35 protein-coding genes, 4 tRNA genes, 2 pseudogenes and 1 other annotated feature are annotated in these 44,221 nt (G+C 41.8%); of the genes and pseudogenes, 30 read left to right on the top strand and 11 right to left on the bottom strand.

Going from position 1 to position 44,221, the window contains the following annotated elements; genetic code table 11:
• Positions 1–151: 151 nt before the first annotated feature.
• The 3 genes from LGZ98_RS15120 to LGZ98_RS15110 form a co-directional block, all read right to left on the bottom strand.
• On the bottom strand, positions 152–664 hold the full coding sequence (locus tag LGZ98_RS15120; RefSeq protein ID WP_113043884.1) for a sigma-70 family RNA polymerase sigma factor: 513 nt from the start codon (positions 662–664) through the stop codon (positions 152–154).
• Between the two features lie 946 nt (positions 665–1,610).
• The gene (locus LGZ98_RS15115; RefSeq protein WP_113043885.1) at positions 1,611–2,249 is read right to left on the bottom strand and encodes a LysE family translocator; all 639 of its coding nucleotides are present in this window, start codon (positions 2,247–2,249) and stop codon (positions 1,611–1,613) included.
• Between the two features lie 750 nt (positions 2,250–2,999).
• Entirely contained in the window at positions 3,000–5,288 is a 2,289-nt protein-coding gene (locus tag LGZ98_RS15110) for a TonB-dependent hemoglobin/transferrin/lactoferrin family receptor (protein WP_228900472.1), read from the bottom strand.
• Between the two features lie 266 nt (positions 5,289–5,554).
• Between LGZ98_RS15110 and LGZ98_RS15105 the strand changes: the two are divergent.
• A pseudogene (locus tag LGZ98_RS15105) lies at positions 5,555–5,845 on the top strand (DinB/UmuC family translesion DNA polymerase); the annotation flags it as partial.
• Between the two features lie 36 nt (positions 5,846–5,881).
• Here LGZ98_RS15105 and pepD read toward each other — a convergent pair.
• On the bottom strand, positions 5,882–7,357 hold the full coding sequence (gene pepD, locus LGZ98_RS15100) for a beta-Ala-His dipeptidase (RefSeq protein WP_113043887.1): 1,476 nt from the start codon (positions 7,355–7,357) through the stop codon (positions 5,882–5,884).
• A gap of 224 nt (positions 7,358–7,581) precedes the next feature.
• Here pepD and gpt point away from each other — a divergent pair, with 224 nt between their 5' ends.
• From gpt to luxS, 18 genes and pseudogenes are all read left to right on the top strand, one after another.
• The gene (gene gpt, locus LGZ98_RS15095; RefSeq protein WP_113043888.1) at positions 7,582–8,043 is read left to right on the top strand and encodes a xanthine phosphoribosyltransferase; all 462 of its coding nucleotides are present in this window, start codon (positions 7,582–7,584) and stop codon (positions 8,041–8,043) included.
• Between the two features lie 14 nt (positions 8,044–8,057).
• Entirely contained in the window at positions 8,058–9,305 is a 1,248-nt protein-coding gene (gene frsA / locus LGZ98_RS15090; protein WP_113043889.1) for an esterase FrsA, read from the top strand.
• A 200-nt stretch (positions 9,306–9,505) separates the two neighbouring features.
• The gene (gene proB / locus LGZ98_RS15085) at positions 9,506–10,609 is read left to right on the top strand and encodes a glutamate 5-kinase (protein WP_262978242.1); all 1,104 of its coding nucleotides are present in this window, start codon (positions 9,506–9,508) and stop codon (positions 10,607–10,609) included.
• Positions 10,610–10,618: 9 nt separating this feature from the next.
• The gene (gene proA, locus LGZ98_RS15080) at positions 10,619–11,872 is read left to right on the top strand and encodes a glutamate-5-semialdehyde dehydrogenase (protein ID WP_113043890.1); all 1,254 of its coding nucleotides are present in this window, start codon (positions 10,619–10,621) and stop codon (positions 11,870–11,872) included.
• Between the two features lie 176 nt (positions 11,873–12,048).
• Positions 12,049–12,573: a shikimate kinase AroL gene (gene aroL, locus LGZ98_RS15075; protein WP_262978241.1), complete on the top strand. Its 525-nt coding sequence runs from the start codon at positions 12,049–12,051 to the stop codon at positions 12,571–12,573.
• 99 nt (positions 12,574–12,672) lie between these two features.
• A pseudogene (gene aas / locus LGZ98_RS15070) lies at positions 12,673–14,550 on the top strand (bifunctional acyl-ACP--phospholipid O-acyltransferase/long-chain-fatty-acid--ACP ligase); the annotation flags it as partial.
• A gap of 68 nt (positions 14,551–14,618) precedes the next feature.
• Entirely contained in the window at positions 14,619–15,788 is a 1,170-nt protein-coding gene (lplT, locus tag LGZ98_RS15065; RefSeq protein ID WP_191214956.1) for a lysophospholipid transporter LplT, read from the top strand.
• Positions 15,789–15,798: 10 nt separating this feature from the next.
• Entirely contained in the window at positions 15,799–16,356 is a 558-nt protein-coding gene (pncC, locus tag LGZ98_RS15060; RefSeq protein WP_262978240.1) for a nicotinamide-nucleotide amidase, read from the top strand.
• Between the two features lie 176 nt (positions 16,357–16,532).
• Positions 16,533–17,600 (top strand): recombinase RecA, encoded by a 1,068-nt coding sequence (gene recA / locus LGZ98_RS15055; protein ID WP_112878357.1) that lies wholly within the window; start codon positions 16,533–16,535, stop codon positions 17,598–17,600.
• Positions 17,601–17,811: 211 nt separating this feature from the next.
• Entirely contained in the window at positions 17,812–17,934 is a 123-nt protein-coding gene (locus tag LGZ98_RS15050; protein ID WP_262978239.1) for a hypothetical protein, read from the top strand.
• A gap of 71 nt (positions 17,935–18,005) precedes the next feature.
• Positions 18,006–20,636 carry an alanine--tRNA ligase gene (gene alaS, locus LGZ98_RS15045; protein WP_113043894.1) on the top strand — a complete coding sequence of 877 codons (2,631 nt, stop codon included), beginning with the start codon at positions 18,006–18,008 and terminating at the stop codon, positions 20,634–20,636.
• Positions 20,637–20,882: 246 nt separating this feature from the next.
• The gene (csrA, locus tag LGZ98_RS15040) at positions 20,883–21,068 is read left to right on the top strand and encodes a carbon storage regulator CsrA (RefSeq protein ID WP_002209449.1); all 186 of its coding nucleotides are present in this window, start codon (positions 20,883–20,885) and stop codon (positions 21,066–21,068) included.
• 385 nt (positions 21,069–21,453) lie between these two features.
• Positions 21,454–21,546: transfer RNA gene (locus LGZ98_RS15035), tRNA-Ser, on the top strand.
• Between the two features lie 10 nt (positions 21,547–21,556).
• Positions 21,557–21,633: transfer RNA gene (locus LGZ98_RS15030), tRNA-Arg, on the top strand.
• An 87-nt stretch (positions 21,634–21,720) separates the two neighbouring features.
• Positions 21,721–21,797: transfer RNA gene (locus LGZ98_RS15025), tRNA-Arg, on the top strand.
• 86 nt (positions 21,798–21,883) lie between these two features.
• A tRNA-Arg gene (locus tag LGZ98_RS15020) sits at positions 21,884–21,960 on the top strand.
• A gap of 181 nt (positions 21,961–22,141) precedes the next feature.
• Entirely contained in the window at positions 22,142–23,710 is a 1,569-nt protein-coding gene (gene gshA, locus LGZ98_RS15015; RefSeq protein WP_113043895.1) for a glutamate--cysteine ligase, read from the top strand.
• Between the two features lie 149 nt (positions 23,711–23,859).
• Positions 23,860–24,375, top strand: a complete 516-nt coding sequence (gene luxS, locus LGZ98_RS15010; RefSeq protein ID WP_036814109.1) for an S-ribosylhomocysteine lyase — start codon at positions 23,860–23,862, stop codon at positions 24,373–24,375.
• A gap of 100 nt (positions 24,376–24,475) precedes the next feature.
• Here luxS and LGZ98_RS15005 read toward each other — a convergent pair whose 3' ends face one another.
• Positions 24,476–25,768 (bottom strand): HlyC/CorC family transporter, encoded by a 1,293-nt coding sequence (locus LGZ98_RS15005; protein WP_146748130.1) that lies wholly within the window; start codon positions 25,766–25,768, stop codon positions 24,476–24,478.
• Positions 25,769–25,807: 39 nt separating this feature from the next.
• A complete protein-coding gene (locus LGZ98_RS15000; RefSeq protein WP_113043896.1) occupies positions 25,808–26,599 on the bottom strand; it encodes a cytochrome C assembly family protein in 792 nt (263 codons plus the stop codon).
• 184 nt (positions 26,600–26,783) lie between these two features.
• On the opposite strand from LGZ98_RS15000, the gene ffh reads away from it, so the two are divergent.
• From ffh to tyrA, 8 genes are all read left to right on the top strand, one after another.
• Positions 26,784–28,145 (top strand): signal recognition particle protein, encoded by a 1,362-nt coding sequence (ffh, locus tag LGZ98_RS14995; protein ID WP_113043897.1) that lies wholly within the window; start codon positions 26,784–26,786, stop codon positions 28,143–28,145.
• A gap of 136 nt (positions 28,146–28,281) precedes the next feature.
• Positions 28,282–28,530, top strand: a complete 249-nt coding sequence (gene rpsP / locus LGZ98_RS14990) for a 30S ribosomal protein S16 (RefSeq protein WP_015835325.1) — start codon at positions 28,282–28,284, stop codon at positions 28,528–28,530.
• Between the two features lie 18 nt (positions 28,531–28,548).
• On the top strand, positions 28,549–29,097 hold the full coding sequence (rimM, locus tag LGZ98_RS14985) for a ribosome maturation factor RimM (RefSeq protein WP_112878362.1): 549 nt from the start codon (positions 28,549–28,551) through the stop codon (positions 29,095–29,097).
• A gap of 39 nt (positions 29,098–29,136) precedes the next feature.
• The gene (gene trmD / locus LGZ98_RS14980; protein ID WP_011145583.1) at positions 29,137–29,889 is read left to right on the top strand and encodes a tRNA (guanosine(37)-N1)-methyltransferase TrmD; all 753 of its coding nucleotides are present in this window, start codon (positions 29,137–29,139) and stop codon (positions 29,887–29,889) included.
• 64 nt (positions 29,890–29,953) lie between these two features.
• Complete coding sequence (rplS, locus tag LGZ98_RS14975; RefSeq protein ID WP_112878363.1) at positions 29,954–30,307, top strand: 50S ribosomal protein L19; 354 nt, start codon at positions 29,954–29,956, stop codon at positions 30,305–30,307.
• Positions 30,308–30,523: 216 nt separating this feature from the next.
• Positions 30,524–31,330 carry an alpha/beta fold hydrolase gene (locus tag LGZ98_RS14970; RefSeq protein ID WP_113043898.1) on the top strand — a complete coding sequence of 269 codons (807 nt, stop codon included), beginning with the start codon at positions 30,524–30,526 and terminating at the stop codon, positions 31,328–31,330.
• A gap of 405 nt (positions 31,331–31,735) precedes the next feature.
• Positions 31,736–32,830: a 3-deoxy-7-phosphoheptulonate synthase gene (locus LGZ98_RS14965; RefSeq protein ID WP_271859008.1), complete on the top strand. Its 1,095-nt coding sequence runs from the start codon at positions 31,736–31,738 to the stop codon at positions 32,828–32,830.
• Positions 32,831–32,835: 5 nt separating this feature from the next.
• A complete protein-coding gene (gene tyrA / locus LGZ98_RS14960) occupies positions 32,836–33,957 on the top strand; it encodes a bifunctional chorismate mutase/prephenate dehydrogenase (RefSeq protein ID WP_262978238.1) in 1,122 nt (373 codons plus the stop codon).
• 1,193 nt (positions 33,958–35,150) lie between these two features.
• Here the strand turns inward: tyrA and LGZ98_RS14955 are convergent.
• The 5 genes from LGZ98_RS14955 to bamD form a co-directional block, all read right to left on the bottom strand.
• Positions 35,151–35,597 carry an H-NS histone family protein gene (locus LGZ98_RS14955; RefSeq protein ID WP_113043900.1) on the bottom strand — a complete coding sequence of 149 codons (447 nt, stop codon included), beginning with the start codon at positions 35,595–35,597 and terminating at the stop codon, positions 35,151–35,153.
• A 119-nt stretch (positions 35,598–35,716) separates the two neighbouring features.
• Complete coding sequence (locus LGZ98_RS14950) at positions 35,717–35,905, bottom strand: hypothetical protein (RefSeq protein ID WP_146748131.1); 189 nt, start codon at positions 35,903–35,905, stop codon at positions 35,717–35,719.
• A gap of 287 nt (positions 35,906–36,192) precedes the next feature.
• Positions 36,193–37,350 carry a bifunctional chorismate mutase/prephenate dehydratase gene (gene pheA, locus LGZ98_RS14945; protein ID WP_113043901.1) on the bottom strand — a complete coding sequence of 386 codons (1,158 nt, stop codon included), beginning with the start codon at positions 37,348–37,350 and terminating at the stop codon, positions 36,193–36,195.
• Positions 37,351–37,530: 180 nt separating this feature from the next.
• Positions 37,531–37,650: a sequence feature (Phe leader region), on the bottom strand.
• Positions 37,651–37,846: 196 nt separating this feature from the next.
• Complete coding sequence (gene raiA, locus LGZ98_RS14940) at positions 37,847–38,215, bottom strand: ribosome-associated translation inhibitor RaiA (protein WP_113043909.1); 369 nt, start codon at positions 38,213–38,215, stop codon at positions 37,847–37,849.
• Positions 38,216–38,500: 285 nt separating this feature from the next.
• Positions 38,501–39,232 carry an outer membrane protein assembly factor BamD gene (gene bamD, locus LGZ98_RS14935; RefSeq protein WP_113043910.1) on the bottom strand — a complete coding sequence of 244 codons (732 nt, stop codon included), beginning with the start codon at positions 39,230–39,232 and terminating at the stop codon, positions 38,501–38,503.
• A gap of 138 nt (positions 39,233–39,370) precedes the next feature.
• Here bamD and rluD point away from each other — a divergent pair, with 138 nt between their 5' ends.
• The 3 genes from rluD to clpB all read left to right on the top strand — a co-directional run bounded on the left by rluD (position 39,371) and on the right by clpB (position 43,787).
• Positions 39,371–40,348: a 23S rRNA pseudouridine(1911/1915/1917) synthase RluD gene (rluD, locus tag LGZ98_RS14930; protein WP_113043902.1), complete on the top strand. Its 978-nt coding sequence runs from the start codon at positions 39,371–39,373 to the stop codon at positions 40,346–40,348.
• On the top strand, positions 40,349–41,080 hold the full coding sequence (yfiH, locus tag LGZ98_RS14925; protein ID WP_228900458.1) for a purine nucleoside phosphorylase YfiH: 732 nt from the start codon (positions 40,349–40,351) through the stop codon (positions 41,078–41,080). It abuts the gene before it with no gap.
• A gap of 133 nt (positions 41,081–41,213) precedes the next feature.
• Complete coding sequence (gene clpB, locus LGZ98_RS14920; RefSeq protein ID WP_228900457.1) at positions 41,214–43,787, top strand: ATP-dependent chaperone ClpB; 2,574 nt, start codon at positions 41,214–41,216, stop codon at positions 43,785–43,787.
• Positions 43,788–44,221: the final 434 nt, after the last annotated feature.

Below are 44,221 nucleotides of genomic sequence, written 5' to 3'. Positions count from 1 at the left end.
ATAAGGGGGAGCTAACCCGGTGTTTTCTGTGATTCTACATACGCCTTTAGTGTCTCGATGGTCGCACCGTCTGCACCACAGGAGAAACGAAATAAGAGTGTGATTATAGCCCCCACTATCAGACTGCTTTCGCAGAACGGTTTTTTGAATTTTAAGTGAGAATTTGAATTTTTTTACATTTGTTATGCGCTCGTTGCAAATACTGTTTTACTGAACTGGCAGAAACCTGAAGTTGATCCGCTATTTCGCTATAACGTAGACCTTGTAGCTGTGCCAGCAAAAAAGCGCTTTTTACTTGAACTGGCAATTTATCAAGAGTGATATCGAGTTTTTCAAGCTGTTCAAATGTGGCGATGCTGCTTTCAGCAGAAGGCATAGTCATTTCTGGTGTCGAGTTTATATACTTTAAATAGTTCTCTTCGGTCTTTCTTCGACGGTAATAGTTGGCAACCAGACAGCGGGCCACGGTCGCCAGAAAAGGCCGTGGTTGGCGGATGTCTGACAAATTTGAACTTGATAGAACGTTCAGGAAAGTGTCCTGAGTGAGATCCTCAGCATGGCACGGGCAAGGGATTTTATGACGTAGCCAGTTATATAACCAGTCATGATGTTCAAAATAAAACTGTTGAGCATAATGATTAAATTCAGAATTAAGTTTAGGCATATCTTTGGTGTTGGTATTATGATTTCCAACAATTTGGCTATATGAAAATGATTATTATTTTCATATGACCATCATCTGTCAAGCTGTTGGCCTTAAGTGAGTTCCCTTACGGCATTTTGCCGCAACCGGATGGGTTTTTAAAATCGAGAAAAAGCGCAAGTGTGTCATGAAAAAACAGATAAAACTTTAATCATTAAAGGTAAAAGGCAGTGATTAGGTTTTTTCAAAGCGGGTAGAAAATTCGATATTACACTGAAATTGAGCGAGAAAATTAATAATGTTTTCAACCGGGTAATAAACTTTCCTATAAACCGATTAAATCATCAATCATGAAAAATCGGAGTAATAAAATCCGTAAATAAATGATTTAAACGAATATTAATCGGGTTACTTTCAGCGTTGTTATGTCGTGTTTATTATGCAAAACCAACATCTTAAATACGCCGGTTTAAATTTTTCACACTGATTTAATCATTCCAATAGCATTGTTTTTCTACGGTTCGATTTAAACCATTTCTCTTTTATGTCTTTAATATGATTTCATGATAAAATTAACTCATATTGTTGTTTTATAAGAAATTTAATCGTTGTTTTAACATTTAAATATCCGTTTAATCGTTATAACCTTGCTGTCTGATTAATCTGCCAGATTTTTACCATCGTTGATGCAATAAAGCATTTTCATCTATTCCTGTCTAACAACAGCTATCAGCAATTTTTCTTTAGAAGGAAATCGACTGATCATCCAGTCGGCAATATTGCTTTATAATTTAATTTAGTGGTCGCCTAAGCAACCACCTTTAAAATGGAATGGCAATTACATAAAATCGTAAATAGTATCTTTTTATCCGTTTTCATGCTGATTACAGTAATCATTTCGTCTATTACCGAACAAGTTGTATATTAGTATTGAGATGTTCGTTGCCAATCCCTATTTTGGAGAAATTCAAACAGACATAAATAATAACCGAACAGCAAATCCGATCAGCACCAGTCCCATCACCCGCTCGAACCAATACCCTTTCCGTATGAATTTATTACGAATCACTATATTAGAAAAAATAACACTGACCAATACAAACCATACCGCATTGACCACACACATCCACACCCCATAAAACATTTGTATTGGGATAGGTGTATTGCTACTCACCACAGTCGTGAAAACTGCCAAAAAGAACAACGTCGCCTTAGGATTAAGGGCGTTTGTCATAAACCCCATCAGAAATGCTTTCCATCTACTCTGTGAAGCTTGAACAATTCCCTCACTCTCTAAGACAGCCACATCGGTAGGCTTACTCCTGATAAATTTGATACCGAGCCATATGATGTAAGTTCCCCCAACAAGTTTTGCTAATTCCATTAACCACGGAGTGGTATGCAGCAATGCACTAACCCCCACTAGTGTATAGATGACGTGTACTGATATTCCCGCTCCGATACCCACTGCCGTACATATCCCAGCCCAGCGACCAAACCTCACACTTTGTCGTATGGTAACCGCGAAATCTGGCCCCGGAGCTACCACTGCCAGAAAATGAATCACCGCCAGTCCTAGAAATTCCCCCCAATAGTTATGCAACATATTAACTCCAGAATGACAGCGGGTTTGCTGCTCCGCGGTAGCCAATAAAACATGACAAACTCAAACGTAGATCGTCTACACCAGCAGTCACGGCGTGCATACATTGAGAGTTAAAGATCAAAAGATCACCCACATCCGGTTGGATTTCTAGTGCTGGTTTACCAAGTTATCACCAGTCAGTACCGGACTGGACAGATAAATGCGTTCCGTCATATTCTATTTTCGGGGTATAGTAAAATATATCTAATGGTATTTGATAAAGATATTAAGTTCAAGCACTAGAGAAATAGGTATTGATTTCTGCGGAATTTATAAAATCTGCTTTTTTGTCGGCGGAAAAAAATAATAACTCTGACAGTGTACACATGGAAATATCAATTAACATTTCTTACTACAAGATATAGAGTAAGAAAAAAATATATATAAATAAGTGTGTTAAAAGGATAGTTAAATCATGTGACGTAAAAAAACCTAAATAAGATGAACCATACGATAAAATAATAAGAGTCTTAATTTAACAGGTATCCATTCTGACGACAACATACCTTTTTCAATTAAAGAAATGACTATTTTATCAATCAAGGTAATTATTGTTAAATAAAACTAATAACTTATTCAACTAAATAAGTGTGATTTTTCAGAAGAGCAGTTAGTCGCGATATTTCAGCGTCAGGGCGAGAAATAAACCTGGAGAGCTGAATGGTCAGCAGTCTGAGTTCCCTCAAACAGAGGGAACTATCAGGTGAGAAATCAGAACTTTTGTGAGACGCTGAATTTAATGTTACGTCCAATCCCGGAAACCGATTCACTGAGATATGGGTGATAATCCCGATTAAACAGGTTATTTACTGTTACACGAGCTTCAAAACCTTGCCAGAAATTGGGTTGCCAACTGGCGAATAAACCATGCAGTGCATAACCTTTGCTTTTGGGTATTGACCAAAGTCTTGCCATTGGATCGCCATCTTTAGGCGATCTGTCTTGTTTACGGACAAAATCTCCGGTCCAGCCTATTGCCATCTGCCATTGAGGGATTTTTATACCTAACATGGCGCGGGCGGAGGTGGGTGGAATTTCCGCAATCCAGGTTTTATTACCCCAAGGATTGCGAGGTGAAGCATCTCTCTGACCACGGATAGTCGAATAAGAAAGTTTTCCGAACAAGGAATTGCTGTCGTAGAAAGTCTCGATTTCCAGTCCTTGAATGGTATATCCCGGTAAATTACGGTAGTTGGATAAAGGCTTTCCGCAATCCGGTGATTTACACACTATTCCGCGACGGGTAAATATTTCATCCTTGCCTCTATTACGGAATAAAGTCGTACGGATTTGCAAACTATCTTGGTCCGCCAGCAGGCTATTGAAATTCAGAATCGCACCGAAGCGTAAACCAGTTATTCTTTCTACATCCAAGTTACGGCTGGTGGCAGTGACACTTGCCTTGGCATATTGCATTTCATACTGTTCATCCACCAACGGAGCGCGCCATGTCCGGCTGATATCTGAAAATAGTGACAGGTTTTGTGTTGCTTTCCACATGATACCAAAATGAGGAGACCAGCCGGTATAGGTGACATTGCTGTAATCATGACCTACATTTGGTGAGTTATCATTGTAGATTGCCGCGATATTGGGTTTGCCAATATTGGTGATATGGTCATAGCGAACACCGGGTGTCACAGTAACACTGCCTATAACCATTGCATCCTGCAAATAGAAACTACTCGTTTTTTGCTCGCCTGAAGGCATATAGGTTGGCTGAAAATAACCATGATTATATTCAGGTTTTTTGTCTTTACTTCTATCATGGATAAGGGTATTACGTTGATTTTTATGCCAACGAACTCCAGCTAATAATGTGTGTTCTATCGGTCCGGTTATAAAAGTACTTTCATTATTTATATCTACTAGGTTATCCACATAGTCGATCCAGCTTTCATTTCCCAATGAGCCAAGAAAACCGCTGTGAGCTTTTTCAGAGCGTTTATCATGCTGTTCTGTTTTCGAATAGGCATAGGTTGCTGTCAAGTTAAGTAACGGATTGTCTTCTGGCGCAATATTCCATTTGGCTGTGTAATTTTGGTCTGTTTGATCACGATAAACCAATTTCCGGCGCCAGGCTTCATTCCAACCATATTTTTCAACATCGGCTTCTGACGGAACGGCTATCTCATCACGTTTTGCTGCCCACGGCTGCCAACCATCAGAATCAGAACGCATAGCGGAAAGTGTCAATGTATTAGCATCGTTCAGGTAAAAATTCGTTTTCAATAAATAGGATGCCTGATCACTTTTAGAGAAAACAAAGCGGGTACCATCCGGTCGTTTAATATTGCCGCCATCTCGTTTGCTCATATATAACAGACCGTCAGCAAAGCCTTCTATTGTCCGGCCATAAACTGCGCTGCTATAAATATTTTGACGATCATTAGTGTGATAACTGTATTTCAACAATCCACCAAAATCTTCTCCCGGCCGTAATAAATCACTGGCATCTTTGGTGACAACTTTAACTGTTCCGCCAAATCCGCCATTACCATCAAGTAGATTATGTGGGCCTTTATCGACATCGATTCGCTTGATTAATTCGGGCTCAATAAAGATAGAGCCTTGGCGATATTTTTCGAAGCCTTTCGGTGCGTCATCTAAGGTGATTTTAACGTCTTCTGTATCACCCATTCCCCAGATATTCAGAGTTTGGCCGCCTGGACGAGGCGATCCTGACATAGAAACGCCGGGAAGTTGATCGAGCAGCTCGGCAATATTATCTGCTTGGGTACGTTCAATATCCTCTTTTTTCAATACGGAGCTTCCGGCACTGACGCTATTATTCAATCCGCCAATAACAGAAAGTGTAGAAAGTGTGATGACTTTCTCTGATTTTTCCGGTTTTTCTTTTGATTTTTGCTCTTCATTTTCCTGTGCAGCCAGATAACCTGGCAGGCCCGTACTCAGCATAATTATGCTTGATAAAGCATAATGAAGAGGGCGATTAATTGGCTGTGTAGTCGCTGTAGTTGAGGTTTTTTGTTTTTTCATTGTTATAAGCATCCTTGGAATGTCGTTAAATAGAAAAGTTGCACTTATAAGATAGGTCACTTAACGCAAGGAATCGGGCAGTAAAAAGTTAATAACGGTATTAATTATTTTGTTGATCAAGATATTTTCAAATCTGAGCTAAAAGCGTCTGTTAACAGTAACTCTTGATGTTGTTACTAGATTGCTCTTGAGTCTATTTTTATGTATGTTTATACAGTCATTGTTGATAGGCTAAAGCAGAATGCGAAAGATTATTCATATTGATATGGGAACAGTGTACTGAACTGATAGAAAGTTTATATCTGGAATTAGAAAAACGATTGGGTAACGTTAAACCTGATCTGCGGATTGCCCGTCAGGGGGTTAAACTGAAATTTGATGATTTTCAACTCACCACTCAGGAGCATGTTCATCCATTATTGGATAAACAGGATTTACTGCAATTGGCCCAGAAAACATGGATATCTCGCCGGGAAGGGCGTGGCGTTCGTTTAGTGGGTTTGCACGTGACTTTGCAGGACCCAGAAATTGAGCGGCAACTCTTGCTTGAATGGTAATTCCCCTGCCATCACATCGAGGCAGGGGAGAGCTGATTAAGCCTTTTCAGGAATAGCTTTCAGAATTGCAGTCAGCAGTTGCCAATATTGCCCGACACTCTTGATGTGCACTTGTTCGTCAGGAGAGTGAGCGCCCGTAATGGTTGGCCCGATAGATACCATGTCCATATCAGGATAAGGTTTCTTGAATAGGCCACATTCCAGCCCTGCATGGATCACCATAATATTGGGTGTCTTATCGAATAACTGTTGATAAGTTTCACTGACTAAGTGCATTACAGGAGAACTTGCATCTGGCTGCCAGCCGGGATAATCACCTTTAGCGGAAATCTCAGCATTCGACAGTTGAGCTAGTGAAGAGAGCATACCTATGACATAGGACTTGCCGCTGTCGATGAGCGAACGGATTAAGCAAATGATATTCACCTTATCTTGTTCCATTGCAACAACGCCCACGTTTAGCGAAGTTTCTACTACACCTTTGATGACATCACTCAAACGGATAACGCCATTAGGGGTACTGTTTAGCAATGAGATAAAACGGCTTTGGCAGTCATCAGTTAATGCCTGAATGTCGGTTTCGACCTCTTCCAATAATACAGTCAGGTTTTTCTCAACGATGGCATACTCATTTTTCAGTATATCCAAGTACTTATCTTTCAGTTGGATAAGCTGTGCTGCTTTATCGGCGGGGATGGCAACAATAACATGGCCTTCTCGTGGAATGGCATTACGCAGCGTACCGCCTTGGAAGTCGAGCAGTTTTAGCCCCAATTCCTGAGTATGGGCGGCAAGGAAGCGAGCCAGTAGTTTGTTGGCATTACCCAGTCCTAAATGAATATCACAACCGGAATGCCCGCCCTTTAGCCCTTTGATTATCAGTTTTAGTGTCTTGTAGTGAGCCGGAACAGCTTCACGAGTCAATGCTAAAGTGGTGGTAAAATCGATACCTCCAGCACAACCCATGTAGATTTCCCCTTCTTCCTCTGAATCGGTATTGATTAAGATATCAGCTTGAAGCCAGCCCGGTTGCAAGCCAAAAGCACCATCCATTCCGGCTTCTTCCGTCATGGTCAATAAAACTTCTAGCGGGCCATGTTTTACATTGTCATCAGCCAGTACAGCCAACGCTGATGCCAGGCCAATACCGTTATCAGCCCCCAGAGTTGTACCTTGGGCAGTAACCCATTCACCATCAACATAAGGACGGATAGGATCTTTAGTGAAATCGTGCACTGTATCGTTGTTTTTCTGTGGCACCATATCAAGATGTGCTTGCAGAACAACTGCTTTACGATTTTCCAACCCTTTACTGGCTGGCTTTCTGATCAGAATATTGCCAACTTGATCACGTTCAACGTGCAACTCTTTTTCTTGCGCCCATTGAACAATGTGGGTTGCCAGCGCTTCTTCATGGTAAGAAGGGTGAGGAATAGAGCAGATTTTGGCAAAGATGTCCCATAGAGGTTGAGGGGATAATTGTGATAGTTCTGATTGTGATAGTTCTGACACGACGAATCTCCTATGACTGCATCTCAATTAAGTTTCTATATGATGAGCGCTTAACGCCATGATGTTATTGGACTCAGAATACCACTTTACTTTTGTTAAGAATAATACGATTCATCGATTCCCTGTTTCCGCTAGTTTTTACAGACCTAAGTCACTATAATTCGCGCAACTTTTTTTGCGAGATGCTTTTCTAAAGTATTCTTAAGTTATCGGGATCAATTCTTATGAGCGAAAAATATGTCGTAACTTGGGATATGTTGCAAATACATGCCCGTAAATTGGCACAACGTTTACTTCCTGTCGAACAGTGGAAAGGCATCATTGCTGTGAGTCGTGGTGGCCTTGTCCCTGGAGCGCTTCTGGCGCGTGAATTGGGTATCCGTCATGTAGATACAGTCTGTATTTCCAGCTATGACCATAATAATCAACGTGAGCTGAAAGTTCTGAAAAAAGCAGAAGGCGATGGTGAAGGTTTTATCGTTGTGGATGATCTGGTTGATACTGGAGGTACTGCTCAGGCCATCCGTGAAATATATCCAAAAGCCCATTTTGTGACTATTTTTGCAAAGCCGGAAGGCCAACCGCTGGTTGATGATTATATTGTTGATATTCCTCAAGATACTTGGATCGAGCAGCCTTGGGATATGAGTGTAGTATTCGTTCCACCAATTTGTGAAGGTAAATAACATCAGCATTAGTTATGGCAAATCGGAACCTTTCAGAATCACTTTTTAAGCCAAGACAAAAACATCAGGAAACCTCCACGCTGGTAAAGCACCGCGATCCTCGGTTAATTGCGGGTAATTACAGTACGTTGGATGGTAATAGTCATGGTAGCTGGTATCGTATGATTAACCGGCTGATGTGGATTTGGCGAGAAATTGATCCGTTTGAAATAGAAGAAGTGTTGTGCCGGATTGCCATGACAAACGCGCAGCGCAGTGATGATAATTTACTGGATACGGTGATTGGGTATCGTAAAGGTAACTGGGTTTTTGAGTGGTCACATCAGGCGATGTTGTGGCAACAGAGAGCGTTGCAGGCAGAGCAGACCCCAGAAGCTGGCAATTTCTGGTTGAAAGCGGCTAATTTGTATAGCATCGCTGGTTATCCCCATCTTAAGGGTGATGAGTTGTCTCAGCAGGCCGTCATTTTAGCCAATAAAGCTTATGAAAATGCAGCTCGTTGTTCTGGCTATCAGTTGAGAAAAATAGAGTTCAAACTCAAGGAAGGTGGTTGTGTGACTGGCTTCCTTCATCTGCCTCAGCAACTGCAAAGTCCTTCTCCAACTATTTTGGTTTGTGGCAGTTTGGATAATTTGCAAAGCGATTATTATCGGCTATTCCGTGATTATCTGGCGCCGCTTGGATTTGTGATGTTAACTGTAGATATGCCCTCGATTGGTCACTCTTCACGTCTGAGGCTGACACAGGATACTTGTATTCTCCATCAACAAATCATCCATCAACTGGATGAAATTCCCTGGATTGACCACACCAGGATTGGCCTATTTGGTTTTCGCTTTGGTGCCAATATTGCCGTCCGGTTGGCCTATTTGGAATCTAAACGTATCAAGGGTGTTGCAACTCTTGGCGCTATCGTTCATGAGTGGCTCACTAGCGTTGAGCGTCAACAAAATTCACCTTCGATGTATCTTGATATGTTTGCTAGCAGACTGGGTATTTATAATGTGGATGAAAAGGCGTTTCGTCTCGAACTCGGCTGTTATTCCCTTAAAAAACAAGGTTTGTTAGGTCGGCGTTGTTCCGTTCCCATGTTAGCGGGTTATTGGCAGAATGATATTTTCAGCCCGAAAGAAGAATCTAAGCTGATAGCAATGTCATCAATGGATAGTAAATTACTGGCTATTCCGACAACGCCTGTTTATAACAGTTTCAATAAGGCGTTATGGGAGATGAGTCAATGGTTGAAAAATAAAGTCTGTTGATGAAATGTCCGTTACTTGTTGATTATTAACTGCTTTATTTTATAAAGATTTCATGCGCTTTCGGATAAAGTGGACAGCATTAATTTGTTCTAAGCTCCTATATTTTTCAATTTAACATTATGATGCCTGTTGGCATAACGCTTCTCTCCTGTTAAAACTGAGCACTGTTTTTTTAATTTAAATCTAATGGCAAAAATATGATGAATAGCAGCCAAACATTGGTTGTGAAACTGGGGACGAGTGTACTGACAGGCGGCTCTCGTCGCCTGAATCGAGCTCATATTGTAGAACTGGTAAGACAATGTGCTCAGCAACATGAAAAAGGTCATCGCATTATTATTGTGACTTCCGGTGCTATTGCGGCAGGGAGGGAACATTTGGGCTATCCGGATCTACCTGCAACGATTGCATCCAAGCAATTGCTGGCGGCGGTCGGTCAAAGTCGGTTGATTCAGTTGTGGGAGCAGCTCTTTTCTATTTATGGTATCCATGTTGGGCAAATGTTATTGACCCGGGCGGATTTAGAAGATCGCGAACGTTTTTTAAATGCCAGAGATACCTTACAGGCTTTGCTCGATAATCGCATTGTGCCTGTAATTAATGAGAATGATGCCGTTGCGACGGCGGAAATTAAAGTTGGTGATAATGATAATTTATCTGCACTAGCGGCAATTCTGGCGGGAGCCGATAAATTGTTATTGTTGACGGATATTGAAGGGCTATATACCGCTGATCCGCGTAGCAATCCAGACGCAAAACTTATCCCGGAAATTTATGACATCAGCGATGAATTACGTATGGTTGCTGGTGATAGCATTTCCGGTTTAGGGACGGGAGGAATGGCAACTAAGCTTCAAGCTGCGGGGATTGCAGGTCGCGCTGGTATTGATGTCATTATTGCCGCGGGTAATAAACCAGATGTCATCTCTGATGTCATTGAAGGTAATCCAATAGGTACTCGCTTTCATGGGTTGGAAAGCCCGATGGAAAATCGCAAGCGTTGGATTTTTGGCGCACCTCCGGCGGGTGAAATTATTGTAGATCATGGCGCTGAAACAGCAATCTGCGAAAAAGGCAGCTCTTTATTACCGAAAGGGATTAAAAATATTAAAGGTGATTTCTCCCGTGGAGAGGTTATCTGCATTCGTAGTCTGTCTGGTAAAGATTTGGCGCATGGTGTTTGCCGTTATAACAGTGATGCTCTACGTTTAATTGCAGGCCACCATTCACAACAGATAAGCCAAATCCTCGGTTATGAATATGGTGCTGTTGCGGTTCATCGTGACGACATGATCGTAAGTTAAGGATTTATAATGTTAGAACAAATGGGAAAGGCTGCCAGGGAAGCTGCATGGCAACTGGTACAGCTAAGTACAAAACAGAAAAATCAGGCATTAATTCGCATTGCAGATTTACTGGAGCAGGAAAGTGCAATCATTCTTGAAGCTAATCAGCTTGATATGATTCAGGCCCGTGAACAGGGCATGAGCGAAGCATTGTTGGATCGTCTATTATTGACGCCGGAACGTTTGACCGCGATAGCTCACGATGTTCGTCAGGTATGCGGTTTATCTGACCCGGTAGGGGAAGTCATTGATGGCAGTTTGCTTGACAGTGGCTTGAGGTTGGAGCGTCGCCGTGTACCGCTGGGTGTGGTCGGGGTGATTTATGAAGCACGTCCTAATGTCACCATCGATGTTGCATCTCTGTGTTTGAAAACCGGTAATGCGGTTATTTTGCGTGGAGGTAAAGAGACACATAACACCAATCAAGCGACAGTGAAAGTCATTCAGCAGGCACTTGAACAGAGTGGATTACCTACCGCAGCCGTGCAGGCGATAGATAAACCGGACCGTGAGTTAGTTATTCAGCTACTAAAAATGGATCGCTATGTGGATATGTTGATTCCACGTGGTGGGGCAGGGTTGCATAAGCTGTGCCGTGAGCAATCGACCATTCCAGTTATTACGGGTGGAATTGGCGTTTGTCATACCTTTGTCGATGAAAGTGCTGATTTTGCTAAGGCATTAACTGTAATCACTAATGCTAAGGTACAACGGCCAAGTGCCTGTAATGCTTTGGAAACATTGTTGGTACATCATAAGATTGCGGCTGATTTTCTGCCTGCATTGAGCAAGAGCATGGAAGAGCAGGGAATTACTCTGCATGCGAGTAAATCAGCAATGGTGTTTTTGAAAGATGGACCTGCTAAGGTCGTGGATGTTACAGAAGCAGATTACCGTGATGAGTGGTTATCTCTGGATATGAATGTGGAAATTGTTAGTGATATGGGGCAGGCAATTGATCATATTCGTACATATGGTACGTCCCATTCTGATGCTATTTTGACTCAATCTTTGCACAATGCTGACTATTTTGTTCGTCAGGTTGATTCTGCCGCAGTTTATGTGAATGCTAGCACTCGTTTTACTGATGGCGGCCAGTTTGGCTTGGGAGCGGAAGTTGCCGTTAGTACGCAAAAACTGCATTCCCGTGGTCCAATGGGATTAGATGCGCTGACTACGTATAAATGGATTGGTTATGGAGATGATTTAATCCGTAAGTAATGTGTTTACTGTTACCCCAGAAGCGTGTCTGGTTATATTGAAGTTTCGGTAAGATCATGCTTTTGGGGTAGCTTTTACCGTATATATTAACTTTTAATTTTACGTTGATGTAAAGTTCTGGTTACTATAGGCGTTAATATATTTTTAACGATGAAATTTATCAAGGATATCAGGCAGTGAACCAAATATTGTTTATTGTAGGTGCACGTGGAGCAGGAAAAACGACGGTTGGAAAATTATTAGCCAATGAATTATCGTACACATTTATTGACACTGATCACTATATCCAACAAACCAGTAACATGACCATTGCGGATATTGTTAACCAGCAAGGATGGCAACAATTTCGGCAATTAGAAAGTCAAGCTTTACAACAAGTTACTCAAAGCCATCGCGTTATTTCTACCGGTGGAGGGATCATTCTTTCCGCTGAAAATCGCCAATATATGCGCCAAAATGGCACGGTGATTTATCTTCAAGCTTCAGCGAGCATTTTGGCCGAGCGATTAATGCAGCAACCAGAAAGTACCCAACGCCCTAGTTTGACGGGAAAATCTATTGTTGAAGAAATGGAAGAAGTGCTTGCCGCCAGAGAAAATCTCTACTGTGAATGTGCGAACCATATTATTAATGCGCAACTTTCACCGGAAAAAATTACAACTTATGTGAAAGAAATTATGTTCTCTGGAGTAGTTTTCTGACACTATTTTAGTATTTTTTATAGAGAAATAGGAATATTACAGTGTCGAATAATAAATAGTATCTTCTATTTATTTTTTCAAATGGGTTGAGATACGAATATGTTGTTTAAATTTCTAAGGCTTGTTTTTCGTTTAATGTTTCGTTTAACAGTAGAAGGAGATATTAAACAATTTAACCACCCCAAATGCCTTATCACGCCTAATCATGTCTCTTTTCTTGATGGTGTTTTGCTGACACTTTTCTTGCCGGTTAAGCCAGTATTTGCTGTCTATTCCAACATTGCAAATCGGGGTTTTATGAAACTGGTAAGGCGCTATGTTGAAATAGTTCCCTTAGACCCAATAAATCCAATGGCTATCAGGATACTGGTTAAGGAAATAGAAAAAGGACGACCAATAGTTGTTTTTCCTGAAGGAAGAATTACTGTTACCGGTTCTTTGATGAAAATCTATGATGGGGCAGCTTTTATTGCGGCGATATCCGAAGCCGTTGTGGTTCCTGTTCGTTTTGAAGGGTTAGAAAGAACCCTATTTAGCCGATTAAAAGGTATTTTCAAACTTCACCTTTTTCCGAAGGTGACAATGAAAATCCTGCCTGCGACACAATTGCCGATGCCGAATGCGTCTAGTTCGGAGCAACGACGGCGTTTAGCCGGTGAGCGTTTGCATGAAATAATGATGAATGCACGAATGGCGACCCGACCGCAAGAAACAATATTTGAATCTTTATTGGTTGCACGAAAACAATTTGGCCGTTTTAAGCCCTGTATTGAAGATGTTTCTTTTAAAGAAGACAGTTATAACAGTCTGCTTAAAAAAATACTGGCTGCCAGTCGTATTTTGCCGCGTTTTACCTGCCAGGGGGAACGGATTGGTTTTCTTTTACCTAATGCCACTATTATGGTCGCTGCGATATTTGGGGCATCTTTGAGAGGAAGAATACCGGCTTTACTAAACTATACCACCGACAGTCATGGCTTGAAGAATGCGCTAGCGGTTGCCAGTATTAAAACTATCGTGACTTCCCGGCAATTTCTGAAAAAGGAGCGATTAACACATTTATCCGAGCAGGTTACGGCGGTTAACTGGGTTTATCTGGAAGATTTGGAAGGCTCAGTGACTTTGCTGGATAAATTATGGATCTTGTGGCACCTCTTTTTTCCGAAGCAAGCGATGGTGGCACAAAAACCAGATGATGATGCTTTGGTACTATTTACGTCCGGTTCAGAAGCTGTATCAAAAGGTGTCGTTCACAGTCATGCTAGTTTGTTAGCCAATGTGGAACAGATAAAAACCATTACTGATTTCAATCCACTTGACCGTTTTATGTCTTCTCTACCGCTATTTCATGCATTTGGATTGACTGTTGGCTTATTCACTCCACTGTTGTCTGGTAGCCGAATATTCCTCTACCCAAATCCATTGCATTATCGGGTAGTACCAGAACTGGTATATGAATGTAACTGTACCGTATTATTGGGTACATCTACTTTCCTGGAGAATTATGCCTATTCTGCTCATCCGTATGACTTTGCGCGTCTTCGTTGTGTTATAGCCGGTGTTGAAAAGCTCACTGAAAATACTAAACAGATTTGGCAAGACAAATTTGGCATTCGCATTTTAGAAGGATATGGCATGACAGAGTGTGCGCCTGTCATTGCATTGAATGTGCCGATGATGGCTAAGGTCGGTACTGTTGGACGGATTTTGCCGGCAATGGAATCCCGTTTGATTCCGGTAGCAGGAATTAAGACGGGGGGACGTTTGCAACTACGTGGCCCGAATATGATGAAGGGGTATCTGAGAGTTGGAGATCCAAATCATTTAGAACCACCAGCGGCAAAAGATGAGTATGGGAATATTCAGTTTAATTGGTTCGATACTGGAGATATTGTTTCAATTGATGAACAGGGATTTTGTACTATCCTCGGTCAGGGGAAACATTTTGTTAAACAGGAAGAAATCGTGTTATTGGAAAGTGAAGCTGAATAGGAACAATAATCGTGAATGCATCTTCCGTTGCTCAACCGCTATTAACCCGCGGTATGAAAGCTGTATTGGTGTCGCAGTTTTTTTCGGCTTTTGCCGATAATGCGTTGTTGTTTGCGATCCTGGCGCAATTGAAAGCCCAGTTTTATCCTGACTGGAGTCAGCCGATATTACAGATAGTGTTTGTCTTGGCATATATCCTATTGGCGCCTTTTGTGGGACAAATTGCTGATCGTTTCCCGAAAAATCGTGTGATGTTGTTTGCTAATAGCCTAAAGTTGTTGGGCGCGTTTACTATTTGCTTGGGATATGATCCATTTCTGGGTTATGCCTTGGTGGGCGTGGGGGCTGCATCATATTCACCGGCTAAATATGGCATCTTGGTTGAATTGACCGATGGTGATCGTTTAGTAAAGGCTAATGGTTTGATGGAAGCTTCAACGATAATTGCCATTCTTACGGGCTCTGTTGCTGGCGGTTTTTTGTCTGATTGGAATTTGGCTGTCGCACTGCTTGCTTGTGCACTGATGTATGGTATCGCTGTTGTCGCTAATTTCTTTATCCCTCGATTATCGGCGGTGCGTCAGGATAAAGGCTGGAATCTGAAAAAGGTGCTGACAGACTTTGCTTCATCCTGTTGTATTCTTTGGCATAACAAAGGAGCTCGATTTTCTTTAATTGGCACGAGTTTGTTCTGGGGTGCGGGTATAACATTGAGATTCCTATTGGTCTTATGGGTACCGGTTGTTCTGGGAGTTTCTGACAATAGCACGCCGACAATACTTAATGTGATGGTTGCTGTCGGCATTATTATTGGTGCAGGTATTGCTGCCCGTTTCATCACCCTTAAAACAGTCCACCGTTGTATGCCTGCTGGTGTTTTAATCGGCGTGATGGTGGTCATTTTTGCTGTTCAGCAAAGTATTTGGGCTTCCTACGTCTTATTAATCATTCTCGGTATTTTTGGCGGTTTGTTTATTGTTCCACTGAATGCATTATTGCAGGAAAGTGGCAGACAAACGACTGGGGCCGGTTATGCAATTGCAGTCCAGAATTTGGGTGAGAATATCGCCATGTTATTGATGCTTGGCTTGTATTCATTGGTTATTAAAATAGGCGTCCCGGTTGTTACAACAGGGATAGGCTTTGGTACTCTGTTGGCGTTGACAATCACGAGTTTGTGGATTTGGAACCGGTTTCAAAGAAATGGATCTTTTACCGGATAAAGAGAGTGTTATGAGTGAAAAAATTCTGACTCAGCTTAGTATTGAACTGGGGGAGAAGCTGAGACAGCAAAAACTGTGGGTGACCTGTGCTGAATCTTGCACCGGTGGCTGGTTGGCGAAAACAATTTCAGATATTGCCGGTAGCTCTGCTTATTTTGACCGAAGCTTTGTGACATACAGTAATAAAGCTAAGCATCAGATGCTTGGTGTGTCAGAAGCTGTTTTACAGCAACATGGGGCTGTCAGTGAACAGGTTGTGAGAGAAATGGCCGTAGGGGCACTGAAAGCCGCGCAGGCAGATCTGGCGGTTTCGGTCAGTGGCATTGCCGGGCCTGATGGCGGCAGCGAAGAAAAACCTGTTGGTACAGTGTGGTTTGGGTTTGCATATCTAACGGTAAATGGGGTAGAAGTTGTATCCCGCCGTTGTTGTTTTAATGGTGATCGAAATGAAGTACGCTTTCAAGCTGTCATTTATTCTCTGAAAACATTGTTATCAGAGATTATATACCCTATGGATTTCAAGATGGATCGCGACGGCAAGGGAGTGAATCCCCGGGAGCATAGGTAACGATGTGACCGAGGTGAGCGAGTGCAGCCAACAAAGAGGCAACTTGAAAGATAACGGGTATAAAAAATTAACTTGATGCTGTATGATTATACAGTATAATTGTAGGCAACATTTCAGTATTAAAAATTATTCATCGGCAGTGAGAGAGCCCTTTCATTGCTTACGAGGGAGTAAAAATGGCTATTGATGAAAATAAACAAAAAGCACTAGCAGCGGCACTAGGCCAAATTGAAAAACAGTTTGGTAAAGGTTCCATCATGCGTTTGGGCGAAGACCGTTCAATGGACGTTGAAACTATCTCCACGGGTTCATTGTCACTGGATATTGCATTAGGTGCTGGTGGCCTGCCGATGGGGCGTATTGTTGAAATCTATGGCCCGGAATCTTCTGGTAAGACAACGCTGACATTACAGGTGATTGCTGCGGCACAACGTGAAGGTAAAACCTGTGCGTTTATTGATGCTGAACACGCTCTTGATCCTATCTATGCTAAGAAGTTGGGTGTTGATATTGACAACCTGTTGTGTTCTCAACCCGATACGGGGGAACAGGCTCTTGAGATCTGTGATGCGTTGACACGTTCCGGCGCTGTTGATGTCATTATCGTAGACTCCGTTGCTGCCTTAACACCAAAAGCCGAAATTGAAGGGGAAATTGGCGATTCTCATATGGGGCTGGCAGCTCGAATGATGAGTCAGGCAATGCGCAAACTGGCCGGTAACTTGAAAAGCTCCAATACGTTGTTGATCTTTATCAACCAGATTCGTATGAAAATTGGTGTCATGTTTGGTAACCCTGAAACTACCACCGGTGGTAACGCGCTGAAATTCTATGCTTCTGTTCGTCTGGATATTCGCCGCATTGGTTCTGTGAAAAATGGCGAAGAGGTCGTTGGTAGCGAGACCCGTGTTAAGGTGGTAAAAAACAAAGTGGCAGCGCCATTTAAGCAAGCAGAATTCCAGATTATGTATGGCGAAGGCATTAACACTTATGGTGAATTAATCGATTTAGGTGTGAAGCATAAATTGGTGGAAAAAGCAGGCGCATGGTACAGCTATAATGGCGATAAAATTGGTCAAGGCAAAGCGAATGCGACCATCTACCTGAAAGAACATCCTGAAGTTGCTACTGAACTGGATAAAAAATTACGTGAAATGCTGTTGCACAATGCCGGCGAATTCAATAGTGCTGCTTCTGATTATGAAGCCAATGAAAACGAAGAGATGAATAACGAAGAATTCTAATCTAATAATATCGGTAGTCTCTATTCTTGTATTCAAAGCTGTAAAAGTTTTGTCATCAAACTTATACCGCGTTAATAATGACGCGGTTTCTTCTCTCCGAAAGCGAGTATTATCCATATTATGCGATCATGCTTTCAGAAAATACCTAGACGATTTACAATGCTGCCAGCGAATGGATGTATATGGGATTTTATACCTTATGGATTTCAAGATGCATCGCGACGGCAAGGGGGTGAGAGAGTGCAGCCAACAAAGAGGCAACTTGAAAGATGACGGGTATACTTCTAATAGAAGAACTTTTATCTTATCCCCACTTTGTTTATTCGTGAGTTGAAAATAGGTGATGGAATATCCCACCTAACCAATTCATAAATCTGTTTTTTCCAGCTTGATTTTGGGACAATTATGAGCAAAAGCACCGCTGAGATCCGTCAAGCGTTTCTCGACTTTTTTCATACTAAAGGGCATCAAGTCGTACCAAGTAGTTCTTTGGTGCCAAATAATGACCCAACACTGCTGTTTACCAACGCAGGGATGAACCAGTTTAAGGATGTCTTTCTTGGACAGGACAAAAGATCTTACTCCCGAGCAACAACTGCTCAGCGCTGTGTTCGTGCTGGTGGTAAACATAATGATTTAGAAAATGTAGGTTATACCGCACGCCATCATACTTTCTTTGAGATGCTGGGTAATTTTAGTTTTGGCGACTATTTCAAACATGATGCTATTAGTTATGCTTGGGAACTTCTGACGGGTAAAGATTGGTTTAATTTGCCTAAAGAAAAATTATGGGTGACTGTCTATCAGACAGATAATGAAGCCTATGATATCTGGAAGAATGAAGTCGGAATACCAGCAGAAAGAATTATCCGCATTGGTGATAACAAAGGTGCACCTTATGCATCGGATAACTTCTGGCAAATGGGTGATACTGGTCCTTGTGGCCCTTGCACTGAAATTTTTTATGATCATGGTGAGCATATCTGGGGTGGGCCGCCAGGAAGCCCGGAGGAAGATGGTGACAGATATATTGAAATCTGGAATATCGTCTTTATGCAGTTCAATCGTCATGCCGATGGCACGATGGAGCCGTTGCCAAAACCATCCGTAGATACGGGGATGGGGCTGGAGCGTATCACTGCTGTATTGCAGCACGTCAATTCTAATTATGAGATTGATCTGTTCCGTGATTTGATTACAGTTGTTGCTAATGTCACTGGTGCTACAGATGATCTGAGTAATAAATCTCTGCGGGTTATTGCTGATCACATTCGTTCATGTGCATTTTTGATTTGTGATGGTGTTGTTCCTTCTAATGAAAACCGTGGTTATGTTCTGCGTCGTATTATCCGCCGAGCTATCCGTCACGGTAACATGTTGGGGGCTAAAGATACCTTCTTCTATAAACTGGTTGCGCCATTGCTAGAAGTGATGGGCGCGGCGGGAGAAGAGCTTAAACGCCAGCAAGCAGTTGTTGAGCAGATCTTGAAAACAGAAGAAGAGCAGTTTGCTCGTACGCTGGAACGTGGTCTTCAATTATTAGACGATGAACTCGCAAAACTGTCCGGTGATATTCTGGATGGCGAAACGGCTTTCCGTTTGTATGATACCTATGGTTTCCCTGTGGATTTAACCGCTGATGTTTGCCGTGAGCGTAATATTAGCGTTGATGAAGCGGGATTTGCAGTGGCAATGGAAAATCAGCGTCGTCGAGCCCGTGAATCAAGTGGTTTCGGTACTAATTATAATGAATTGATCAAAGTTGATGAACGCAGCGATTTCTCTGGTTACGATCATAACGAACAGCAGGCAACAGTAACTGCTATCTTCCGTAATGGTGAATCAGTGAATCAAATTCAAGCAGGTGAAGAAGCGATTGTTATACTGGATAAGACCGCTTTTTATGCTGAATCCGGTGGACAAGTTGGTGACTCGGGTATTCTGAGTAATACCAATTGTGCTTTTTGTGTTATTGATACACAAAAATATGGTCAGGCTATTGGTCATATTGGTAAGCTTGAAAAAGGTATCTTAAGTGTAAACCATAACATCAATGCGGTTATTGATATTGAACGTCGTGATGCCATTCGTTTGAATCACTCAGCAACCCATCTGTTACATGCTGCATTACGTCAAATTTTGGGTGAGCACGTATCACAGAAAGGCTCTCTGGTTAACGATAAATACCTTCGCTTTGATTTTTCTCACTTTGAAGCGATGAAACCAGAACAGATCCGTCAGGTTGAAGATTTGGTTAATGCCGAAGTTCGTCAAAATTCACCTGTTGTTACTGAATTGATGGATCTGGAAACAGCAAAAGCTAAAGGTGCAATGGCACTGTTTGGTGAAAAATACGAAGAGCAAGTCCGTGTACTGTCAATGGGGGATTTTTCCACTGAATTATGTGGAGGGACTCACGCAAATCGTACCGGCGATATTGGCTTGTTCCGTATTATTGCTGAATCTGGAACGGCTGCGGGTATCCGTAGGATCGAAGCAATTACAGGTAAAAAAGCGTTGGAATCTGTACATCAACAGGTTGATTTACTTCAGGATATTGCTCAATTGGTGAAAAGTGATATTCATAGCCTGAGTGAAAAAGTGCGGGTGACACTGGATAGAACCAAAGCGTTGGAAAAAGAGCTTCAACAGCTTAAAGATCAACAGGCTGCACAAGAGAGCTCTTCTTTAGCAAGCAAAGCGAAAGAAGTGAAGGGTGTGAAGTTGTTGGTCAGTCAGTTAAGCAATACAGAGCCTAAGATGTTGAGAACGATGGTTGATGATCTGAAAAATCAACTAGGTTCAGCAATTATTGTGCTTTCCGCTATAAGTGATGATAAAGTCAGCTTAATTGTTGGGGTCACAAAGGATCTGACGGCTCAAATAAAAGCAGGTGAGTTAATTTCTTCTGTAGCTCAGCAAATCGGTGGTAAAGGCGGTGGTCGCCCTGATATGGCCCAAGCAGGTGGTTCTGATATTGAAGCGTTACCTTCTGCTTTGGATAGCGTGGAAGAGTGGGTAGTATCGCGGCTATAAGCGGTATTACCTGAGTTTAGAGGGCACCATAGAGCTGTTTTTATGGTGCCTTGAAATCTTGTTGTGAAATTGTTAAAAGGTTAAGCGCATATTTATTTATTTTGGCTAAACTATATAGATAGGAAATGCGCTTAAAATTGCTTATACTTTAAGCATATACCATTGTTTTACGTTTTCACGGTGTTTGATGGATAATAGCGGGGAAACCGAAAGACCCGACTCTTTTAAATTTTCAAGGAGCAAAGAATGCTTATTCTGACTCGTCGAGTTGGTGAAACGCTCATGATAGGCGATGAGGTAACAGTTACAGTACTAGGGGTTAAAGGTAACCAAGTTCGTATTGGTGTAAATGCCCCTAAAGAAGTTTCTGTTCACCGTGAAGAAATTTATCAGCGGATTCAGGCCGAAAAATCTCAGCCAACAACTTATTGACTCTAAGTTGGCGTCCTATTTCTGTCGAACCGGGCGCCATTTTTGAGGAATCTCACCTCTGTTGGTATTTTTTGTCGTGCTAATTTCTTAAACTCTTGTCTATTTTCCCATCTTTTTTGTTTTTCTATCGTAAGAACAGAGTGTTCCTACCATGTTATTGTGGCGAATAATGATTTGCATGCACTTTAATTGAAGGTGTAATAGTTTGCTGCTGATAAAGTACACTTTTTGGTTTCAAACTACACATCTTGTGTGTGAAGTGTTCAAACAAACACAGGTTTAGAAAAATTGTTTGACTTATAAGTCTGGGAAAGTAATATGTGCGCCACGCAGTGACGAGGAGCTTAAACGAAAGTTCTGAGTCGCGATTCGAAAGAAAGCGTACGGTGAGATGGCCGAGAGGCTGAAGGCGCTCCCCTGCTAAGGGAGTATGCGGTCAAAAGCTGCATCGAGGGTTCGAATCCCTCTCTCACCGCCATTTAAACCACGCATCCATAGCTCAGCTGGATAGAGTACTCGGCTACGAACCGAGCGGTCGGAGGTTCGAATCCTTCTGGATGCGCCATATTTAACCTTAAGATGAAGTCATCTGAGGTGCTATTTAGGTAATCGAAGCAACTACTGCCTTTTGCCCGAGTGAAAAACTGAACACGCATCCATAGCTCAGCTGGATAGAGTACTCGGCTACGAACCGAGCGGTCGGAGGTTCGAATCCTTCTGGATGCGCCAATTTAACCTTGAGATGAAACCATCCGAGGCAGCATTTAGGTAATCGAAGCAACTGCTATCTTTTACCAGAGTAAAAAACTGAACATGCATCCATAGCTCAGCTGGATAGAGTACTCGGCTACGAACCGAGCGGTCGGAGGTTCGAATCCTTCTGGATGCGCCATACCAAGCCCTGCTTAAACAGCAGGGCTTTTTCTTTTCTACCCTGTATTGCCGGTAACCAACCTGCCCTCGGTATGACGCTGAAATATTTTTGCTTATCTATCTAATCAGCGACAATTTGGCTTGTTTAAGATAAAGTAAACCCTTATAAAAATTCTTCTAAAACACTACGGGAGGTCGAATTGATCCCGGACGTATCAAAGGCTCTATCATGGCTAGAGGCGCATCCGACAATTTTAAAGGGAATTCGTCGCGGTGTTGAACGTGAAACATTGCGTATCACTTCAGATGGTAGTTTAGCCATAACAGAACATCCTAAAACACTTGGTGCAGCGCTTACGCATAAATGGATTACTACTGATTTTGCTGAGTCATTGTTGGAATTCATAACACCAGTTGGTGATGATATAAAATATACGATTTCTTTTCTTGGCGATATTCATCGTCACACGGCGCGTGTGCTGGACAAAGAAAAAATGTGGCCATTAAGTATGCCATGCTTTATTGATGCGGAAGAGAACATCACTTTGGCTCAATATGGTGCATCGAATGTTGGTCGCTATAAGACCTTATACCGTGAAGGTCTGAAAAATCGTTATGGCGCGTTGATGCAGACCATATCCGGGGTTCATTATAATTTTTCATTGCCAATTGAGTTTTGGCGTGCCTGGGCTGGTGTTGAAGATGCAGAGAGTGGTAAAGAACAGATCTCTAATGGTTATTTCCGCTTGATCCGTAACTATTATCGCTTTGGATGGGTGATCCCATATTTGTTTGGTGCTTCTCCGGCAATTTGTTCCTCGTTCTTACGTGGAAGAGAGACTTCTTTTCTTTTTGAACGGACAGAAGATGGAACTTGTTATCTGCCTTATGCGACTTCACTAAGAATGAGTAATTTGGGGTACACCAATAAATCACAGAGCGATCTGAATATTACGTTTAATAACCTACATACTTATATTGAAGGGCTGAAAAAAGCGATTCACAAGCCATCTGACGAGTTTGCTAAGTTGGGCACTAAGCAAGGTGATAAATATATTCAGCTCAATACCAACGTCTTACAAATTGAAAATGAATTGTATGCGCCAATCCGACCTAAGCGTGTCACTAGAGGGAATGAATCGCCTTCTGATGCTTTGTTGCGTGGGGGCGTGGAATATATCGAAGTTCGTTCATTGGATATTAATCCATTTGCTGCGATTGGTGTCAATGAGACACAAATTCGTTTTCTTGACCTATTCTTAATATGGTGTGTGCTTGCCGAAGCGCCGGAAATGGGCAGTGATGAATTAGAGTGTTGCCGTAAGAATTGGGATAGAGTGATCCTTGAAGGGCGTAAACCAGAGCAAAAGATTGGCTTGGGTTGTGGAAGTGTGGAAGAACCGCTAGTAAAAGTTGGCAAAAAGTTATTTAGTGACTTGAAACGGGTTGCCGCAATATTGGATAGTTGTTCTGGCACACAGTATCAAAAGGTTTGCGAAGAATTAATTGCTATGTTTGATGATTCATCACTGACTTTATCGGCCCGTGTGCTGGAAAAAGTGAAGAGCCAGGGCATTGGTGGTTTTGGACTGGAACTAGCAGATGAATACCGCCAGCAACTGATCAATGAGAAATATGAGGTTATTAGCGACGAGCAGTTCGCTATAGAACGCAGGGCCTCCGTAGAGCGACAAGACGCATTGGAACGTGAGGATACGATGAGTTTTGATGAGTATCTGAAACATCTGAAACAACAAATAGGATACTAGAAAAAATGGCCACAAGTAAAAGTGGCCAAATGGGATTTTCTAGAGAATAGGGATAATAATTACGCGTCTTTCATTCTTTACGACCGGTGGCAGATGAAAAAGTTTCATTTGCTTGAAGAAAAATCTGAATTTTTTGTGGAGATAAAGAAATGCCTTTACTGGATAGTTTTACTGTTGACCATACTCGTATGAATGCGCCAGCCGTCAGAGTTGCTAAGACTATGAAAACGCCTCATGGCGACACCATCACAGTTTTTGACTTACGTTTCTGTATACCCAATAAACAGGTTATGCCTGAAAAGGGTATTCATACACTTGAGCATTTGTTCGCTGGTTTTATGCGCAATCACCTCAATGGTGAGGGTGTTGAAATTATTGATATATCGCCAATGGGATGTCGAACAGGTTTTTATATGAGCTTGATTGGCGCCCCGGCGGAAATACGCGTTGCAGACGCATGGAAAGCGGCTATGGCTGATGTCTTGAAAGTGAAAGATCAGAGCCAGATCCCAGAACTAAATATTTATCAATGTGGTACTTATCACATGCATTCACTGACAGAAGCTCAGGATATTGCCCGTCATATTCTTGATTCAGACGTCCTCGTTAATAAGAATGACGAGTTGGCATTGCCAGAAGAAAAACTGACCGAATTGAAAGTGTAGTTCCATAGCAGTGATAATATTTCGGGTTCCTGAGATGAAGTATTAACAGGAATTTGCCGTTGGAGGTGCGCCTCCAGCGGCGTCAATTTTCCGCCTCGATTTAAAGGGCTTGTGTTTTTTGCTCAGGAAATTGGCTAATGGGAGTGACTCGAACTTGTTTAATGACATTATCGTTGACTGAAAGTACTTCAAAATTATATTTGCCGATTTGCACTTGTACATTAAGTGCGGGTATTTCTCCTAATTCTTCAAGCACCATACCATTAACCGTTCGTGGCCCATCAACAGGCAATGCCCAGTTAAAGGCTTTATTTAATTCGCGGATGTTGGCGGTCCCGTCAATCAAAATAGTCCCATCGCTTTGTGGTGAAACTTCTTCTGCCAGAGAAGGAGACATTGATGTGGTAAAATCACCGACAATCTCTTCGAGGATATCTTCAACAGTGACCAGACCTTGAATATCACCGTATTCATCAACGATGAGCCCGGCTTTCTCCTTATTACGTTGGAAATTGACTAACTGGATATTAAGTGGTGTGCTGACGGGGACATAATAGATTTTATCTGCTGCTTTAATCAGGTTTCTTTTGATGAACTCTTTTTTTTCTGTCATCAGTCGGTAAGCTTCACGCACACGAAGCATGCCAATGGCATCATCAAGTGAATCACGGTAAAGCACGATCCGACCATGAGGTGAATGAGTTAATTGCCGTATGATGGATTTCCAGTCATCATTAATATCAATGCCAATAATTTCATTACGGGGAACCATAATGTCGCCGATTGTGACTTTTTCCAGATCTAAAATTGAAGTTAGCATAGCCTGATTTTGCTGTGATAGCTTGGCATTTGATTCATTCACAATAGTGCGAAGTTCATCTTTACTCATTGCGTGACTAGAGCCAGTAGGTTGTTTGATACCAAGGCAACGCATTAACAATAAAGTAATTTTATTTAGCACCCAGACCAACGGCAGCATGATTTTCTGTAACGGGCGGAGCAAAAAACTACTCGGAAAAGCGACTCTTTCAGGATAGAGGGCGGCTATCGTTTTTGGCATAACTTCAGAAAATATCAGTACGATAAACGTCAGAATACCGGTTGCAATAGCGACTCCGGCATCACCGTAAAGACGCATACCAATGATAGTAGCGAGTGCTGAAGCAAGAATATTAACCAGATTATTGCCGATGAGAATCAGACTGATGAGCTGCTCAGGATGACGAAGTAATGCTTCAACTCTGCGGGCAGAGTGGTTCCCTTGCTTTGCCAGATGACGTAAGCGATAACGATTCATTGTCATCATACCAGTCTCGGAGGCGGAGAAATAAGCTGAGACAATGACCATGATGATTAAAATAATCAGTAATGTGCTTGTTGAGACATGCTCCAAAACAGAATTCCTTCCAAGTATTGATTGAACATCATACTCCTAGTAAATCATGATTTCCTGCAATAATCGATTACCGAAATAGGCGAGTGTCAGGGTAAATGCGCCGATCAGGTTAAACCAGATAACGCGTTTACCGCGCCATCCATCATGGTAGTGACCCCATAATAAAACAATGTAAACAAACCATGCGATAATAGACAAAATTGCTTTATGGATGTTTTCGCTACTGAAAATATTATCCATGTAGAGGATGCCGGTGCAGAGCGTCAACGTTAGCAATATTACGCCAAGCTGAGTGATATGAAACATTTTGCGTTCAATGAACATTAATGGGGGCATATCTGGCGTAAAAGTGAGTTTTTTATTTTTAAGCTGATGATCCAACCACCCAAGCTGTAATGCATATAATGCCGCGATAAGTAAAGTCGCATAACCAAGAAGTGCCAACCCAATATGGATAGATAATTCAAAGCTCGCCTCTAGATGGGTAATGAATTCACCTGGCATAAGACTCGCTAAAACCAAATTTATCATGGAAAAACTGTAAACAATGGGTAGCAGGAACCAAGCACGGCCGTGAGAAGCGACAATTGTCATTATGATACAAGTAAGTAAACTGACGATAGAACCAAGGTTTAGGAGGGTGAGGTTTTGCCCGCTGCTGACGTGGAATATCTGGTGTTTAAGTGCAATAGCATGACAAATTAAAGCGACAATCGAGGAAAGTAATGCCAGCCTGCGGTATCCTTTCGGTTGCCGCAGCAAGCCGGGAATAATCAGTACCAGGCTGAATAAATAAGCGAATGAAGAAATTATAGAAAATACTGGCATAGCATTAGTCGTTTTAGCGATAGTTTTAGGGTGAATTAAAGCTTAAGTATACCGCCAGCAAGGATAGCCTCCAACCGTTGTTAATCATCGGTGTGAATCTCTGTGCAGAGATCCCTTTCCATCGTGTTATAATTTGCGGAATATGCCTTACAGGTAGCCCATTTTTAAAAATTGAGCAGAGACAATGTTTGATAATTTAACCGACAGACTATCGCGCACATTGCGCAATATCAGTGGCCGTGGGCGACTGACCGAAGATAATATTAAAGAGACACTGCGCGAAGTTCGCATGGCTTTACTTGAAGCTGACGTCGCATTACCTGTAGTGCGTGATTTTATTTCATGTGTTAAAGAGCGCGCGGTAGGCCACGAGGTTAATAAAAGCCTGACTCCCGGCCAAGAGTTTGTCAAAATTGTTCAGAATGAACTTGTTAAGGCGATGGGGGAAGTTAACAGTGAACTGAATCTTTCTACTCAGCCGCCTGCTGTCGTATTAATGGCGGGTCTACAAGGTGCAGGTAAAACGACCAGCGTTGCCAAGCTAGGTAGCTTTCTGAAAGGAAAACAGAAGAAAAAAGTTTTGGTGGTATCTGCTGACGTCTATCGTCCAGCGGCTATCAAACAGCTTGAAACCTTGGCGCAGGCAGTTGGTATTGATTTCTACCCTTCTGATGCTCAGGAAAAACCCGTTGATATCGTGACTCAAGCGGTACAGCACGCCAAATTGAAATTCTATGATGTGCTTTTGGTGGATACTGCGGGTCGTCTACATGTTGACGAAGCAATGATGGATGAAATCAAACAGGTTCATAAAGCCATCAATCCAGTAGAAACCCTATTTGTTGTTGATGCAATGACGGGGCAGGATGCGGCTAATACCGCGAAAGCTTTCAATGAAGCATTGCCACTGACGGGTATAGTGTTAACGAAAGTCGATGGTGATGCCCGTGGCGGTGCAGCGCTATCTATTCGTCATATTACTGGGAAGCCGATTAAATTCCTGGGTGTTGGTGAAAAAACGGATGCGTTGGAGCCATTCCATCCGGATCGTATTGCCTCTCGAATCCTTGGAATGGGCGATGTTCTCTCCCTGATTGAAGAGATTGAAAGTAAAGTCGATCGCACCCAGGCTGAAAAGCTGGCTTCTAAACTGAAGAAAGGTGACGGCTTCGATTTAAATGATTTTCTAGATCAGTTAAAGCAGATGCGTAACATGGGGGGAATGGCCAGCATGTTAAGCAAAATGCCGGGGATGTCTCAAGTGCCAGATGCAGTGAAATCCCAGATGGATGATAAAATTCTGGTGAAAATGGAAGCTATTATCAATTCTATGACGCGTAAAGAGCGACAAAAACCAGAAATAATCAAAGGTTCTCGTAAACGTCGTATTGCTAATGGTTCTGGCACTCAGGTCCAAGATGTTAACCGCTTGCTTAAACAATTCGACGAAATGCAGCGCATGATGAAAAAAATGAAGAAAGGCGGCTTGGCAAAAATGATGCGTGGCATGAAAGGCATGATGCCACCCGGATTTATGGGCCGTTAATCGATAAAGTCTCGAAGAATATCCACTTTGGATTGCTTTTTGCGCCAAAGTGAGTAAACTTTTCGGGCTTTTTATCTGATAACCGGACTTCGTTCCTCGATGAAGTCTGGTTGTTTTGTTAACTAATGAGGATGTTATGGTAACAATTCGTTTAGCTCGTGGCGGCGCCAAAAAGCGTCCGTTTTACCAAGTAGTCGTGACCGATAGCCGCAGCCCGCGTGATGGTCGCTTTATCGAGCGCGTTGGCTTCTTCAACCCTATTGCAACAGGGAAAGCAGAAGTATTGCGTTTAGATCTGGACCGTATTGAACATTGGATTGGTCTGGGTGCAACTGTGTCTGATCGTGTTTCTACACTGATCAAAGACGCTAAAAAAGCAGCTTAATCTGTCGCGGTGGTAACTATGAGCAAGCAAACCTGTTTTGAACCGCCTGTAAACCCAATTGTATTGGGAAAATTAGGTTCAACTTATGGTATTCGTGGTTGGCTCAGAGTTTTTTCTTCCACCGAACATGCCGAAGACATTTTTGAGTATCAACCGTGGTTTATTCAACGGGCAGGCCGGTGGCAACACATCGAACTAGAAACCTGGAAACACCACAATCAGGATATGATCATCAAAATTAAAGGTATTGATGATCTGGATGCTGCGAATTTACTGACTAATTGCGAAATTATTGTAGATTCAGAACAACTGCCAGAGCTGGATACGGGTGATTACTACTGGAAAGACTTAATAGGCTGCCAGGTAATCAGCACAGCAGGTTATAACTTGGGGACTGTCAATGACATGATGGAAACCGGTTCTAACGACGTAATGGTAATTAAAGCAAACCTGAAAGATGCATTCGGTATCAAGGAACGGCTAATTCCGTTTCTTGATGGGCAGGTTATCAAGAAAGTCGATCTCGCTACTAAAACCATTGAAGTAGATTGGGATCCTGGTTTTTAAACTCCGGTTATAAGCGGTTGAAATGAGTGGGACGCGATAATGTGGATTGGGGTTATTAGCCTGTTTCCTGAAATGTTCCGCGCAATAACCGATTATGGGGTAACTGGCCGGGCAGTGAAAAATGGCCTGTTAAGTATTGAATGCTGGAATCCACGGGATTTTACCTATGACCGGCATCGTACCGTTGACGATCGACCTTATGGCGGTGGTCCAGGCATGTTGATGATGGTTCAGCCTTTACGGGAAGCCATTCATGCAGCAAAAACTGCGGCAGGCGAAGGTGCAAAAGTGATTTATCTTTCACCTCAGGGACGCAAACTCAACCAACAAGGGGTTTGTGAGCTGGCAACAAATGAAAAACTGATTTTGATTTGTGGCCGCTATGAAGGGATAGATGAGCGAGTGATCCAAACCGAGATTGACGAAGAGTGGTCTATTGGTGATTACGTGCTCAGCGGTGGTGAAATCCCTGCAATGACGATGATTGACTCAGTTTCTCGGTTCATTCCGGGCGTTCTGGGGCATCAGGCATCAGCGGAGGAGGACTCTTTTGCTGATGGATTGCTGGATTGTCCGCACTATACTCGCCCGGAGGTATTAGATGGTATGGAAGTTCCACCAGTGTTGCTGTCTGGAAATCATGCTGAAATTAATCGCTGGCGGATGAAACAATCGCTTGGCCGGACCTGGCTTAGAAGACCTGAACTTCTGGAAAACCTAGCTCTGACTGACGAGCAAAGGATATTGCTAACAGAGTTCCAACGGGAACATCTAACTGAAGCAACTAATTAATCCAGACATATCCCCGAAGGGAATGTCTCTGATATATCAGTTTACCTAGGGTAAGAGAATTATTATGAGCAACATTATTAAACAACTTGAACAAGAGCAGATGAAGCAAGACGTACCTTCATTCCGTCCGGGTGACACCGTGGAAGTTAAGGTATGGGTCGTAGAAGGTGCTAAGAAACGTCTGCAGGCATTCGAGGGCGTGGTTATCGCTATCCGTAACCGCGGTCTGCACTCTGCATTCACTGTTCGCAAAGTTTCTAACGGCGAAGGTGTTGAGCGTGTATTCCAGACTCACTCCCCAGTCGTAGACAGCATTAGCGTTAAACGTCGTGGTGCTGTTCGTAGAGCTAAATTGTACTATCTGCGTGAGCGTTCTGGTAAAGCTGCTCGTATTAAAGAGCGTCTGAACAGTAAATAATACGCTTTCGTTACATCCGAAAGTTATCATTAAAGAGGTCAGCCATTGCTGGCCTCTTTTTTTTATCCTCAACTTAAAACCGCATTTTGCGGACGTGGTCATCAATTTGGTTTTGGCTCTCCTGTATTTTTAATTATTGTAATGAAAAATCAGGCTGAATACGGGCGGGTTTTTAGAATAATTTTAAACATGATTAACTGACGATAAGGATTTGTTTTGAAAACTTTTCAAATACATAACAAAACGATGGCTTACCGAGATGAAGGTGAAGGTTTCCCGTTATTACTTGGGCATAGCTATTTGTTTGATTCTACTATGTGGGAGCCTCAGATCGAGGTCTTAAGTAAAAAATACCGGGTGATTGCTCCTGATCTCTGGGGGCATGGAAACTCGGGAGAGCTACCGGAACAACATAGCACTTTGGCTGATTTAGCTCGGGATTACCTGGCGTTGATGGATCAACTTGGTATTAAAGAATTCGCTATCATTGGTTTATCTGCTGGTGGTATGTGGGGAATTGAGTTGGTGGCTATGGCGCCGGACAGAGTTAAAGCACTGGTTTTGATGGATACCTTTGTCGGATTAGAACCTGAAGTGACTCATACAAAATACTTTGCCATGTTGGATGCGATAGAGCAGGTTGGTGCAATTCCTCAATCTATTTTGCAACAGCAGATAGTGCCAGCCTTCTTTAGCCAGCAACCGGCTCAGCATTTGGTTGATGAATTAACTCAGCGTCTGGTAGCCATTCCTGCGGAAATATTGCGTAATAGTATTATTCCGTTAGGTAGAATAATATTTGGGCGTGAAGATAGAATGCATTTGTTGGAAAAACTGGATATTCCCTCGCTTGTTATGACTGGCGAACAAGATACGCCCCGCCCGCCTCTGGAGGGTTATTTGATGGCTGAAATATTGCACTGTGATCATATTATCATCCAGGATGCAGGGCATATTTCCACATTGGAGCAACCCTATAAAGTTAATCAGGAATTAATTGCTTTTTTACAGCAAGCTTTGTAACAGATATTTTAATAAAGAGGCCGGATTTCCCGGCCTCAGACTGCTGGTATTAGTGTATTGAATTTAAAAGCGTGATCTAAATTTTTTATCTCAATATAACCTACATCATGATCTGATGGCACAGATTCTTTTCATAACAAGTGTTAAGTAATTATTCTACAGTGAGCTGTAGTCATATTATTATTTTCTTAATAAATTAATGAAAAAGCGAGTTGGGCATAGCTTAATATTTTATGGGTGCTATTTGGTAACTTGACGCCTTTTTCATTTATTGTAAATAATTGTTTACAGTGTTTTGGTTTTGTTTACACTTTTGGATTGTATTCTTTACGACGCGTGATATGTTATTAGTCAAATGCATAAAAACAAATAAGTACAGAATGATAATTTGAGGAGAAAATCGACATGTTCATGCAAAGAGATGTACTTAATAACGTTCACATCAGTGGTGAGCAAATTCTTATCACTCCAAAAGAATTAAAGCAACAATACCCACTGAGTGATGATGATCTGCATGTTATTGCAAATGCACGTAAAACAATTGCGGATATTATTCAGCTCCGTGATCCCCGTTTGCTGGTAGTGTGTGGTCCTTGCTCTATTCATGACGTGGATGCGGCTCTGGATTATGCTCACCGTTTGGCCGCCCTTTCTGCTGAATTGAGTGATAGCTTGTACATTGTCATGCGTGTCTATTTTGAAAAGCCTCGTACAACAGTGGGTTGGAAAGGTCTTATTAATGATCCATACATGGATGGTTCATTTGATGTGGAAGCTGGCCTGCATATTGCTCGCCGTTTACTACTTAGTTTAGTTAAAATGGGATTGCCTCTTGCAACAGAAGCTTTAGATCCGAATAGTCCACAATATTTAGGGGATTTATTCAGTTGGTCTGCAATTGGTGCGAGAACCACAGAATCCCAGACACACCGGGAAATGGCTTCAGGTTTATCTATGCCTGTTGGTTTCAAAAATGGGACTGATGGTAGCTTGAACACTGCAATTAATGCGATGTGTGCAGCCGCTATGCCACACCGTTTTGTGGGAATAAATCAGTCGGGGCAGGTGTGTTTATTACAAACACAAGGAAACCCGAATGGGCATATTATCTTACGTGGTGGTAAGACGCCTAATTACAGCACCCAACATGTCATGGAATGTGAACAGCAAATGGTTCAATCTGGATTATTACCATCCTTGATGATTGATTGTAGTCATGGTAACTCTAATAAGGATTTTCGTCGGCAAAGTTTGGTTGTAGATTCTGTCGCAGATCAGATCATTTCAGGTAATCAATCTATTACTGGCATTATGTTGGAGAGCCATATTAATGAGGGCAACCAATCTTCTGAGCAACCGCGTAGTGAAATGAAATATGGTGTATCAGTGACTGACGCGTGTATTAGTTGGCAGACGACAGAGGCAATTCTAAGAAAATTACATCAGCAAATTAGCATGCAATTGTTGCAAAGAATGGCAGTATTGAAAAAAGCGGGATAATAAATATGGCGGCTGAATTATCTCAATTGCGGGATAAAATTGATGAAGTGGATAAAGCTTTGCTGGGCTTACTGGCAAAGCGTCTGGAATTGGTTGCAGAGATTGGTGAGGTAAAAAGTCAGAATGGGTTGTCAATTTATGCACCTGACAGAGAAATGGCGATGCTTGCTTCACGTCGGCAGGAGGCTGAAGAGTTTGGTGTTCCACCGGATTTAATTGAAGATATTCTGCGCCGTATTATGCGGGAGTCCTACACCAGTGAAAATAGCAAAGGGTTTAAAACACTTTGCCCTCAATTGGGGCCGATAGTCATTGTTGGTGGCTTGGGTAAAATGGGGAAACTATTTGGCCGTTTATTAACTTTGTCTGGTTATGAAGTCAGGAATCTGGAACCGCAAGATTGGCCTAACGCGGAACAAATTCTGGCGGGAGTGGGTATGGTGATTATCAGCGTACCGATTCATTTGACAGAAGAGGTTATTCGCCGTTTACCGCCATTACCTGACCATTGCATTTTGGTGGACTTGGCGTCCGTTAAACAGCAGCCATTACAGGCTATGCTTGATGTGCATAAAGGTCCAGTGTTGGGATTACATCCTATGTTTGGGCCGGATGTCGGTAGTTTGGTAAAACAAGTTGTTGTTTACTGTGACGGACGTCAAGAGGAAGCTTATCAATGGTTTTTAGAACAGTTGTTAATTTGGGGGGCTTGCTTGCATCAGATGAGCCCGGAACAGCATGATAAAAACATGAGCTTTATTCAGGCGTTGCGTCATTTCACGACATTTGCTTATGGGCAACATCTCGCACAGGAAGGTGCGGATTTACAACAACTGTTATCAATATCTTCACCTATTTACCGTTTGGAACTGATCATGGTCGGGCGCTTATTTGCCCAAGATCCTCAGCTCTACGCGGATATTATTATGTCATCACCAGAGAATATTGATCTTATACGCCGTTATCATCAAAGTTTTGGGCAAGCGCTAGAGATATTGGAAAACCAAGACAAACGGGCTTTTGTCAGCAGTTTTGAAGATGTTAGTGAATGGTTTGGTGATTATGCACCTCATTTTATGAGAGAGAGCAGGGTATTGCTTCAACAAGCGAATGATAGTCGCCAATAACTATACCTTATGGATTTTCAAGATGGATCGCGACGGCAAGGGAGAGAATCCCCGGGAGCATAGCGAACTATGTGACCGGGGGAAGCGAGTGCAGTCAACAAAGAGGCAACTTTGAAAGATAACGGGTATAAAAAGAACCGGATATGACAATACCCGATTCAATTTGCTGACAAGTTTAATTGTATTAATGAGGATGAAAGGCTTTGCAGATTAATCACATTAAAGACATAAAATAGAGGAATAGTTTAACTTAAACCGTAGAAAACAATGCTATTGGGCGGATTAAAATCGTGTAAATCAAGTTTAAACTGGCGTATTTAAGGTATCGCAGCTTTACATGGTAAATGTGCAATATAATAACGTCGAAAATAACTGAGTGATTATTTGGTTAAATTATTTATTTTCGGGTTTTGTTACGCGGATTTTTTTATCATCGGATTATTTAACTGGTTTAGAAAAAGGTTATTCTCCGGTTGAAAACGTTATTAAAGATGGTTTCTTTTTGGAGGTATATTTTCTGGTAAACGGATAAACTTATTCATATTTTTATTTATCTTTTTTTCCGTTATGCGTAAGCATTAACAAAACCGATTTTTATTTCTTATTTTTTCACTAATGGTTTTATGATGGGCAGTTTTTAAGTTGTTATTAAAAGTCATGGTTTTAGTTTTTTAGTTTAATCAGTATAAGGTTTTAACCGTGTTTTTACCCTTTTTTATTGCATTGTTTTTATAACTTGCTTCGTAAAGTAACGGTGAGAAAATACCTGAATAGTAACTCATTCTAATAATATTCTTCTATGTGCTGATCTCTTTTCAACTCTTTGTTAATAGTTGATGAATTTAGATTCAATAAAATTAACTATCTTACTGAAAAGTTGCATTGATTGAGTTAAATCAGTCTTTTATACAAAAGCATTAATCTTTCTGTATTCGTGTTTTTAAATGGTTATGGCAGGCTGATGAATAAATTAAATATGGCGGGAAGTAGGTTGTTTTTAGATGCCCTTCACCTTTTAAAAATTTGGCATTAATGGGTACCTGTTTTTTTATACTTTTTTGATTAATAACCGAGTTAATCACCCATAAAAAGGCGCTTGCGATCGCCTAAAAAAGCAAATGCAAGCAAAAAAGAAAAGTAAATAGTATTAAACAGATAATAAATCTGTGAGGCTATTTTTATTCCGAAGTTTTTTATTTTTGAATTAAAAATTCATTTAATGAATGGCCTTCATTGAGTAATTTTTGTAAACCTGATGGTTTTTTCCCGTTTCCTGACCAGTATTTAATTTCTCCATTGTCATTAAACTGATACTTAGGTTTTCTCGTCTTTCCTTTTCCTGCATTTGATTTTTTAGGTTTAAAATCAGAGAAGGTAATAGGTATGTTAATAGTATTAGGATTAAGGCCGATTTCTTCAATCATTCTTAATATTTCTAAACGTTTTTGTTCTTTTTGTTCCGCTTCTAAACTCATTAATCTGAAGGTTTCTTTGCTTTCTTGAACGACTACCTCTAATGTTTTGTAAGCCTCTTCTAGCCATTCAACATCTTTTGTTTGAGCAAACCTTCTTAATATGCTTATTCTTGATAAATATCCTGATACAATATCATATTCTTTTTCTGTGGTTAATGTTGTCATTTTGTCACCTTGTTAATAAGTTTAAAATCTATCTTTTCTGATGTTTTCTCTTCCTGCGTCAGTATAACACCGAATTTTTTACTTGCTTTAAAAAAGCTTTAATCATTTATGTTTTACCTTTAATGATTAAAGCTTTTGCCTTCTTTTTCGTGATATGCTTGCGGTTTTTTCCCAAGTTTTAAAACCGTGGTGACAGATAAAACGTGGTTTTTATTAACGCCGGTTTTATCACATTCAGATAAAACGTATTTATACCCGTCATCTTTCGAGTTGCCTCTTTGTTGGCTGCACTCACTCACCCCGGTCACATAGTTATCTATGCTCCCGGGGATTCGCTCCCTTGCCGCCGCGATGCATCTTGAAATCCATAGGGTATAATCTTATGTGAATAAGTGAAAATTTTTTAATCCCTTGTTTTCAGATGGCACGAAAAGCGATAATCCATATTATTTAACCTGAACAAGTCAGGATTTACGGAATAAATAAAGAGCCTTAAACCAAAAGGTTAAAGGCAGTAAAAATTTTCTCATGGGTAATACAAAATATTAAAAGCCAATAATCTGAACCGGATATTTTAATACCCGGTTCTTTTTAATCAGGAAGGGTTAACCGGTACCACGCTTTCTGTTGGGTAACATCCCAATACCTTTAATGAATGAGTGATTTTCGCCAATGCTTTCAGGACGTGTTGCATATTGATTGAACGAATATTAGCTTGGACATCAATATAAAACATCTCTTCCCACGGATTTCCGTTGATCGGCCGGGATTCCAGTTTACTCATAATAATATTATGTTTTTTCAGCGCCATTAGCGCATCTACCAGTGCGCCTGCCTGCTGTCCGGTTGCCATAATAAATGTCGTTTTAGCCGGTACTTGTTCTGCAACTTCAATAGGTTGACGGGCAACAATAATGAAACGAGTAATATTATGTGATTGATTTGCGAGATTCTGTTCCAGAACCTGTAACTGATAAAGTGCACCGCCCGCTTCACTCCCTAAGGCTGCAATTTCTGGTGAATTCTGTTCGGCGACTTCTTGCATTGCTGCGGCAGTGCTTTCGCAATATTTAATTTTCCAATGTGGGAATTGATTAATATATTGGCTACATTGTTGGAATGGTTGAGGGTGACTGTAAACCGTTTTGATCTCTGATAGCGTTGTGTCTTTTGCAACGAGTAGGCAATGGTCAATAGGAATGGTTATTTCTCCCACAATTGACAAATTGGTATGTTGCAACAAGTCATAAACATCATTGATGGAACCAGAGCTGGTATTTTCAATGGGTAACATTCCGTAATCCGCTTGGCCTGTTTCAACCAGGGAGAAGATATCTTGGAACTTATGGCAGCTACATTCAATTAATTGATTGAAATGGCGTGCGGCATATTGGCGGGCTGCGATATGAGAGTAGGAACCTCTAGGACCGAGGAATGCAATACGCGCTGAATCTTGGGGTGTTTGATTTAGGTGTTGCTGCAATAATGCCTGTTGAGTGAGTACGGAATCTTCAATGATCATCTGAAAGAGACGAGAAATATAAAAGCCATCAAGCCCGTGGTTTTTTCCTTTTTTAATCAGAACATCCAGTAGTTCTCGTTCGCGATCCTTGTCTCTGATAGGGCGATTATCTTGTAACTTAGTTTGGGCAATATCAAAAGCTAATTGGCGACGCTCTGCTAATAGAATCAGTAACTTTAAATCAAGTTCGCTAACTTTTTCCCGTATTTTCAGCAAATTATTTTGATCCATAAATGGGTTCCTAATGGGTTATTCACATTCTGATAATATACCCGTTATCTTTCAAGCTGCCTCTTTGTTGGCTGCGCTCGCTCACCCCGGTCACATAGTTTTCTATGCTCCCGGGGATTCACTCCCTTGCCGTCGCGATGCATCTTGAAATCCATAGGGTATAATAGGTTTGCAATGGACAGAAAAAAGCCTCCCGATGGGGAGGCTTGCTGTTCGTCTTCTCGTTATTTTTTCAACGACGAAAGCCTCCCTCAAGGGAAGGTAAAAAAGAAAGAAAAGAAAAACAGGCTTATATTCATCATATTCTCATATTCATAGTTTGGGTGACTGCTCTTTGCCCAATCGGGCGAAGCTTCCCATTTGCTTGCCATTTCATCGGCAGCCGTCCGCATTGGACAAGGGTTACGGTGGTTTTTGTTAATTAACCTTATGTCGTTGTTTCTGTCAACAAAAAACGCGTCCAAATTGGACGCGTCACAGGCAAGTCATTGTTATTTTATTGTGATATTTCTGGTTCTGTTTCTAATTCTAATTCTGTTTCTAGGTTAAGGTTTGATTCTTTAACACTGTTGTCAGTACGGCGTGCTTCTCCCTTATGCTGTACTTTATTCAATTGGCGCTCTAGTTTTGTTAATAATTCATTGATAGCAATATACATATCTTCATGTTTTGCACCGGCAACTAGCATACCATTTGGTATACTTATGGTTGCATCAGCCCTAAAAATTTGAGGCCCTTTTGATAGAATAATATGAGGATTTATCAGATTTACTTGCCATTTATTGAGTTTACTTAGACGTTTTTCTACGTGGTTGCGAATTGCCGGGGTAATCTCCATTTGTTTGCTGGTAATATTTACTATCATATAGTTACCTCTCATTATTGATTATCCACCTTCAATAATTTCAGCATACATTTCTTTTTCATGAAAAAGGTGATCTAAATCACCATTTAACCAGATATGAGGCAACTAGTTGAAGTAATTGTGATTAGTGGTAAAAATATGAAGAATATCTATTGCAGGATTGAAGCTAATGGGACACTATTGACAAGTTGAGTCTTTCTCAACTCTGCTGATAAGTAGTCTTTTTTAGATCTCATATGTAAAAATAAAACAGCGGTACCCACCGCTGTTTTATCATCTGCTTTTTTATACCGGATTAGCAGCAATGAGTTTTGCTACTTTATCTGCCTGGGCTGTTAAACCCAAACGTGTATAAGCTTTTTTCATGTAAGGCAGCGCTTCGAGAGTTGACTGTGTATCAGGGTAATCACGTAACATTTGTTCAATTCGATTTACCACCGCGACATAAGCTCCACGTTTGTTATAATATTCCACAACAGAAAGTTCATATTTTGCCAGGCGCTCTCTGATAAACATTAAACGCTTAATAGCATCGGCAGTATACAGGCTGTTAGGATGATAGCGTACTAATTGACTAAAATCCTTGAATGCTACCCTGGCGTGTTCAGGATCACGATCTGAGCGGTCAATGCCGAAGAAACTTTGCAATAGACTGTTATCCAATGCTTGTGAAGTTAATCCACGCATATACAGAACGTAATCAATGTTGGGGTGAGTTGGGTTCAGGCGTATAAAACGGTCAATAGAAGCGAGAGCCATTGGCAAATCAGAGGATTTATAATAAGCATAAATCAGATCGAGTTGTACTTGCTGCGAATAGGGGCCAAATGGATAGCGATTATCGAGGGTTTCCAATTGCTTGATCGCATCGGAATAGCTACCTTTTTGCAGCTTTTCCTGACCCTTAGAGTAAATTTCCGCAGGTGGGCTGTCGGGGACAGCATTTTTATTACCAGAGCACCCGGAAAGTACCAGGCTCAATGTGGCTGCCGCCACCAGATATTTCATGCGTATCATCACGTGTTGATTATCCTCTGAGTGTTTTTCTGGGAGACTATCCATGAAGCTCCCGGCAAAAGATCGAGTTACAATAGCACACTATATTAAATTAAACGGCTCTGCCGTCAAAACTCAACGTAAGTGTAGAAACAATATATGGCACAACAAATACGACTTAATACAACAGTCGCCGAATCTCAGCTCGGTCAACGTTTAGATCAGGCTTTGGCTGAATTGTTCCCTGATTATTCAAGATCACGTATAAAAGATTGGATCTTGGATGACAGAGTTCAGGTTAATGGCAAATTAATCAATAAGCCAAAAGAAAAAGTACTGGGAGGTGAAGAAATTGCAATTGATGCCATCATTGAAGAAGATGCGCGTTGGGAACCTCAGGATATTGCGTTAAATATTGTCTATGAAGATGATGACATTCTAGTCATAAACAAATCGCGTGATTTGGTCGTCCATCCAGGAGCAGGAAACCCAGATGGTACGGTATTGAATGCACTGTTATATCATTATCCTGAAATTGCCGATGTTCCTCGGGCAGGCATTGTTCACCGTCTTGATAAAGATACGACAGGGCTGATGGTCATTGCTAAAACGGTTCCCGCTCAAACACGTTTAGTCGAATCACTCCAACTACGCGAAATTACCCGTGAATATGAAGCGGTAGCGACAGGTTGTATGACGGCGGGTGGAATTGTTGAAGAGCCAATTTCTCGTCATCCAACAAAACGAACACATATGGCAGTGCATCCAATGGGCAAACCGGCTATTACCCATTATCGAGTAATGGAACATTTTAGGGCACATACTCGTCTACGCCTGAGACTGGAAACCGGCAGAACACACCAGATACGTGTTCACATGGCCCATATTAGTCACCCATTGGTGGGCGATCCTTTGTATGGTGGTCGTCCTCGTCCTTTGAAAGGGGCTTCTGATGAGTTCCGCGAGGTAATGCGTAACTTTGATCGTCAGGCATTGCACGCCACGATGCTGCGTCTTTATCATCCGATAACCGGCATTGAAATGGAATGGCACGCTGAATTACCTGAAGATATGGTGATGCTGATTAAGGCATTAAAAGCAGATGCAGAAGCGTTTAAAGACGAAATGGATTGGTAAATGACGGCGCTTATTTTTCCAAACTGGCAACAACCCACGACAGTAAAAGCCTGTAGTTCTACCCGTTTAGGGGGAATAAGCTTATCACCTTACGATAGCCTGAATCTGGGTAAGCATGTTGGTGATAAACCTGATGTTGTTGAACAAAACAGGCATATTTTAGCGAAAATGGCAGAACTGCCTCAGCAACCAGTCTGGTTAGAACAGGTTCATGGTACGCGTGTTGTGAGACTCAATGGTCAGCCACTGGAAGATAATAGAGCTGATGCTGTTTATACCAATATTCCTGGGCAGGTTTGTGCTGTGATGACAGCAGATTGCCTGCCTGTACTATTTTGCAGTTCTGCGGGTGATGAGGTTGCGGTTGCCCATGCGGGGTGGCGAGGTTTGTGCGCCGGAGTACTGGAAAACACGATCGCTCAATTTAAAGCTAAACCTAATCAGATCCAAGCTTGGTTAGGGCCGGCAATTGGTGCAAAAAAATTTGAAGTTGGTAATGAGGTTTTGGAAGCATTCACAATTCAGCATTCTGATTTGAGTCGAGCTTTTATACCTTTTGGCGAAAAGTATTTAGCGGATATCTATTTGTTGGCAAAGTTAAAATTGCAATCTGTTGGTGTGAAAGCGATTTTTGGCGGGGGTGAATGTACTGTCAGTAATAAAGAGAAATTTTTCTCTTATCGTCGTGATGGGATCACCGGACGTATGGCAACTTTAATCTGGCTGATATAACCTATCCCGTAGGGCGATCCATTGGCGCATAAGAGAATATCTCACAATTTGCTTTTCAGAATAACCTTGAATATTTGAGGAATGGCCTCATTTAATCTCCAGTAGCAACATTCTGAATAGTATTGGAGGTGTTATGCGTCTGGATCGTCTTACTAATAAATTCCAGCTTGCTCTCGCTGACGCCCAGTCCTTTGCACTTGGGCATGATAATCAGTTCATCGAACCAATTCACTTAATGAGTTCACTGTTAAAACAAGAGGGTGGCTCTATTCGCCCATTATTAATGTCAATTGGAATCGATGCAGGCCGTTTCAGCAATCAGCTTGAGCTGGCTTTAGAACGTTTGCCGCGAGTACAGGGTATTGGTGGTGATGTACAACCATCCAATGACTTAGTTCGTCATTTAAATCTGTGTGACAAACTAGCACAAAAAGCCGGGGATAATTTTATCTCTTCTGAATTATTTGTTCTGGCAGCATTGGAAGAACGTGGCACATTAAGTGACATATTGAAAGCTGTTGGCGCAACAAAAGAAAAAATCACTAAGGCAATAGAACAAATGCGTGGTGGTGAAAAAGTTGATGATCAGGGAGCGGAAGATCAACGCCAGGCCCTGAAAAAATACACTATTGATCTGACTGAACATGCTGAACAAGGCAAACTTGATCCGGTAATTGGCCGTGATGAAGAAATTCGCCGCACCATTCAGGTATTACAACGCCGTACTAAAAATAACCCGGTCTTAATTGGTGAACCTGGGGTTGGTAAAACAGCCATTGTGGAAGGGCTTGCTCAACGGATCATTAATGGTGAAGTTCCTGAGGGGCTTAAAAATAAGCGAGTTCTTTCCTTGGATATGGGAGCGCTGTTAGCAGGGGCTAAATATCGTGGTGAATTTGAAGAGCGTTTGAAAGGTGTGTTGAACGACCTTGCTAAACAGGAAGGCAATGTCATTCTGTTTATTGACGAATTGCATACTATGGTTGGTGCAGGTAAGGCTGATGGGGCAATGGATGCTGGTAACATGTTAAAACCAGCCTTGGCCCGTGGTGAACTTCACTGTGTTGGTGCAACAACACTGGATGAATATCGTCAATATATTGAGAAAGATGCAGCGCTGGAACGCCGTTTCCAAAAAGTCTATGTTGCAGAACCTTCCGTAGAAGACACTATCGCTATTTTGCGCGGTCTGAAAGAACGTTATGAGTTACATCATCATGTACAAATTACCGACCCTGCAATTGTCGCGGCAGCAACATTATCTCATCGTTATATCTCAGACCGCATGTTGCCAGATAAAGCTATCGACTTGATCGATGAATCGGGTGCCAGTTTACGTATGCAAATGGATTCAAAACCGGAAGCGCTGGACCGTCTGGAACGTCGGGTTATCCAATTGAAGTTGGAACAGCAGGCGCTGAAAAAAGAGTCTGATGATGCCAGTAAAAAACGGCTTGAAATGCTTAATGAAGAGCTGCTCGTAAAAGAACGCGAATATTCTGAACTAGAAGAAGAATGGAAAGCTGAAAAAGCAGTACTTACGGGTACTCAGCACATAAAAGCGGAATTGGAAAATGCCCGTATCAGTTTAGAACAGGCACGCCGCAGTGGTGATTTAGCGAAGATGTCTGAAATTCAGTATGGAAAAATACCTGGATTGGAAAAACAACTTGCCGCAGCCACACAAGCTGAAGGTAAGCATATGAAACTGCTTCGTAACAAAGTTACCGATGCAGAAATTGCAGAAATTCTTGCTCGTTGGACGGGTATTCCTGTTGCCAGAATGCTTGAGAGTGAAAAAGATAAACTGTTGCGCATGGAGCAAGAGCTGCATAAACGTGTTATTGGTCAGGATGAGGCAGTCGATGCAATATCTAATGCGATTCGCCGTAGTCGTGCTGGATTAGCTGATCCAAACCGTCCGATTGGCTCATTCTTGTTCCTTGGTCCAACTGGTGTTGGTAAAACTGAGTTGTGCAAGGCGTTAGCAAATTTCCTGTTTGACAGCGATGATGCAATGGTGCGTATCGATATGTCTGAATTTATGGAAAAACATGCTGTATCACGGTTAGTAGGAGCACCGCCGGGATATGTTGGTTATGAAGAAGGTGGTTATCTAACAGAAGCTGTTCGTCGTCGACCTTATTCCGTTATTTTGCTTGATGAAGTGGAAAAAGCGCACCCAGATGTATTCAATATCTTATTGCAGGTGCTGGATGATGGTCGATTGACTGATGGGCAAGGTCGTACTGTCGATTTCCGTAACACGGTTGTAATCATGACTTCTAATCTCGGGTCGGACATGATCCAAGAGCGTTTTGGTAGTCTAAATTATGATGAAATGAAAGATATAGTGATGGGAATTGTTAGCCATAATTTCAGACCTGAATTTATTAACCGTATTGATGAAGCTGTTGTGTTCCACCCATTAGGGCGTCGACATTTATCAGCGATTGCAGATATCCAATTGCAACGTTTGTACAAACGTCTAGAAGAACGTGGTTATCAGGTGACGATTACTCAGCAAGCGTTGGAAATGTTGGCAGAAGTCGGGTTCGATCCTGTTTACGGTGCACGGCCATTGAAGCGAGCTATCCAGCAGGAAATCGAAAATCCATTAGCTCAAAAGATACTTTCCGGCCAACTATTGCCAGGAAAACTAGTTACTCTGGATGTGGAAAATAGCCATATCGTCGCAAAGCAATAACTGTATATTTTAATGAGAGAGTAAAGTTAACGAGAAATGAGGGGCAGGAAACTGCCTCTTTTTTTATCATTTTGCGCATTAAATCGCAATTTAGCACTGTTTTTGCTTAATTGGTGTTCGGATGAATTATTTTTGCAAATAAACGCTTGCCAGCGCCAAAGAACGCCCTATAATGCGCCACCACTGACCGACACAACGCTGATAAACATTGTGAGGTTGGGCAGAGAAAAAGCTAATAAGCGCTTGACTCTGCGGGCGAAAAGCGTAGTATACGCAGCCCGGCTGAACGAGAATATCACGTTTTATTTCAGCCTGCTCTTTAACAATTAATCAGACAATCTGTGTGGGCACTCACAAGACCGTATCACAAAAAAATACGTTATAAAGTCTTGAAGAGTGAACAACAGTTAATTCATTACGAACTAACGGTAGGA

The sequence above is a fragment of the Photorhabdus kayaii genome, assembly GCF_025384895.1.
GTDB classification, from domain to species: domain Bacteria; phylum Pseudomonadota; class Gammaproteobacteria; order Enterobacterales; family Enterobacteriaceae; genus Photorhabdus; species Photorhabdus kayaii.
Note: the sequence above shows the minus strand (reverse complement) of the source record. Positions and strands in the feature narration are given on the sequence as shown.

What these genes read in the sequence shown, in the direction of transcription:
- LGZ98_RS15120 (WP_113043884.1), bottom strand. Translation starts at nt 664, where the DNA reads ATGCCTAAACTTAATTCTGAATTTAATCATTATGCTCAACAGTTTTAT.
- LGZ98_RS15115 (WP_113043885.1), bottom strand. Translation starts at nt 2,249, where the DNA reads ATGTTGCATAACTATTGGGGGGAATTTCTAGGACTGGCGGTGATTCAT.
- LGZ98_RS15110 (WP_228900472.1), bottom strand. Translation starts at nt 5,288, where the DNA reads ATGAAAAAACAAAAAACCTCAACTACAGCGACTACACAGCCAATTAAT.
- gpt (WP_113043888.1), top strand. Translation starts at nt 7,582, where the DNA reads ATGAGCGAAAAATATGTCGTAACTTGGGATATGTTGCAAATACATGCC.
- frsA (WP_113043889.1), top strand. Translation starts at nt 8,058, where the DNA reads ATGGCAAATCGGAACCTTTCAGAATCACTTTTTAAGCCAAGACAAAAA.
- proB (WP_262978242.1), top strand. Translation starts at nt 9,506, where the DNA reads ATGAATAGCAGCCAAACATTGGTTGTGAAACTGGGGACGAGTGTACTG.
- proA (WP_113043890.1), top strand. Translation starts at nt 10,619, where the DNA reads ATGTTAGAACAAATGGGAAAGGCTGCCAGGGAAGCTGCATGGCAACTG.
- lplT (WP_191214956.1), top strand. Translation starts at nt 14,619, where the DNA reads ATGAAAGCTGTATTGGTGTCGCAGTTTTTTTCGGCTTTTGCCGATAAT.
- pncC (WP_262978240.1), top strand. Translation starts at nt 15,799, where the DNA reads ATGAGTGAAAAAATTCTGACTCAGCTTAGTATTGAACTGGGGGAGAAG.
- recA (WP_112878357.1), top strand. Translation starts at nt 16,533, where the DNA reads ATGGCTATTGATGAAAATAAACAAAAAGCACTAGCAGCGGCACTAGGC.
- LGZ98_RS15050 (WP_262978239.1), top strand. Translation starts at nt 17,812, where the DNA reads ATGCATCGCGACGGCAAGGGGGTGAGAGAGTGCAGCCAACAAAGAGGC.
- alaS (WP_113043894.1), top strand. Translation starts at nt 18,006, where the DNA reads ATGAGCAAAAGCACCGCTGAGATCCGTCAAGCGTTTCTCGACTTTTTT.
- csrA (WP_002209449.1), top strand. Translation starts at nt 20,883, where the DNA reads ATGCTTATTCTGACTCGTCGAGTTGGTGAAACGCTCATGATAGGCGAT.
- luxS (WP_036814109.1), top strand. Translation starts at nt 23,860, where the DNA reads ATGCCTTTACTGGATAGTTTTACTGTTGACCATACTCGTATGAATGCG.
- LGZ98_RS15000 (WP_113043896.1), bottom strand. Translation starts at nt 26,599, where the DNA reads ATGCCAGTATTTTCTATAATTTCTTCATTCGCTTATTTATTCAGCCTG.
- ffh (WP_113043897.1), top strand. Translation starts at nt 26,784, where the DNA reads ATGTTTGATAATTTAACCGACAGACTATCGCGCACATTGCGCAATATC.
- rpsP (WP_015835325.1), top strand. Translation starts at nt 28,282, where the DNA reads ATGGTAACAATTCGTTTAGCTCGTGGCGGCGCCAAAAAGCGTCCGTTT.
- rimM (WP_112878362.1), top strand. Translation starts at nt 28,549, where the DNA reads ATGAGCAAGCAAACCTGTTTTGAACCGCCTGTAAACCCAATTGTATTG.
- trmD (WP_011145583.1), top strand. Translation starts at nt 29,137, where the DNA reads ATGTGGATTGGGGTTATTAGCCTGTTTCCTGAAATGTTCCGCGCAATA.
- rplS (WP_112878363.1), top strand. Translation starts at nt 29,954, where the DNA reads ATGAGCAACATTATTAAACAACTTGAACAAGAGCAGATGAAGCAAGAC.
- LGZ98_RS14965 (WP_271859008.1), top strand. Translation starts at nt 31,736, where the DNA reads ATGTTCATGCAAAGAGATGTACTTAATAACGTTCACATCAGTGGTGAG.
- tyrA (WP_262978238.1), top strand. Translation starts at nt 32,836, where the DNA reads ATGGCGGCTGAATTATCTCAATTGCGGGATAAAATTGATGAAGTGGAT.
- LGZ98_RS14955 (WP_113043900.1), bottom strand. Translation starts at nt 35,597, where the DNA reads ATGACAACATTAACCACAGAAAAAGAATATGATATTGTATCAGGATAT.
- pheA (WP_113043901.1), bottom strand. Translation starts at nt 37,350, where the DNA reads ATGGATCAAAATAATTTGCTGAAAATACGGGAAAAAGTTAGCGAACTT.
- raiA (WP_113043909.1), bottom strand. Translation starts at nt 38,215, where the DNA reads ATGATAGTAAATATTACCAGCAAACAAATGGAGATTACCCCGGCAATT.
- bamD (WP_113043910.1), bottom strand. Translation starts at nt 39,232, where the DNA reads ATGATACGCATGAAATATCTGGTGGCGGCAGCCACATTGAGCCTGGTA.
- rluD (WP_113043902.1), top strand. Translation starts at nt 39,371, where the DNA reads ATGGCACAACAAATACGACTTAATACAACAGTCGCCGAATCTCAGCTC.
- yfiH (WP_228900458.1), top strand. Translation starts at nt 40,349, where the DNA reads ATGACGGCGCTTATTTTTCCAAACTGGCAACAACCCACGACAGTAAAA.
- clpB (WP_228900457.1), top strand. Translation starts at nt 41,214, where the DNA reads ATGCGTCTGGATCGTCTTACTAATAAATTCCAGCTTGCTCTCGCTGAC.